The following is a 55,145-nucleotide window of genomic DNA, read 5'->3' as shown; positions in this document are numbered from 1 at the left end:
TCGGCCACGAGGACTGGTACGCCCTGCTCACCGCGGCCCGCGGCGCCCCGGTGCCCTGACCCCGGTCAGCGGAACAGGGGCGGTCCGAAGTAGGGGGCGAGGATCTCCTGCTGCCCGGGGGTGATCCGCAGGACCGTCCCGGTGGCGGGCACGAAGAACGCGAGCTGCGTCTCGGCGCGCACGCACGCCCGGCGGCTCACCACGTCCGTGATCTCGAAGCCCAGGGTGAGCGCGCCGCCGCGGGCCGAGACGACCCACACGCGCACCTCCACCGGGGTGTTGCGGTACTCCAGGGAGCGCAGGTACTTGATCCGGTTCTCCGTGATGAGCGCCTGGGTGCCGGCGGGCAGCGCGGAGAAGAACGGGATGAGCGGGGCCTCCACCTCGTGACCGGTGCCCACGGGCACGCCGAGCGCCGCGATCCGCGCCTCCTCCAGCAGCCGCACGACCTCGACGTTGTTCACGTGGCCGTACGGGTCCATGTCGCCCCAGCGCATGGGCACCCGGCAGAGCACCCCGGGCTCCTGCGTCACCGTCATGCGGTCGTCCTCCTCGGTCGTCCGGGCCCGGGCTCCGGCGGCCGGGCCGTTCCGGCCGCCGCCCCACGGGCGTCCCCATCCTAGGCCGCCGGGCCGGCCGCGCCCGGCGCGGGCACGGCGGGGTGCCAGAATGGGCGCTGACCCGGGGACCGGACGAACGGAGGAGCGGCGCCATGACCGGAAGCTCGCGCACCGCCCGCCGGACGCGGCGGACGTCGGGGCCGGCACCGCGACGGCCGCCGCGGCGGCCGCCGCGGTGGGCGGCGTGGGGCGCCGCCCCGGCGGCGGTGCTGGTGCTGGTCTGGCTGCTCGGGTGCTGGGCGGTGCTCCAGCACCCGCGCACGGACGAGCCCTCCCGGTCGGACGCCCTGCTCGTCCTCGGCCCCCCGGACCGGACCCGCATGGCGGAGGCGCAGCGGCTCATGGACGCCGGGGTCGCGCCGGTGCTCGTGGTCGCCGATCCCGGCGCCGGGGAGCTCGGCGACGCCTCCGGACGCGTCTACTACGAGCGGGCCCGGCAGGTCTGCGCGGCGGAGCACGCCTCCGAGGTGATCTGCTTCCGGCCGGACCCCTCCACCACGCAGGGCGAGGCCCTGCAGCTGCGGGAACTCGGCGAGCGGCGGGGCTGGGACCACGTCAGCGCGCTCACCTACCGCCAGCACGTCGCCCGGTCCCGGCTGCTCCTCGGGCGCTGCTACACCGGCGAGCTGGACGTGCTCGCCTTCGACTACCCGGAGGTGCCACGGGGCCTGCTGCGGGAGTTCGCCTACCAGTCCGGCGGCTTCGTGAAGGCCGCGCTCACCCCCGGCTGCGACCAGCAGCTGCCCTGGCGGCCGAAGTCCCTGGACTGAGCGCAGGACGGCGGGCTCAGCCGCCCCGGTCGGCGAGGTCGCGGGCCCACTCGACGGATCGGCGGTCGCTCTCGGAGGTGACCGCGTGGGCGTCGTCGCGGCCGGAGAGCACGTCCGCCGCCGAGGTCCTCGGCGCCCCCGGACGGCGCGGCCCGCCGGACCCGGCGATCCCGGCGATCCAGGCCTCGCTCTCCACACCGCGGTGCGCGTCCGCGGCCAGGCGGGCCCGGGCGGCGGCGACGGTGATGGGGTCCACGGGGCCGGCCATGGCCCCATTCTTCCCCCGCCGGCGCCCGGGAGGAAGACTGGGGCCGTGACCGACCTGCAGTGCCCCGCCACCGCCGTGCTCCTCGACGACGCCGCCCCGCCCCCGCCGTGGACGGCACGGCTGCGGGTGGCCGAGCGGTTCACGGCCCGCGGCGCCGCGCAGCTGACGGCGCTCGTGGAGGACGCGGCCGACCTGTTCCGCGGGGAGACGTTCCTGGTCGCCGCCCCTGCAGGCGACATCGCGGAGGCGCTGCGGCGGCGGGGCCTCGGCGGGCGGGCGCCGGTCGTCGTCGAGGTGGACTCCGCGGGGTGGCGGCCCCGGCCCGCCCCCTGACGCGGACCGGTCCGGCGGTCCCGTCCCGCTGGCCCGGTCCGCGTCAGGGCGCGGGCCGCGGGGCCCCCGGGCGGTCGCGGCCGGCCCCGGCGGGTCCGCCGCGAGGGTGCCGTGGCCGGTCCCGGACGGCGCCCGGCGCTGTGCTGTCCGGCCCGCGCTCTAGTGTTTCCGCTGGTGAGGTCGGCCCGGCCCCACGCACCGGAGATCCGAGGAGGACATCACTTCCATGATGGGACCGAGCCATGCGGCCTGCGGGGCAGCCGCGTGGGTGGCGCTGACCGCCGACTACCAGCTGCACCTGCAGGACCTCAGCATCCCGATCGGGTGGGGGGTGCTGGACGTCGGCGACGCCGGGGTGCTCACCGGCTCCCTGGTCGCCGCCGGCGCGGCGCTGCTGCCGGACCTCGACCACCCGGGCGGGACCGTGGCCCGGTCCCTGCGCCCCCTGTCCACCTGGCTCTCCCGCGGGATCTGCCGGCTCTCGGGCGGGCACCGCCGCGGCACCCACTCGGTGCTGGGGGTGCTGGCGTTCACCGGCCTGGCGGCGGCCGCGCAGAAGATCGGCATCCCCGTGGGGGACCTGGGCCGGGTCTGGCCGCTGGCGGCGGTCATGTCCGTGCTGCTCATCGCGTTCGCCGTGCAGGTGCTCGCCTTCGTGCCGGAGCGGGTGGCGAAGCTCAACTGGGTCGTGGGGATCGGGCTGGGCGTCGTCGTGGGCCTGTACCCGCCCGCCCACGAGTGGTGGTTCGCCGCCGCGGTGGGCACCGGCGTGGTCGCCCACCTGGCGGGGGACCTCGTGACCACGCGCGGGATCCACCTGCTGTACCCGCTGCGGATGCCCCTGCCCCTGCCGCGCTCCGTGTACAAGAACCGGTCGTTCCTCACCGTGCCGCTGATCGGCAACGCCGGCTCGGCGGCGGAGCTCGCGCTGCTCGCCCCGATCACCCTCTTCGCCCTGACGGGCCTGTGGGGCGCCTTCGCGCTGGCCACCGGGCTGGTGGTCGCCTGAGCGGTCAGTCCGCCAAGCCCTGCGCCGCCAGCTTCTCGGCCTGCTTCGCGCGCTCCTTCTTGAGCAGCTCGAGGGTGCGGATCAGCCGCGGCAGGGTGATGATGGCCAGCCCGCCGACCATGTTCAGCGGAATGACCCACAGGAACCACAGGAACCAGTCCGTGTAGGAGATCGCCGCGCCCAGGTGCATGGCGCCGAAGACGACGATGGAGTTCAGGGCACCGTGGAGCATGCCCAGGCCCACGACCAGCAGTCCGCTGATCAGGGAGATCAGCGCCGTGACGACGTCGTTGGAGGTGCCCTGGCTCATCCGGGTGCTCAGCGTGATCGTGCTGCCCGCGAGGATCGCCAGCGCCGCCGTCTCCAGCGTGAGGCCGCCCTCCAGGTACTTCACCGAGGTCTCGACCAGGAGCTGCTCGAACTGCGGGAAGGCCGCACCCACCACCCACATGAACAGCCATCCACCGGCGAGGTTGGCCACCAGGGTCACGGTCCACAGGCGGATCAGCTGCAGCCAGGTGCCGTGCCTGGCGACCACCGCGTTGATGGGGATCAGGAAGTCCTCGGTGAACAGCTCGGAGTGCGCCAGCCGCAGCGCGAACAGCCCGATCCCGAACGCCATGCCGGCCAGGAGGTCCGATCCCGTCGCCTCCTTGACCGCGAGCATCGCCATGATGCCCAGGCCCACGTCGATGCCGCCGAACAGGCCGGTGATCACGAGCGCCCGCCAGGTCCGGTTGAGCCGGTCCGCGCCCTCCGCCACGGTGTTCTCGAACTCCTCGACGAGCTCGTCCTCCACCGGTTCGTCGCTGCGGCCCAGCTCCTTGCGCTTGTCCTCGGTCTGCTGGTGATCGGGCTGCATGTGCACTCCCCTGCTCGGCGGCGGCGCCCCCTCGTGGAGGACGGGTCCAGCCTAGCGACCGGGGCTCGCGGCACGATTGGCCAACCGGGGGAAGTGTGGGTAGGATTGTCGTCGTTGCTCACGGCGGTCCGCCGCCGGGGTCGACGAGCGCGAGTGGCGGAATAGGCAGACGCGCACGGTTCAGGTCCGTGTGCCCGAAAGGGCGTGGGGGTTCAACTCCCCCCTCGCGCACCGCAGGTCCACGACAGAGCTCACCGGCTCTGTCCGTGGCAGGAGGTAACGGCGAAGGCCGGTTGCCCGGGATGTCCCGGACGACCGGCCTTCGGCGTACCCGGCCCACCGCCCCCGCACGGCGCTCCCCCGGGCGACGGACCGCCCTCGTCCGGGCACGGCGGACCGGTCGCCAGCTCCGGGAGCAGCCGCCCTGTCACACACCGCACCGGGCCGTCATGTTGCCGCGGGTCTCCGGACCTCCCCCGGGTGTCGGCGGCACCGCACGGGCGGCGCCTCGTGCGCGCCGGCCCGAGCAGGGCGATGACCGGGGCCGAAGGGCCTCTCTCCGCCGAAAAAACCGCTGTGACCAGCGCAAACGCCGGATACTTACCGGTCGGGAACAGATGCCGGTCACGAGGTCGTGCAGCAGCGCGTCCCGCGGCGGCTCGGACGCCACCGGGGACCGGGAAATCCCGGACGCGAGGCGCTTCACGATTGTTTGCCCTGGTGAAGTCCTTGATCCTCGCGCGAGGGCCCTCTTACGGTGATGGCACCCGGTTCCCGGGGATGATCTGTGTCACAGGTCAGCAACCACCCTTTCTCGCACGCATGACGGTGTATTTGTCATGCCCTTTTTCGGGGGACATTCATGGACGATCTGCGTAAGACCCTTGCCGGCGCGGCCATTGCGGCCGCTCTCCTCGGCGGCTCGCTCGCCACGCCCGCCGTCGCCGGTGACGACCCGCACGACGGGTCCACGGGCGATCACGAGAACCACCACGGCGATCACCACGGGTACGACGACAAGGACGAGAAGGACGAGAACGGCAAGGACGAGAACGGCAAGGACGACAAGGACGAGAACGAGAAGTCCGAGAACGAGAAGTCCGAGAACGAGAAGTCCGAGAACGAGAAGTCCGAGGACGAGAAGTCCGAGGACGAGAAGTACATCCACGAGTACGAGTGGAAGCACGACGGCAAGGACTGGTACCACGACGCCGACGACGACGGCGAGAAGGGCGACGACGAGAAGTACGACCACGAGCACAACTGGAAGCACGACGGCACGGACTGGTACCACGACGCCGATGACAACGGCGAGAAGAAGCACGACGAGGAGGAGGACGAGAAGTACGCCCACGAGTACGAGTGGAAGCACGACGGCACGGACTGGTACCACGACGCCGACGACGACGGCGAGAAGGGCGACGACGAGAAGTACGTCCACGAGCACAACTGGAAGCACGACGGCACGGACTGGTACCACGACGCCGATGACGACGGCGAGAAGAAGGACGACGACAAGAAGGACGACAAGGACGACGAGGAGAAGGACGGCGGGAAGAAGCACGACGGCAAGGACGACGAGCACGCGTCCCACCACAGGAACTGAGCCGGTCGGCACGGGGCGGCGCCGCAGCGGTCCCGAGCACGCAGGAGCACCCCGTCCGTTCGGTGGACGGGGTGCTCCTGCGTGCTCGGCCCCGCCCTCCGACGGCGCCCGGTGCGAGCGGGGAAGGCCGCGCGTCGCCGCCCGTCGGCGGGCCCGGAGCCCCGCGGCGACGGGCCGGGCCGCTGCGGGCCGGCCCGTTTCTTGATCGAATCTCCATGTCTCCTCGACCCGACCGCCACCCGGGCGCCCCATGCTGGGGACAGCACCGGGGGAAGCCCCGGGCGAGGTCGCAGGACCCGGGGACCGTTGCCGGGCGCCTGCTGCCGCTTCCTCCCGGGCCCGGTCGCCGCCCGGGTCCGGGCACCACCAGGAGGGGTCGGCATGGGCCACCGCGGGGACTCCACCGTCCGTCCGCAGGACGGCGACGGCGTCGGCCGCGCCGGGCGAGGGGCCGGCACGCCGCGCCTGGCCGGCGTGGACGCGGCCCGCGGCCTGGCGCTGATCGGGCTGATCGCCGTGCACGTCCTGCCGGAGGAGAACGACGACACCGGTGATCCGACGTGGAGCTACCTGCTGTTCGCCGGGGACTCGGCCGCGCTGTTCGCGCTGCTGGCCGGGGTGGGCCTGGCACTGTCCACGGGCCGGAGCAGGCCCCACCGGGGCAGGCAGCTGGTGGCCGATCGGATCGGGCTGGCGGTGCGGGCGGTGCTGATCGCCGGCGTGGGCCTGCTGATCGGCTACATCATGCCCGAGGACGCCCCGGCCAACGGGATCCTGCTGTACTACGGCATGTTCTTCCTGCTGGCCATCCCGTTCCTGTCCCTGGGCCCACGGTCCCTGTTCGCCGCCGCCGGCGTGTGCGGGGTGACCGCCCCGCTGCTGATCCTCGGCCTGCAGGACTCGCTGCCGGAGTACTCCTCAGACAATCCCACCTTTCAGCACCTGCTGAGCGAGCCGGCGGCGGTGCTGGCGCAGCTGCTGCTCTCGGGCGCCTATCCGGCGCTGGCGTACATGACGTACATCCTGGCCGGCATGGGCATCGGGCGGCTGGACCTGCGGGCGACGACGTGGCAGGTCCGCCTGGTCGCGATCGGCCCGGGTCTGGCGATGGCGGCCCAGTTCACCTCCTGGATCCTGCTGTACGCGGCCGGCGGGTTCCAGCGCCTCGTCGGGTCCTCGCCCGGCCTGGACGAGGAGACGCTCATGCAGGCGCTGATCTGGGAGCCCGACGTCGACAGGCTGAACTCGCCCTGGTGGCTGGCGGTGACCACCCCGCACATGAACACTCCGCTGTCCATCGCCTGGAGCCTCGGGGTCGGCATGACGGTCCTGGGCCTGTTCCTCCTGGCCGCGGACCGGATCGCGGCGTGGCTGCGGCCGCTGGCGGCGATGGGGGCGATGACGCTGACCCTGTACTCGGCCCACCTGGTGGCGCTGTCCGTCGAGCTCCACGAGGACGCGCCCTACCAGTGGTTCCTCGTGCACGTGGTGGTGGCCGCGCTGGTCGCCCTCGCGTGGCAGCGCCTGGTGGGTCAGGGCCCGCTGGAGAAGGTCGTGGGCACGGCGGTGAGGGCCGCCCGGCGGGCGGTGCTGCGCGGCGCCCCCGCCCACCGGAGCTGAGGCCCGTCCCGCCCGGTGGGCGGGGCCCGTCGCCCGCCCTCCGGCCCCGCGTGCGCGCGGCGCTCAGCCGCCGGAGCGGCGGGGCAGGAGCAGGCGGAAGCTGGCCCCCCGGCCGGGCCCGGGGCTGGCGGCCTCCAGGGTCCCGCCGTGGGCCTCCACGAGGGCCTTGCTGATGGCCAGTCCCAGCCCCGACCCGCTGCGGTCACGGTCGTGCTCGCGTCCCGGGGCGGCGCGGTAGAAGCGCTGGAAGACGTGCGGCAGGTGTTCCTGTGCGATGCCCTCCCCGTCGTCGGAGACGGTGATGCTCAGGGCCTGGTCGGTCTGCTCCGTGTGCACGTGGACGTGCCCGCCGGGCCCGGTGTGGCGCAGGGCGTTCTCGAGCAGGTTGGCGAGCACCTGCCCGAGCCGCTCCGGGTCCAGGAGCACCGGGCCGGTGCCCGGTCCGGCGCTGGAGGTCGTCACGGTCACGTCCTTGGCGGTGGCGGCCGGGTGGACGCCGGCCACGGCCTGGACCACCAGGTGCTGCGGGTCCACCGGGGACGGGTGCAGGCGGGTCGTGCCCTCCTCGGCCACGGTCAGGTCCCGGATGTCACGGGCCAGGCGCTCCAGGCGGGCGATCTGGGCGGCCAGGATCGCCTGGGTGCGCTCGTCGAGGTCCACGACCCCGTCCTCGACGCCCTCCAGGTGGCCCTTGAGACTGGCCAGCGGAGTGCGCATCTCGTGGGCGAGGTCGGCCAGCATCTGCCGGCGGGTGGTGTCGATGCCCTGGAGCCGGGCGGCCATGTCGTTGAAGGACACGGCCAGGACGTCGAACTCCTTGCCCAGTCCGGTCGTGGGGACCTGCACGCCGTAGTGGCCGTCGGCGACCTGCCGGGCCGCGGAGGTGAAGGCGCGCAGGGAGCGGCCGACGGTGCGGTGGAGGTAGAAGCTGAGCAGCCCGGCGATGTAGAGGGCGGGGATCCCCCCGGTGACCATCGCGGTGAGCCCGACCTCCCGGAAGGCGTCCTGCAGGTGGACCAGCCCGGTGGCCTCATCGGCGTGCCCGGCCAGGAGCAGCTCCCGGTAGAACATGGCGGGGCCGATCAGAGCGGCGGTGATGATCACCGTGATCAGCCCCGCGGCCAGCACCGCGGTCTGGGCCAGCATCAGCCGCGCGGTCAGGCCGCCCCAGTGCCGCGGCACCCCGGCCGCGTCCGGCTGCACCCCCGTGGCGGGTGCTGCCGCGCTCATCGTCCGCCGCCCATCCGGTAGCCGATCCCGCGCACCGTGTGGATGAAGCGGGGCGCGGTGGCCTCGTCGCGCAGCTTCTTGCGGATCCGTCCGATGTGCACGTCCACCAGGTGCTCGTCCCCGGTCCAGTGGGTGTCCCAGACCAGCTCGACCAGCTGACGGCGGCTGAGCACGGTCTGCGGGTGGGCGGCCAGGGCGGCCAGCAGGTCGAACTCGGTGCGGGTCAGCGCCACCGGCCGCCCGTCCAGGTGCACCTCGCGCGCCGTGTGGTCGACGACCAGGCTCCCGATGGTGTGCGGGCCCGGTGCGCCCCCCGCCGCCCCGGCGCCGCGCCCGGGGACGGGGTCGGAGGGGGCCTGGTGGATCCGCCGCATCATCACCTGCACGCGGGCCACCAGCTCGCGGGGACTGAACGGTTTGGTCATGTAGTCGTCGGCCCCCACCGACAGGCCCACGAGCTTGTCCACCTCGTCGTCGCGGGCGGTGAGCATGAGGATGTAGCAGTTCGAGAAGGTGCGCACCTGCCGGCACACCTCGACCCCGTCCATCCCGGGCAGGCCGAGGTCCAGCACCACGACCTGCGGGCCCTGCTCGCGCACGGCCTCCAGGGCCTCGGTGCCGATGTGACGGACCGTGACCTCGAACCCGGCCTTGACCAGGTAGCCCCGGATCAGGTGCGCCAGGTCCGCCTCGTCGTCGACGACCAGGACCCGCCCCGCCGGCGTCGTGGGCATGGACTTCTCCTTCGCCGCAACTGCACGGGTGCTCCGGGCGGCGAGATCGCCGGGCGGGCCCGGACCGGTCCGTCCTCGGTCGTCGCCGGCGCCCCGTGCCTCCCATCCTCCCGTGGAACGGCGGCGTCCACCAGACCCACCGCGGGACGGCACGCAGGAGGAGCGGGACACCCCGGGGGGGCGTCCCGCTCCGTTCCGTGGGCGCCCGGGGGCGCGGGCGGGGCCGGGCGGGCTCAGCCGACCGGGATCACCCCGGCGTAGTCGGTCTGGTAGCCGGTGACCGGGGCGTGCGGAATCTCGTCCCAGCGCTCCGGGTCCTCCTGCTGCACCTCGCCGGTGGCCAGGCCGAGCAGCAGCTCCTGGAGGGCGAGCACGTTCTGCCGCACGCTCTTGCCGCGGGCCTTCTGGCCGAGGCTGCCGTCCGAGGTGTTGCCCGAGGTCTCGAAGAACACCACCGGGTGGGAGTGCCCCTCGGGGTTGAGCCCCCCGTGGTCCAGGCCGAGCATCATGGCCGAGACGACACCGCCCCTGATGTCGATCTCCTGGCTGCCGCCCACCTGGTAGCGGTCGATGTTGATGGAGCCGTACTTCGAGAGCTCGTCGTAGACGTGCACGTTCATCTGCCGGGTGAGCCGGTCGTAGGCCCCGCCCTCGAGCCCCGGCAGGGTCGGCCCGCCGGGGGCCAGGGAGATGCCCAGGGACAGCGTGACGTCGTCGCCGGTGCCGTGCTGCGTCTTGAGGCCCTGGTGGTGGATGTCCACGCCCCAGGCCGGGTCGACGGTCGTCCAGTACTCGTAGAAGGCGCGGGACTCGTCGGCCGCGAAGCCCTCGGCCGTCCAGTCGCGGTTGAGGTCGATGCGCTGCGGCGTCGCGCCCTCCGGCGCGCCGGAGACCCGGTCCCACAGGACGGTGTGCCGGATGTTCGCCTCGGCGCCGTCCGGGTTGTACATGGGGATGACGTGGAAGGTGAACTTCTCGCGCAGCAGCTCGTACTCGGCCGAGCCGTTGGTGCCGAGGTCCTTGAGCAGGGTCAGCAGGGCGTCGGTGCCGTAGGGCTCGTTGCCGTGGATGCGGCCCTGGAGCCACACGTGCTCCTCGCCGGAGCCCACGGTCGCGACCCACAGGTCCCGGCCCTGCTCCGAGGTGCTCACCGCCGTCCCGGCCTCCGCGAGGGTGAAGGCGTCCACGCCGTAGCGGCTGGTGCGCTCGAGCTTCTGCAGCTCCCGCACCACGTCGTCGGGGGTCAGGATGCTCGAGGTGCTGGTCCGGCCCTCCGTGGAGGGGAAGTTCGCGTCCGCGGCGGCGGGCGCGGCCGCGCCGAGGGGCAGGGCGACGGCGAGCGCGAGCGCCGCCGCGGCCCGGCGCCGACGGCGCGGGCCGTCCGAGGGGCGGGGGGTCGCGGGGTCGTGGTGCTGAGGGATCACGTGCTGGTCCTCCGGGAGTGAGCGGGCTGCCGGTGCGTTCCGGGGGTGGTCGGCGCCGGCACGGGGTGCTGGTGATGCTAATCACGATCGCACACACCCGTCACCGTCCCGGGCACAACCGCAGAAGTACTGCTCCGTAGCGCCGTCCCCGCCGGCGGATCGTCCACGGCCTCCGCCCGCCCGGCTCTCGACCTCCGCGCGGCGAGCCCAGAATTTGCACACCGTGCAACGTTGCACTTAGTGTAAGGACGTGCTGCACTCCGACGACCGCCGGCGCCAGGTCAAGTCCGCCAACCGCCGTGCCATCCTGGACGCCGCCGCAGCCCTCGCCGAGGAGCGCGGCCTCGGCCGCTTTCCCGTCGAGGACCTCGCCGAGCGCGCCGGCGTCTCCCGGCGGACGATCTTCAACCACTTCGCCTCGGTCGACGACGCCGTCTACGCCCGGTGCAGCGAGCTGCTGGGCGTGATCGTCGACGACTTCGTCGCGCTCGCCGACGCCACCCCGCCGCCCGCCGCTCCCAGCGCGGGTGCGGTCTTCGAGCAGCTGGCGGACGTCATCGAGCGGACCGACCTCGTCCGGCCCCTCTCGCGCATCGCCCGGCTCGTGGGCACCGGCGAGAACCACCCGGCCACCATCATGTGGGGCCACGAGGTCCTGCAGAACGTCACGGAGCGGCTGACCGACGAGGTGGCCCGGCGCAACCCGCACGCCGACCCCTTCACCGTGGCGCTGCTGGCCAGCTCCCTGATCAACGCCATGGAGGTGGCCTTCGCCCACTGGGCGGCGGAGACCGGCGCGGTCGACACGCCCCGCAGCCGGCTCGTCTGGCAGCGCCTCCTGCGCACCGCGGTGGAGCACCTGCGGCACGGCTTCGCCGGCTGAGCCGCCGCAACGTCCCCCCGCACACGTCCCCCGCCCGTTCCGCCCCTCCCCGGCCCCGTCCCGGGACGACCGACAGAGAAGAGCCATGGCCCAATTCCTGTACCGACTCGGGCGCTTCGCCGCCCGCCGCGCCTGGACCGTGATCGCGGCCTGGGCGGCCGTGCTCGTCATCGCCGGCAGCGCCTTCGCCGTGGCCGGCGGCCAGCTGACCACCGCGATCACGATCCCCGGCACCGAGACCCAGCGGCTGTCCGACCGTCTCCAGGACGAGCTGCCCGACGCCGGGCACGGCACCGGGCGCATCGTGTTCCGCACGGAGTCCGGCGAGCCCTTCACCGCCGGGCAGCGGGAGGGGATCAGCGCGGCCCTGACGGCCGCCGGCGACTCGCCCGGGGTCGACGGCGTGCTCGACCCGTTCGCCGCCCAGGCGGAGCGCGAGGACCAGCAGCAGCAGCTCGCCGACGGCCGCGAGCAGCTGGCCGACGGGCGGGACCGGCTCGAGCAGGGACGCGCGCAGCTCGACGACGCCGAGGCCGCCCTCGACGAGAACCAGGAGAAGCTCGACGCCGCCCGCGAGCAGGCCGAGCGGGCCGACGCCCCGGCCCGGGTGCTCGACGGGTTCGACACGCGCCAGGAGACCCTCGACGACGGGCGCGCCGAGCTGGAGCGCAACCGGGCCGAGCTCGAGGCCGGCGCCGCGGAGCTCGAGGACCGCGCCCCGGAGCTGGAGCGCGGCGAGCGGCTGCTGGCCCTGGCCGAGGACACCCGCACCGTCTCCGAGGACGGGACCGCGGCGATGGCCGTGGTGACCTTCACGGCCCAGCAGCAGGCGGTGACGGCCGAGGACAAGGAGGCGCTGCAGGCGGCGGTGGACCGGTCGCCGGTCGACGGCGTCCAGGTCGAGTACTCGAGCGAGATCGCCCAGGACATCTCCCAGCTCTTCGGCCCCGCCGAGGTGGTCGGCGTCCTGATCGCGGCCGTGGTGCTGCTGGTGATGCTCGGCACCCTGGTCGCGGCCGGTCTGCCCATCCTCACGGCCCTCACCGGCGTGGGCATCGGCGCCCTGGCGACCCTGTCCTTCTCCGGGGTCGTGCAGATGACCTCGGTGACCCCCATGCTCGGGCTCATGCTGGGGCTGGCCGTGGGCATCGACTACTCGCTGTTCATCCTCAACCGGCACCGCCAGCAGCTGCTGCGGGGCGTGGGGCTGCACGAGTCGATCGGCCTGGCCACCGGCACCTCGGGCAACGCGGTGGTCTTCGCCGGGCTCACCGTGATCATCGCCCTGGCCGCCCTGAACGTCACCGGCATCGGCTTCCTGGGCATGATGGGCACCGCCGCGGCGGTGTGCGTGGCCGTGGCCGTGCTGATCGCCGTGACCCTCACTCCCGCGCTGCTGTCGCTGGCCGGGCACCGGCTGCTCTCCTCCGGGGCCCGGGAGCGGGCCGCCCGCACCCCGGCGCACCGGGGCGAGCGGCGCGAGGGCGTGGCCACCCGCCGCCCGGTGCTGACGCTGCTGGCGGGGGTGAGCACCCTCGTGCTGATCGCCCTCCCCGCGGCCTCGATGCGGCTGGGCCTGCCGGACGCCTCCTCGGAGCCGGCCGACTCCACCCAGTACCGGGCCTACCGGGTCATCGACGAGAAGTTCGGCGCCGGCGCCAACGGACCGGTGCTGGTGGTCGCGGACCTGCCCGAGGGCACCGACGCGGCCGAGGCCGCGGACCTGCAGGTGGCCGTGGGCGAGGCGCTCATGGAGCGGGAGAACGTCGTCTCGGTCGTCCCGGCCGGGCTCTCCGAGGACCGGCGCACCGCGGTCCTGCAGGTCACCCCCACCGACGGCCCGGCCGCCGAGTCCACCGAGAACCTCGTGGACGACCTCCGCGCCTTCTCCCCGGCGCTGGAGGAGGAGCACGGGGTCGGCATCGGCGTCACGGGGCTGACCGGCGGCAACATCGACGTCTCGCAGAAGCTCGCCGCCGCGCTGCCGGTGTACCTGGCGGTGGTGCTGGGGCTGTCCCTGCTGCTCATGGTGCTGGTGTTCCGCTCGATCCTCGTCCCGGTGATCGCCACCGCCGGGTTCATGCTCTCGCTCTTCGCGGCCTTCGGCGCCGTGGTGGCCATCTACCAGTGGGGCTGGCTGGGCGCCGTCTTCGGCGTCCACGACCCGGGCCCGGTGCTCAGCTTCCTGCCCACGCTGCTCGTGGGCGTGCTGTTCGGGCTGGCCATGGACTACCAGCTCTTCCTCGTCTCGGGGATGCGGGAGGCCTACGTCCACGGACGCTCCGCCCGCGCCGCCGTGCGGGAGGGCCTCGACGCCGGCCGGGCCGTGGTCACGGCCGCGGCGATCATCATGATCTCGGTGTTCACCGGCTTCGTCTTCTCCCACATGGCCATGGTCCGCCCCCTCGGCTTCGGCCTGGCCTTCGGGGTGCTCGTCGACGCCTTCGTGGTGCGGATGACGCTGATCCCCGCGGCGATGCACCTGCTCGGGGACCGGGCGTGGTGGCTCCCGCGCTGGCTGGACCGGGTGCTGCCCGACGTCGACGTCGAGGGCCAGTCCCTGGAGCGCGACCACGGCACCGCCGCGCCGGAGCCCGCCCCGGCGGCCACGGACGCCGAGGAGGCGCGGGAGCCCATCGCCGTGCGGTGACGTGCGGCACACCCGGCGCGGAGGGAACGGCCCGGTCGTCGTCCTCCGCGCCGGAGTCATAGACTGGGCCATTGTGAAAGCACTTCTGCTGGAGAACGTCCACCCCGAGGCCGAACGCATCCTCAACGAGAAGGGCATCGAGGTCGAGACCCGCAAGGGCGCCCTCGACACCGAAGAGCTCATCGACGCCCTCGACGGCGTCGAGCTGCTCGGCATCCGGTCGAAGACCCAGGTGACCCGGGAGGTGTTCGACGCCCACCCGGAGCTGCTGTCCGTGGGCGCGTTCTGCATCGGCACCAACCAGATCGACCTCACGGCCGCCACCGAGCACGCCGTGACGTGCTTCAACGCCCCGTACTCCAACACCCGCTCGGTGGTGGAGCTCGCGATCGCCGAGATCATCTCGATGGCCCGGCACCTGACCGACAAGAACCGGGCGATGCACGAGGGCGTGTGGGACAAGTCCGCCACGGGCGCCCACGAGGTCCGCGGCCGCACCCTGGGCATCGTGGGCTACGGCAACATCGGCTCCCAGCTCTCCGTGCTCGCCGAGACGCTCGGCATGCACGTGTACTACTACGACATCGTGGACCGCCTCCCGCTGGGCAACGCCCAGCGCTGCGACACCCTCGAGGAGCTGCTGGAGCGGGTCGAGACCGTGTCGCTGCACGTGGACGGGCGGGCCGGCAACGACAGCCTGTTCGGCCGCGAGCAGTTCGAGCGGATGCGGCCCCGCTCCCTGTTCCTCAACCTGTGCCGCGGCATGGTGGTGGACTACAACGCCCTGCGTGACGCCCTCGTCAGCGGGCACATCGCCGGCGCCTCCGTGGACGTCTTCCCGAACGAGCCCAAGTCCGCCGGGGACCCGTTCAGCTCGGTGCTGCAGGGCCTGCCCAACGTGATCCTCACCCCGCACATCGGCGGCTCCACGCAGGAGGCGCAGGTGGACATCGGGCGGTTCGTGGCGGGCAAGCTCTCGTCCTTCGTGACCTCCGGCTCCACGACCCTGTCGGTGAACATGCCCCAGGTCCAGCTCAACAGCGCCGTCAACGGCACCCGCATGCTCCACCTGCACCGCAACGTGCCGGGCGTGCTCGCGACCGTCAACAGCGTCCTGGGCAGCCACGGGATCAACATCGACCGCCAGCAGCTGTCCACCCGCGGGGACACCGGCTACCTCGTCACCGACGCCGCCAACGGCGTGACCCGCGAGGTGATCGAGCAGATCCTGGCCCTGCCGGAGACGATCCGCCTCAGCACCATCAACTGAAGGACTCCTCCGCGCACCGCGCCGGTCGCGTGACGGGGGCGGGTGGCACAATGACCGCATGAGCGGCGTCCGGGAGCAGCCCGCCGGCCACGGCGGGAGCACCTGCGGGGCGGCCGTGCCCGCCCCCGCTGCCGCGGGGACGGCACCGGGCCCCGCGGACGGCGCCCGCCCGGGCGAGGACCCCGGGCCGGTCCCGATACGCCCGGTCGCCCAGCACCCCCGTCACCGGGCCGGCGCCGCCGCACTCTCCGCCCGGCGGCGCGACGACCCCCGCACCGGCGGCACGACGACGGGGGCGACCGTCCGGGCCGTGGCGACGGCCGGGCGCCCCCGCAGGCACGACGGCGCCCCCCGGCGGCGGTCCGGCCGCGTCCCCGGCGCCGACGAGCCGCCGGGCGACGCCGTGAAGGCCGGGACGGCGCGCCGCGGTGTGGACGCCCGGGCGCACGAGCCGACCGCCGGACCGTTCCGGCCGCTCCCCCCGGAGGTGCGCGATGGCTGATCCCGGCACCGCCCGGTGCGGGTCCTGCGCCCGGGACACCGGGATGTCGCCCCCCGGTCACCGCACGTTTCCCCCCGGTCCGGCCGTGAGCGGCCCGCCCGGCCCATTCTGGATCGACGACGCCCCCGACCGCCCCGACCCTGGAGCAGTGATGTCAGCAGAGCCCGTCCTCCTCGACCGCCGCACGACCCCGGGGGCGCTGGACCCCGCCGTGCCGCTCATCGGCCCGGCCACGGGCCGTGCGCTGCACGTGATGAGCTACAACATCCGCTTCCACCACGAGCGCACCCGGCCCGGGGACCCCGACCACTGGCCCGACCGCGCGCCCCGGCTGGCGCGGCTGCTGCGGCTGGAGCAGCCGACCCTGCTCGGCGTGCAGGAGGCCCTGTACCACCAGCTGCCGGTGGTGGCGGGGGCCCTGCCCGCCGGCTACGGGATGCTCGGCTACGGCCGCGCCGGCGGGAGCAAGGGCGAGTTCTCGGCGATCTTCTACGACGCCCGCCGCCTGGAGGCCCTCGAGTGGGACCAGTTCTGGCTCTCCGACACCCCCGAGCTGATCGGCTCCACCAGCTGGGGCAACGACGTCCCCCGCATCGTGACCTGGGGCCGGTTCCTGGACCGCGGCACCGGCTGCGAGCTCGTGCTCGTCAACACCCACTTCGACCACGACTCGCAGACCGCCCGCGAGCGCAGCGCGGACGCCGTGGTGCAGCTCGTGCACAGCTTCCCCGCCCGCACCCCCGTCCTGGTCACCGGGGACTTCAACGCCGACGCGGACGGCTCCGGGCCCTACGCCACGCTCGTGGGCTCCGGGGTGCTGGACGACACCTGGACCACGGCCGAGCAGCGGCTCACCCCGGCGTGGGGCACGTTCCCGGACTACGGGGAGGCCGTGTGCGACGACGAGCGCATCGACTGGGTGCTGGCCTCCCCCGGCATCCGGGTGCAGCGCAGCGCGATCAACCCCGCCCGGTTCGCCGGGGGACACCCCAGCGACCACGCCCCGGTGCAGGTGCTCGTCTCCGTCCGGCCGGACTGAGCGCTACGGGCCCGCGGTGAGCTCCCGCCACGGGCGGGCGCCGTCGGCCGCCGCGCCCATGGACTCCACGGTGCTCGCCGTGCGGGCCAGGGACGCGGCGTCCTCCTCCGGGGAGCGGCACCCCCGCGCGGCGGGCAGGGCGCACCACCGGACCGGGTCGACGGTGAGGATGTGCGGGATCCACACCGGGTCCCCGGCCACCCACCGCCCGTCCTCGCGGGTGAAGCTCATGCGCACCGTCAGGCCCTCGTTGTTGACCGGCACGCGGGTGGCGTGCTCGGAGAGGCTGTTGCCCAGGCCGTGGGCGATCCAGGTGTCCCCGTGCTGCTCGAGGGGCAGCACCGAGTGCGTGTGGTGGCCGTAGACGAAGTCGAACGCGCCGCTGTCGGCCAGCGCGTGCGTGACCTCGAGCTGCTGGGGGTCGGGGGCGGAGGAGTACTCCTGCCCGGCGTGCACGGCCGCCAGCACGATCTCGGCGCCCGCCGCCCGGGCCCGGCGGGCCTTGTCCACCATGGCCGGCACGTCCAGCAGGTCCACCCGCCACGGGGCGTCCGGGACGTTGCCGTTGAGGCCGTAGGTGCCCGCCACCAGCCCGACGCGCACCCCGCCGGCGTCCAGGACCAGGGGTTCGGCGGCCTCCGCCGCCGTCCGGTACGAGCCGGTCGAGGCGATCCCCGCCTCGTCCAGGACGCCGAGGGTGCGCTCCAGTCCCTGTTCGCCGGCGTCCAGGGCGTGGTTCGTGGCGGTGGTGCACGCGTCGTAGCCGATCCCCGCGAGGGCGGGCACGATCTGCGGCGGCACCTCGAAGGAGGGGTAGCCGGAGTACGGCCCCCCGGCCGGGGCGAGCGGGGTCTCCATGTCGCAGATCGCCAGGTCGGCGTCCTGGGTGAACGGGCGCAGGCCCTCCACGAGCGGGCCGAAGTCGAGCTCCCCGCCGCCGTCGGCCTCCGCCTGCTCCCACAGCCCCGGGTGCAGCAGGACGTCCCCGGTGACCACGATCCGGACCTCGTCCGGCGCCGCGGCCCCGGACGGGTCCGCCGCGGGGGTCCCCCCGGCGCCGTCCCCCGCCGGGTCGCCCGCGGTGCTGCCCGGGGCGGTGTCCGCGGTGCTGCCCGGGGCGGCGCCCGGGTCGCCGGGAGCGGAGCAGCCGGCGAGGCCCGGTCCGGCGCCGAGCAGCGCGGCGAGCAGCGCCGCGGCGAGAGCACGGCGCCCCGGCCGGTGGAGGAGTCCAGGGGTCATGGACCGAGGGTAGGCCACCGGCGGCCGGGGCACCTCCCGCCGGCGGGCCCCGCCGGTCAGGACAGCACCGTGGACCAGAGCTTCTCGTCCTCGGGGCGGTGCGGCACCTCGGTGCTGGGCACCAGCTCGGCGGGCGCCGCGTGGGCCCGGTCCTTGAGGGCCAGCATCTCCACCAGGTCCTCCAGGGGGGTGGCCGAGTTGTCCGCCCGGAGGTCGACGTCGAGCAGCACCGGGTACTGGAACCCCGCGAGGGTGTCCGCCACCACGACCGCGGCGCTCTGCTGGCCGCGGCTGTCCCCGCCCGCGTCCTGGCCCGCGCGCAGGCAGGCCACGAGCGCGCGGGCCAGGTCCATGCTGCTCAGCCCGGGCACGGCCAGGGCCCCGTCGACCGAGGCGCGCATGGCCTCGACGACCTCCGGGCCGGCCAGGAAGTTGCCCACGACCACGAAGTCGGCCCCGGCCACCCCGCCGGCCCAGGGCGTGCACAGGCTCCCGGTCAGGTGCGCGCCGGGGCCCTCCACGGGCAGCGCCGCGACCTGGCGCAGCGCCAGGTCCGGGTCGGCGTCGGCGAGACCCGCGATCGCCTCCTCGGCCGTGCCGCCGTGGTGTAGGGTCCGCAGCATCTCGTAGCGCAGCCGCCGGTTGGTCCACGCCTGGGAGGCGACCACGCCGGCGGTGGGCACGAGGGCGGGCACGGCATTGCCCACGGCGAGCGAGCAGCTCGCCGTGGCGGCGCCGAGGAGACGGGAGTCCGCGCTCCTGGCGATCACGGTGTAGGTCACGAGCACCTCCTGGCCGTCGGGACGGCCGTCTTCGTCGATCCGGGTCGTGGTGCCGCCGTCCCGGGAGGACCGGGCGCGCCCGGCGCGCCCGGGACGGCGGGAGTGGTCGGGGGCCGTCCCGTCTGCATAGGCTGGGCGGACACCGACGACCTGGTGTGCACCGGCAGGGCGGCCGGATCCGGCCTGCGGGAGCCCACGGGGCGGACGGCTCATTCCTACCACCGGGAGGCGGCCCATGGCACGCGGAGCACGGATCGTCGGGCTGGCCGCCGCCGCGGGGCTGGCCCTGAGCGCCTGTTCGGTGGGCGAGGGCGTGGACCTCGCGGGGGCCGGCGAGGTGGACACCCACGACTACCTCAGGGTCGCCATCGCCGGGGAGCCCGACCAGCTGGACCCCCACAACACCAGCGCCTACTTCTCCTTCCAGATCCTGGAGAACGTCTACGACACCCTGGTGGAGCCGGACGAGAACCTCGAGATGCAGCCGGCCCTCGCCGAGTCCTGGGAGGTCGGCGAGGACCAGCTGTCCTGGACGTTCCGTCTGCGCGAGGACGTCGTCTTCCACGACGGCTCCCCGTTCACCGCCGAGGACGTCGTCTACTCCTACGACCGGATCATCGACGAGCAGCTGGCCAACGCCTACCGGCTGTCCGCCGTCGAGGACGTCGTGGCGGTCGACGAGCACACCGTGCGCATCGACGTGTCCGAGCCGACGCCCGCCCTGCTCGCCGCGATCGGCGGGTACAAGGGCATGGCCATCGTCGAGCAGCAGAACGTGGAGAGCGGCGACGTCCAGCTCGACCCGGTGGGCACCGGCCCGTTCGAGGTGGTGGGCAACACGGCCGGCACGGCCGTGACCCTGCGGGCCAACGACGACTACTGGGGCGAGGGGCCCCACGTGCCGGGAGTCGTCTACCGGTTCATCTCGGAGGGCAGCACCGCGCTCGCCGATCTCACCGCCGGCGAGGTGCACTGGACCGACTCCATCCCGCCGCAGCGGGTGAACTCCCTGCGGCAGAACCCCGACGTCGAGGTCGCCGGGGTCCCCTCGACGGACTACTGGTACGTCACCATGAACCAGGCCCGCCCGCCCTTCGACTCCCCCGAGGCGCGCCTGGCCGTGGCCCGGGCCATCGACCGGGAGGCCATCGCCCAGGTCACCTGGTACGGCAACGCGACGGTCAATCAGACCGCCGTCCCGGAGACCTCGGTCTGGCACCACGAGTACGCGCCCTTCGAGCAGGACCCGGACCGGGCGCGGGAGCTCGCCGAGAGCTCCGGGCTCACCGGGGAGACCATCGACCTCATGGTCACCAACGAGTACCCGGAGACGGTCACGGCCGCCCAGGTGATCTCCGCGAACCTCTCCGACATCGGGGTGTCCACGAACATCCGGACCCTGGACTTCGCCACCTGGCTCGACGAGCAGGCGCAGGGCAACTTCGACATGCTGCTGCTGCTGGGCTGGCTCGGCAACGTGGACGTGAACGACTACTACTACAACCAGCACCACTCGGAGGGCTCCAACAACGCCCAGGGCTACAGCAGCCCCGAGGTCGACCGGCTGCTGGACGCGGGGCGCACCGAGACCGAGCCGGACGCCCGCAAGGAGCTCTACGACCGGGCGGCGGAGCGAATCGTGGACGACGCCAGCTACGTCTATCTCTACAACCCCGACGTGGTCCAGGCCTGGGCCCCCGAGCTGCAGGGCTACGAGGCCCGCGCGGACCGGGCGATCCGGTTCAAGGACGTCCGGCTCGAGGAGGACACGGAATGAACAGCCCGCTCCTGAGATTCCTCGCCAAGCGCCTGCTGCACACCGCGGTGGTGCTCTTCGGGGTGCTGGTCGTGGTCTTCGCCCTCCTGCAGCTCGTCCCCGGCGACCCGGTGCGGGTGGCCCTGGGCACCCGGTTCACGCAGGAGTCCTACGACGCGCTGCGCGAGGCCTCCGGGCTGGATCGGCCCCTGCCGGTGCAGTTCTTCGCCTACATCGGCAACGCCCTGACGGGAAACCTGGGCGTGAGCTTCCGCAGCGGCGAGCCGGTGACCCTCATCCTGCTGGACCGGCTCCCGGCCACGGTGTCCCTGGCACTGACCGGGATCGCGATCGCCCTGCTCATCGCCTTCCCGCTCGGCACCTGGGCGGCCCTGCGCCGGGGCTCCGCGGCGGACGGCGGGATCCGCGCCGTGAGCCAGTTCGGCGTCTCGATCCCCGACTTCTGGCTGGGACTGCTGCTGATCATCGTCTTCTCGACGATGCTCGGACTCCTGCCGCCCTCCGGTTACGTGCCCTTCGCCGAGGATCCGTGGGGCTGGCTCCAGCGGGTGATCCTGCCGGGCCTGGCCGTGGGGGTGGTCTCCGGGTCGATCATGACCCGCTACGTGCGCTCGGCGGTGCTCGACGTCGTCGGCTCCAACTACGTCCGCACCGCCCGCTCCAAGGGGCTGCCGCGCCGGGCCGTCGTCGGCCGGCACGTGCTGCGCAACGCCCTCGTGCCGATCCTGACCGTGGCGGGCGTGCAGGCCGCGACGATGCTGGGCGGGCTCATCGTGATCGAGGTGGTCTTCGCGTGGCCGGGGCTGGGACGGCTGGTGTTCGACGCCGTCGCGGCCCGCGACTACCCGGTGGTCCAGGGCACGGTGCTGCTGATCGCCCTGCTGTTCCTGCTCGTCAACCTGCTGGTGGACATCCTGTACGCCGTCGTCGACCCGAGGATCCGTGTCTCATGAGCACCCACCGGACGCCCCCGCCCGAGCGCCGCGCCGCGAGCGCCGGGCCCGCCCGCACCGGACCCGTGCCCGGTCCTGCGGAGGTCCCCGAGGAGGCCGGCCGCACCGGCACCGTGCGGATGCTGGTCTCCAACAGGGTCACGGCGGCAGGGCTGGTGATCTTGCTGCTGGTGGTGGTGCTCGCGCTGTTCGGGCGCTGGATCGCGCCCTACGGCGCCAACGACATCGACGTGGTCAACGCCCTGCGCCCGCCCTCGGGCGCGCACCTGTTCGGCACCGACGAACTGGGCCGGGACGTGTTCTCCCGGGTGGTGCTCTCGGCCCGGGTCTCGCTGACCGTGGGGCTCGTGGCCGTGGGCATCGCCCTGGTGGTGGGGGTCGCCGTGGGGCTGGTGGCCGGGTTCTTCGGGGGCTGGCTGGACACGGTGATCATGCGCGGCGCGGACGTGCTCTTCGCGTTCCCCATCCTGCTGCTGGCCATGGCGATCGTGGCCGTGCTCGGGCCCGGGCTGACCACGGCGATGATCGCGATCGGGGTGGTCTACACCCCCATCTTCGCCCGGATCACCCGCGCCTCCACGCTCGCCGTCCGCGAGGAGCTCTACGTCAAGGCCTCGGTGTCCGTGGGGGCGTCCCACGGGCTGATCCTGCGCCGGCACGTGCTGCCGAACATCATGGGTCCGATCACCGTCCAGACCTCCCTCTCGCTGGCCTTCGCGATCCTCTCCGAGGCCGCGCTGTCCTTCCTGGGCCTGGGCGTCCAGCCCCCGGACCCCTCCTGGGGCCGGATGCTCTACGACGCGCAGGCCTTCATCTACGACGCCTGGTGGATGAGCGTCTTCCCGGGCCTGGCGATCTTCCTCACCGTGCTGGCGTTCAACCTCGTGGGCGACGGCATGCGCGACGTCCTGGACCCGCGCCAGCGCACCGCCGACGAGATCCGCAGGAGCGCCTGATGTCCACGACCGAGCACCGACGGACCGCCCCGCCGACGCCCCCCGGAGGGGACGTGCTGCTGGACGTGCGCGACCTCTCCGTGCGCATCGGCCCGGCCGAGATCGTCAACGGCGTGTCCTTCTCCGTCCCCCGAGGGGGCACCCTGGGCATCGTGGGCGAGTCCGGCTCCGGGAAGTCCATGACGGTGCTCGCGGCCACCGGGCTGATCGACTCCCCGCCCGCGCGGGTGAGCGGGCAGTCCCTGCTGGACGGCCAGGACATCGTGGCCATGGACCCCCGGCGGCTGCGCGGCGTGCACGGCAAGCGGGTCGGCTTCGTCTTCCAGGACCCGTCCACGTCGCTCAACCCCGTGCTGACCATCGAGCAGCAGCTCACGGAGGCTCCGCGCTTCCACCTCGGCCTGACCCGCAGGGAGGCCCGCCGCCGCGCCCTCGAGCTGCTCGAGGCGGTCGGCATCCCCGACCCGCAGTCGCGCCTCACCTCCTACCCGCACCAGCTCTCCGGCGGGATGAAGCAGCGTGTGATGATCGCGCTGGCCCTGGCCTGCGACCCCGAGCTGCTCGTGGCGGACGAGCCGACCACCGCCCTCGACGTCACCACCCAGGCCCAGATCCTCGAGCAGGTCAAGCAGCTGCAGGCGTCCCGCGGGATGAGCGTGATCTGGATCAGCCACGACCTCGGGGTGGTCGCCGGGATCGCGGACCGGGTGGCCGTGCTCTACGGCGGGCAGGTCGTGGAGTCCGCGCCGCTCGAGGAGCTCTTCACCGACCCCCGGCACCCCTACACCCGGGGGCTGATGGCCTCCCGGCCGCAGACCGCCGGCCGCAAGGGCGAGCTCGCCGTGATCCCCGGCAGCCCCCCGGACCCCAAGCACCTGCCCCCGGGCTGCCTGTTCTGGGACCGCTGCCCGGTCCGCGGCGACCCCCGCTGCGAGACCGAGCGCCCGCCGGAGACCACGGTGGGCCCGGGCCACACGGTGCGCAGCTTCTACGGCGCGGAGCGCACCGACCGGACAGGAGGAGCCCGATGACCGACGACGAGCGCCCGCTGCTGAGCGTGCGGAACCTGCAGGTCCGCTTCCCCGTCACCACCGACCGCGGCAAGGGCGTGGTGCACGCGGTGGCCGGGATCGACTTCGACATCCACCGGGGCCGCACCGTGTCCCTGGTGGGCGAGTCCGGGTCCGGGAAGTCCACGGTGGCCAACGCCCTGATGCACCTCGTGGAGCCCAGCGCGGGTACCGTGCTGCTCGACGGCCGGGACATCACCTCGGTGCGGGGCAAGGAGCTCAAGGCCCTGCGCCGGCGGATCGCCATGGTGTTCCAGGACCCGTTCGCGTCTCTGGACCCGCGCCAGCACGTCTCCCGCGCCGTCGAGGAGCCGCTCGAGGTGCACGGCCTCGGCGGGGACCGGGCCGGCCGCCGCCGCCGGGTGGCGGAGCTGTTCGAGCTCGTGGGGCTGTCCGGCCGGTTCCTGGACCGGTACCCCCACGAGCTCTCCGGCGGGCAGCGCCAGCGCGTGTCCATCGCCCGGGCCCTGGCGGGCGAGCCGGACCTGATCATCCTCGACGAGGCCACCGCCTCGCTGGACGTCTCGGTGCAGGCCCAGATCATGAACCTGCTCAACCGGCTGCAGGACGAGCTCGGGCTCGCCTATCTGTTCATCGCCCACGACCTCGCCGTGGTGGAGCACATGAGCGACCACGTGCTGGTGATGTACCTGGGGCGGCTGATGGAGGACGGGGACGTGCAGGACGTCTTCGACGCCCCCGCCCACCCGTACACGAAGGCCCTGCTCGCCTCGGCCCCCGCCGCGGACCCCGTGGCGGAGCGGCGACGGCGGACCGCGCCGCTCGAAGGAGACATTCCCTCTCCCCTCTCCCCGCCCTCCGGGTGCGTCTTCCGCACCCGCTGCCCGTGGGCGGCCGACGAGTGCGCCCGCACCGTGCCCGTCCCGGTGCCGCCCCCGCCGCCCCGGAGCGCCGCACCGCGGCTCCGGCACGGCGATCCCGAACACAGTGTCCGGGAGCACGTCGCCGCCTGCATCCGGCTGCCGGAGGTGGAGGCGTCGCCGCGCACGGGCGCCCCGTCCCCGGAGGCCCCGCCCGGCGGTGAGCCGTCGACCGGGGAGCCGTCCACGGCGACCTCGGCGGGTGCGACGCGCACCGCCCCGTGGGACACCGGCGCCCCCCGGCCCTGAGACCCCGGCTCAGCCGGCGGTCTGGCCGCCGTGCTCCAGCTCCGCCAGCACCGGGAAGTGGTCCGAGGCCCAGACCCCGCCCGGGCGCTCGGCCAGGACCCGGGAGCCCAGGACACGGACCGGGCCGCCGTGCAGGATCCAGTCCAGCCGCGGTGTCCTCGCCCCCGGCGGGCGGTAGCGGTGGAAGGTGCCGGGGGCGTCCGGCGGGAGGGTGTCGCGCAGCCCGCCGGCCACGGCGGCGTCCCACGTCCGGGACCGCCCGGCGGGCGCGTTCCAGTCCCCCAGCAGCAGCAGCGGCCCGTCGCACCCGAGGAGCAGGCTGTGCAGGACGGCCAGCTGCCGCAGCCGGGCGCGCTCCGGCCAGGGGTCCAGGTGGGTGGCGACCGCCCGCCAGGCCACCCCGGTGCGCCGGTCCGTGAGGTCCGCGAGGACCGCCGTGCGCGGAAAGACGTCCCCGGCGCCCCGGGAGCCGGGGACCTCCGGGGTGAGGGACAGCCACCGCTGACACCACCGGTCCACCGCGAAACGGGTGGTGTCCACGGCCAGCAGGCAGCGCTCGCCGCGCCCGCCGGCGTCCCGGCCCGTGCCGAGCAGGTCGTGTCCCGGGCCCAGGGCCTCGCGCAGCGGGTGCAGCTGCTCCGGGTGGACCTCCTGGAGGGCGGCCACGTGCGGCCGGTGGGCGCGCAGCACCGCCTGCACCGCCGGCGCCCGGGTGAACCACGCGTCCGGGGCGCCGCGGCGGTACCGCGGCAGGGGGCGGCGGACATTGAAGGTCATCACCGTGAACGCGCCCCGGCCCCGCGGACCACAGGGGTCGGCGGGGCCGGGGCGGCCGGTGGCTGCCACGGTGGCGGCAGGTTCCGCGGCGCGGACGACGGCGCGGACTACTGCGCGGCCGACTCGGCCGCGTCCTGCTCCGTGCGGGCGCCGTCGTGCTGCAGGATACCGCCGCTGTTCTCCAGGTGGGCGCGCATGAACCACTGGAAGAGCTCGAGCTCCTTGACCTGGCCGATGAGCATGTCCTCGGTGACGGGGTCGAGCTCCCCCACCTTCTGGATGGCGTCCCGGTGGTCCTCGACGATGCCGTTGTAGACGAGGTCGAGGGCCGCGAGGTGCTCCACGGCGGTGGCCCGGTGGACCGAGTAGTCGTCCCACGTGCGTGCCTGCACGAGGTCCCCCGGCAGGCCGCTGGGGCCCACGCCCATGGTCGCCATCCGCTCGGCCAGCTCGTCGACGAAGCCGCGCACGAGCTCGATCTGCGGGTCCAGCATCTCGTGGACGGAGATGAAGTTGGGCCCGACCACGTTCCAGTGGGCGTGCTTGAGGGTCAGCTGGAGGTCGTTGAGCGCGTGCAGGCGCTGCTGCAGGGTCTGCGCGACCTCGTGACCGTTCTCCGTGGACAGGCCGGGCACGGTGTAGGGGGCGGTGCTCTGGTTCGTGGTGGCCATGGGATCGTCTCCTGGTTCCGGCCGCCGCCGGGCGGCGGCCTCGATCGACAACGGTGGGCGTCCCGCCGGAGCGGGCCTTCCCGACCCACTATTCCACGGCCCCGGGGAACTGTCAGCACCCTGTCCATTCGCTGAGCGCGATATCGCGCTCCGGCCGCTCCTGCCCCCGGGCCCTTGCCAGGACCCCGGGGCCGCTGGTGGGATGGGGCCATGACGACCCCCGGCAGCCAGCTCCCCGACGACCCGCACCTGGCCGACGACGTCGGCGTGCCCGACACCCCGGCCCGCGACCTCGAGACCGCCCAGGACCCGCTGGGCCAGACCAACGCCGGCCAGCGCGTCCCGAGCGCGGGCAGCGCCGACGACCCGGCCGACCCGGACTTCGGCCCCGGCGCGGACGGTCCCGGGCCCACGGCCGGCGACTGAGCCGCGCCGGCGGGACGCTCCGCGCGCGGCCGCCGCTACCCTGGGGCCATGAGCACCCGAGGCACCAGCACGCGCGGCATCACCGAGGCCACGGGCACCCCGTGGGAGACCTGGGCGGCCCGGCTCGACGCCCACGGCGCCCGCAGGATGAGCCACGGGCGGATCGCCCAGCTCCTGGCGGAGCAGCTCGACGGCGTCGTGGAGAACCCCGGGTGGTGGGCCCAGCAGATCACGGTGGCCTACGAGCAGCACACCGGCGTCCGGCGTCCCGGCCAGGCCGGGGACGGGAGCTGGGCCGTCAGCGCCGGGCGGACCGTGCCCGGCACGCCGGACGAGGTGCTGGCCCGCTGGGACGCCCTCCTGGGCGGGGCCGCGGAGATCGCCGGCGTGGCCCCCGAGGGCCGGCCCAGCACCAGCGCCACCGAGACCTGGCGGTACTGGCGGGTGCGCCTGGTGGACGGCTCCCGGGTCACGGTGCACATCAGGGCCAAGGACCCCGGGCGGTGCACGGCCGGCGTGAACCACTCCGGACTGGCCTCCCCCGAGGACGTCGAGCACCGGCGGGCGTTCTGGAAGCAGCGGCTGCATGAGCTCTGACACCCCTCCGCGCCGACTTGTGGCGCACATCACTTCTCGCCTACGGTGACCCCGGTACCTGAGACGAGGAGTATCGGATGACCCGGCCCTATCCGCACCTGCTGTCCCCCCTGCAGCTGGGCGGCACGACGCTGCCGAACCGGGTGCTCATGGGCTCGATGCACACCGGCCTCGAGGAGCAGCCCGGTGGGTTCGAGCGGCTCGCGGCGTTCTACGCGGAGCGGGTGCGCGGCGGCGTCGGACTCATCGTCACGGGCGGCGTCGGCCCCAATCCCGAGGGCGCCACCCGCGCCGGCGGCGCCCTCCTGCGCACTGCCGAGGAGGTGGCCCGGCACCGCACGGTGACCGGGGCCGTGCACGCCGAGGGCGGGCGGATCGCGCTGCAGATCCTGCACTCCGGCCGCTACGCCCAGGCCCCGGCCGCGGTGGCCCCGAGCCCCCGGCGCGCCCCCATCAGCCCGGTGGTCCCGCACGAGCTCACCGGCGAGGAGATCGAGCGGACCATCGAGGACTTCGCCCGCACCGCGGAGCGGGCGCGGGAGGCCGGCTACGACGGCGTGGAGATCATGGGTTCCGAGGGCTACCTGATCAACGAGTTCGTCGCCGCCGAGACCAACCACCGCACCGACGAGTGGGGCGGGTGCTGGGCGCACCGGATGCGCCTGCCCGTCGAGATCGTCCGCCGCGTCCGCGAGCGCACGGGCCCGGAGTTCCTCCTCGTCTACCGGCTGTCGATGCTGGACCTGGTCCCGGGCGGGTCGACGCTCGAGGAGGTCGTGGAGCTGGCGCGGGCGGTCGAGGCCGCCGGGGCCTCGCTGCTCAACACGGGCATCGGCTGGCACGAGGCGCGGATCCCTACCATCGCCACGGTCGTCCCCCGCGGCGGCTTCTCCTGGGTGACCCGCCGGCTCAAGGGCGAGGTGGGGATCCCGCTGGTCGCGGTGAACCGCATCAACACCCCGGAGACGGCGGAGCGGATCCTGGCCGACGGCGACGCCGACATGGTCTCCCTCGCCCGGCCGCTGCTCGCGGACCCGGAGTTCGTGGCCAAGGCCGCGCAAGGCCGCGCCGAGACCATCAACACCTGCATCGCGTGCAACCAGGCCTGCCTGGACCACACCTTCGCCGGGCGCACCGCCTCCTGCCTGGTCAATCCGCGGGCGGGCCACGAGACGCTGCTGCGCCTGGGGCCCACCCGCCGGGCCGAGCGGATCGGCGTGGTCGGGGCGGGCCCGGCCGGGCTCGCCTTCGCGGTCGGCGCCGCGGAGGCCGGCCACGCCGTGACGCTGTTCGAGGCCGAGGAGCACATCGGCGGGCAGTTCTGCCTGGCCCTGCGCATCCCCGGCAAGGAGGAGTACGCCGAGACCCTGCGCTACTACGGCGTGCGGCTGGCGCAGCTGGGGGTGGACGTGCGACTGGGCACGCCCGCCGCGCCGGAGCACCTGGGCGGCTTCGACCGCGTGGTGCTCGCCACCGGCGTGGTGCCGCGCGTGCCCGCGGTCGAGGGCGTGGACCACCCCTCGGTCGTGGGCTACCGGGACGTCCTCCAGCACGGCGCACCGGTCGGGCGGCGGGTCGCCGTCCTGGGCGCCGGGGGGATCGGCTTCGACGTCGCCGAGTACCTGCTGCACTCCCCCGGCGCCGCGAGCGACTTCTACCGGGCGTGGGGCGTGGACACCACGCTCACCGCCCGCGGCGGCCTGGTGCCCCCCGCACCGCCGCGCCCGGCCCGCGAGGTGACGCTGCTGCAGCGCTCCCCCGGCAAGCCCGGGGCCGGCCTGGGCCGCACCACCGGGTGGATCCACCGGGCCTCTCTCCAGGCCGGGGGCGTGCGCGCCCTGAGCGGCGTGCGCTACCGGCGGATCGACGACGACGGGCTGCACCTCACCGTCCCCGGGCCCGACGGCGCCGCGCCCGTCGAGCAGGTGCTCGCGGTGGACACCGTGGTGCTGTGCACCGGCCAGGAGCCGCTGCGGCAGCTGCACGACGCGCTGCTGGCCGCCGGCCACGACGCCGACGCCGTACCGGTGCACCTCATCGGCGGGGCCGACGCGGCGGCCGAGCTGGACGCCAAGCGCGCGATCCGCCAGGCCACGGAGCTCGTGGCCGCCATCGGCTGACCGGACCCCGTCCCGCGGGTCCCGGTGCCGCGGCGGCGCCGGGGCCGCGCCGGGCCCGTGCGCGGCCGTGCGGGACCCGGACCCCGGGTGCCACGATGGGACCGGCCCCGCGGAAAGGATCCCCATGCAGCTCGATCTCCTGCTCGTCAACGCCACGGTCCGCACGATGGACCCCGCCCGGCCGCGGGCGTCGAGCCTGGGGGTGCACGGGGGGCGGATCGTGGTCCTCGACGACCCCGACGTCCCGGCGGCCGAGACCGTGGACCTGGGCGGGGCCACGGTGCTGCCCGGCTTCGTGGACGCGCACTGCCACACCGCGTGGTTCGGGCTGGGCCTCGCCGAGGTGGACCTGTCCGGGTGCTCCTCCCTGGACCGGCTCTACGCGGCCCTGGAGCAGGGCATGGCCGCCAAGCCGCGGGACGAGGAGTGGCTCATGGCCACCGGCTTCTACCCGGCCGGCGTGGGCGGGGCCCCGCCCGACATCGACGTCCTGGACCGGATCACCGGCAGCACGCCGCTGTTCGTCCGGCACACGTCCGGCCACGCCGCGGTGGTGAACTCGGAGGCGCTGCGCCGGGCCGGGGTGCTCGCCCCCGGCACCCCGGACCCGGTGGGCGGGCGGGTGGTGCGCGACGACGCCGGGCGGGCCACCGGCCTGGTCGAGGAGACGGCCCAGGCGATGGTCCAGGACCTGTTCCGCCCGTACCCGCTGGGCAAGGTCGTGGCGGCCCTGGGGCGGGCCACCGCCCGCTACGCCGCGGAGGGCATCACCACGTTCGCGGAGGCCGGGATCGGCGGCGGCTGGATCGGGCACCACCCGGCCGAGCTGCAGGCCTATCAGCGGGCCCGTGAGGAGGGGCTCCTGCACGCCCGCGCGCAGGTGATGCCGGTGCTGGACGTGCTGCACGGGATCGGCGGTCTCGGCGAGGGCACCGCCCGCGGCCTGGACCTCGGGCTGCGCACCGGGTTCGGCGACGACGAGCTCGTGCTGGGACCGGTGAAGGTCTTCGTCGACGGCTCGCTGCTCGGGGAGACCGCCGCGGTGACCGAGGCCTTCTGCGGCAGCGGGCACTCCACGGGGTACTTCCAGGAGGACCCCGAGCAGATGGCGGCGGCGATCCGCGGGGCCTACCGGGCGGGCTGGTCGGTGGCCGCCCACGCGATCGGGGACCGGGCCGTCGACTTCGCGATCGACGTGCTCACCGGGTGCCAGGACGCGCACGGTCGCCGCCGCTTCCCCAACCGGATCGAGCACGCGAGCATCACCCGCCCCGACCAGCTGCCGCGGCTCGCCGCCGCCGGGATCTGCGTCACCCCGCAGATCGGCTTCCTGCGCCCCATGGGCGCGCAGTTCCGCCGGCTGCTGGGCCCGCGGCGCACGGACTGGACCTACCGGGGCCGCAGCTTCCTCGACGCGGGCGTGCGGATCGCGGGCAGCTCGGACCGCCCGGTGGCCGACGGCGACGTGCTGCGCTCCGTCCAGGCCTGGACCGACCGTCTCGACGGGGACGGCCGCCGCTTCGGCCCCGCCGCCGAGCGGCTGGACGTCATGGAGGCGCTGGCCGCCTACACCTCCGAGGCCGCGGCCGCCCTGGGGATGTCCGACCGGATCGGCTCCCTGGCCGTGGGCAAGCAGGCGGACCTGGTGGTGCTCGAGCAGGACCCGGTGGAGGTGCACCGGCGCGGGGGGTCGGTGGAGCACATCGGCGTGCGCGCCACGTGGCGCGGCGGCCGGCTCACCCACCGGGCCGGTTGAGCCCGCCGCCCCGGGCACGCCGCGGGGGACGAGTCCCTGGCGGCCTCCGGATCCGGCCGCCCGTGCGCCGGCGGGCCGGTCAGCTCTCGACCAGGATCCCGTCCTCGTCCGCCCACACGGTGCGGCCGGGGCGGAAGGTCACGCCCTCGATGACGACCGGCACGTCCTGCTCCCCGACGGCGTCCTTGGCGGACTTGCGCGGGTTCGAGCCCAGGGCCTTGACCCCCAGGGGCAGCCCGGCGAGGGCGACCCGGTCCCGGACCGGCCCGTTGACGATGACACCGGCCCAGCCGTTGCGCACGGCGGACTCCGCGATCATGTCCCCCATGAGGGCGGTGCCCATCGAGCCGTGCCCGTCCACCACCAGGACCGCCCCCTCCCCCGGGGAGTTGAGCACCGCCTTGACGAGGCCGTTGTCCTGGAAGCAGCGCACCGTGCGCACCGGGCCGGTGAAGGCGCGCACCCCGCCCAGGTCGAGGAACTGGCGCGGGCAGGACATCAGCTGCTCGCCGCGCTCGTCGTAGAGGTCGGCGGTGGTGAACGGGCGCGGATCGGTCATCTGCTGCTCCTCGGCATGCGGTGGTGGTCTCGGGGCCAGCCTAGTCAGCGGCGCCCTGCGGTTCGGCCCCGGCCCGCTGCGCGGAGCGCGCGTCCTCCTCCGCGGGGGCGGGACCGGTGGCCGTGCCCAGCGGGAGCTCCTCGATCAGCAGGGACAGCACCAGGCACGCCGCGGCCACCGGCAGCCCCCACAGGTAGAGCGGGGGCAGGGCCTGGGCGAAGGCCTGCGCCACCGCCTCCTGCGCCGGGGCGGGCAGGGACGCGAGCACCTGCGGGCTCAGCGCGTTGACGTCCGGCCCGGCCGGGAACGGGACGTCCCCGAGGACGCCGTCGAGCCGGGCCACGAACACCGAGCCGAACACCGCGATCCCGAAGGAGGCGCCGGTCTGCCGGAAGTAGTTCGAGGCGGAGGTCGCGGCCCCCACGTCCGCCGGCGGCACGGCGTTCTGCACGATCAGCACGAGGTTCTGCATGAGGCAGCCGATCCCGAGGCCGATCACGACCATGCCGGTGGCCGTCAGGACATAGGGGGTGCTCTCGTCGATCGTGGAGAGCAGCACGAGGCCCGCGGCCATCACCGCCGAGCCCAGCACCGGCCACAGCCGGTAGCGGCCGGTGCGCGCGATCCGGCGCCCCGTGCCGATGGTGCCGACGAGCATCCCGGCCGTCACGGGGATCATCATCAGCCCGGCCGCCGTGGCCGAGGCGCCCTCCACCATCTGCAGATAGGTGGGCAGATAGGTGATCGTGGCGAACATGATCACGCCCATCCCGACGGCCGCCGCCGTGGGCACCACGAAGTTGCGCACCCGGAACAGGTGCAGCGGGATGATGGGCTCCGCGGCGCGGCGCTCCACCAGCACGAACAGCCCCGTCAGCACGGCCACCGCGCCGGCCAGCCCGAGGACCGGCGGGCTGGTCCAGGGGTGGACGGTGCCGGCCCAGGTGGTCAGCAGCACGAACGCGGTGCTGCCCGCGGCCAGCACCGCGGCCCCGAGCACGTCCAGCCGCACCCGCCCCCGCGGGACGTGCGGCAGGTGCAGGAAGCGCGGGATGAACACGAGGGTCACCAGGCCCAGCGGCAGGTTGATGTAGAACACCGAGCGCCAGCCCACGAGGTCGGTGAGGAATCCGCCCAGCAGCGGCCCGCTCACCGAGGCGAGGCCGAAGGCCGCCCCGATCACGCCCATGTACCGCCCGCGCTCGCGCGCCGGGACGAGGTCCGCGATGATCGCCTGCGCCCCGATCAGCAGGCCTCCGCCGCCGAGGCCCTGCAGGGCGCGGAACACGATGAGCTGGGTCATGTCCCGGGCGGCGCCGGCCAGGACCGAGCCGAGGAGGAAGACCACCACGGCGACGAGGAAGATCCGCTTGCGCCCGAAGAGGTCGCCCAGCTTCCCGTAGACCGGCAGGCCCACCGTGGCCGCCAGCACGTACGCCGTGACCACCCACGAGATGCGGTCCAGCCCGTCGAGGTCCCCGACGATCGCGGGCAGGGCCGTGGCCACGATCGTCTGGTCGAGGGCGGCCAGCAGCACGGCCATCAGCAGCCCGAGGAACGTGAGCCGCAACTGGCGCTCCTCGGAGCGTGCGGGAGCTCCGGTCACCGGGTCAGCGATCGACCTTGACGACGGAGCCGTTGGCCACGTTGACGTACACGTCCGCAGAGGTCCCGTTGGGGTCGTCGACGTCGACCTCCCACACCGTGGTGCCGTCCTCCGTCTCGAGCTGGGCGCCGTCGAGCGTGCCGTCCACCTCGTCCAGCGCGGTCCGGACGGCGTCCTCCAGCGGGACCTGCACCTCGGCGACCCGCTCGCGGTCCTCCTGGTCCAGCTGGTCGTCGCCCTCCTGCGGGGTGACCTCGGAGCCGTCCGGGGAGACGTCGACCTCCTTCTCCCGGTCGCCGACGGCGAGCTTGACCTCCCAGCCCTCCTCCCCGTCCTTGCGGTCGATCTCGAAGACCTGGCCCCCCGCCACGGCCTCCTCGGCGGCGACGACCGCGCCCACCACGGTCGCGGCCTCGCCCCCGCCGCCGGGCGAGGAGGTCGGGGACGCGCTCTCGTCGCCGGTCGCCGAACCCGACGGGGACGCGCTCTCCTCCCCGGTCGCCGAACCGGACGGGGACGCGCTCTCGTCCCCGGTCGCCGGGTCCGAGGGCGTGGCCGACGCGCTCCCGGCGCCGGCGGTCGCGTCCTCGGTGCCGGTGGGCTCGGCGGGGGCGCTGGTCCCGGCTCCGCCGGGAGTCTCCTCCCCGCCGCCACCACCGGCTCCACCGTCGCCGCAGCCGGCCAGCAGCAGCGCCGAGACCGCGAGCGCGGCGAGGGACAGGGCCTTTTGATCAGTGTGCTTCATACCAGGATTGTTCCCCCGGTGCGGCGTCCTGGCAAGAGGTCCGCCGCCGCGCCTGCCGCCGTCGACGCGGCTCACAGGCACCACGTCTACTATCCTGGAGAGCGCCTGACCCGAGACCGCGGGCATGCGCACCGCGATCGACGCCAGGAAGGAGGCGGCATGGGATTCCTCGAGAACCTCGAGAAGAACATCGAGAAGGCCGTCCGCGCCGCCTTCACCACCGGCTCCCGCAAGCGGGTGGAGGCGGTCGAGATCGCCAGTGCCCTGCGCCGCGAGCTGGACCAGGAGGCGTTCACCATCTCCGCCGGCCGGACCATGGCCCCCAACGTGTTCGTCGTGGAGTTCTCCGACGAGGACTTCCCCCGCGCCCAGGACTGGGGCACGCCGCTGGCCGAGGAGCTGTGCGACGTCGTGATCAAGCACGCGCGCAGCCAGGCCTACACGCTGCAGGGGGCGGTCAAGGTCTCCTTCACCCACAACCCCGAGGTCGAGGCCGGCGAGTTCCGCGTGCACTCCTCGGCCCAGCGCACCGCCGAGTCCCCGAACACGCCGGGCACCCCGAGCGGGCACCGGATCGCCCGCGGCCACCGCGACCCGGAGGACGAGCCCACGCAGGCCGCCCCCGTGCAGGCCGCACCGGCGCCGCGCTGGATCCCGGTGCTCGACGTCGAGGGCGAACGGTTCTCCATCAACGCGGACTCGATCGTGCTGGGCCGGTCCGCCGAGGCGGACATCACCGTGGAGGACACCGGGGTGTCCCGCAAGCACCTGGAGATCCGCCGGCAGGGCGAGCACTTCCTGGCCGTGGACCTCGGCTCGACCAACGGTTCCTACGTGGACGGGGAGCGGGTGATCGGCCGCTCCGAGCTGGTCAACGGGTCCGTGATCACCATGGGACGGACCCGGATCACGTTCCGCCTCCTGACCCCGAAGGGGAACCGCTGAATGTCCGAGCTGACCGTCACCCTCCTCCGCTTCGGGTTCCTGGCCCTGCTCTGGATCTTCATCTTCAGCATCGTGGCCAGCCAGGGACGTGACCTGGCGGTCGGCGGGAAGCTCCCCGCCGTCCCGGGCCGGTCCCGCGCCGACCGGCGCGCCGCGGCCGCGGCGCCGGCCCCCGAGCCGGCCGCGCCGCCCGCGGCCGGCCCCACCACCGGCCAGCAGCGCTCCCTCCCGCAGACCCTCGTGGTACTGGAGGGCCCGCTGCAGGGCCGCAGCTACGCCCTGGGCAGCGCACCCGTCCTGCTGGGCCGCTCCCCCGAGGCCACCGTCCCCCTCGGCGACGACTACGCCTCAGGGCGCCACGCCCGGCTCTTCCCGCAGGGCTCCCGCTGGTTCCTCGAGGACCTCGGTTCCACCAACGGCACCTTCGTGGGCCAGCAGCGCCTCTCCCGGGCCGTGCCCCTCGACGCCGGGACCCCGTTCCGGGTGGGCAAGACCGTCCTGGAACTGAGGTCCTGACGCATGGCGATCGCCTTCCGCTACGCCGCGCGCTCGGACGTGGGCAGGGTCCGTTCGAAGAACGACGACTCCGCCTACGCGGGCCGGCACCTCGCGGTGGTCGCCGACGGGATGGGCGGGCACGTGGGCGGGGACGTCGCCTCCGCGTCCGCGGTCATGGACCTCACCTCCCTCGACCGGCCCGACCACCACGGCGACGGCGCCACCGTGCTCGCGGACGAGATCCAGAACGCCAACCAGAACCTGGCCCGGCTGGTCCTGGGCAACCCCCGCCTGGGCGGGATGGGGACCACCGTGACGGCGCTGCTGGCCGACCAGGACGAGATCGTCGTCGCCCACATCGGCGACTCGCGGGCCTACCGGCTGCGGGGGGACGAGTTCCGCCAGGTCACCCGGGACCACACGTTCGTGCAGCGGCTCATCGACGAGGGACGGCTGCGCCCGGAGGAGGCGGAGTCCCACCCGCACAAGAACGTCCTGATGCGCGTGCTCGGGGACGTCGACGCCTCCCCCGAGATCGAGGTGGAGACCGTCCGCCCCGAGATCGGCGAGCGGTGGCTGCTGTGCTCGGACGGGCTCAACGCCGTGGTGCGGCCCGAGACCATCGAGTCCGTGCTGCGCTCCGGGGACGACCTCAACCAGATCGTGGACACCCTCGTGGAGCTGACCCTGGACCGCGGGGCGCCGGACAACGTCACCGTGGTCGTGGTGCAGGTCTTCGCGACCGACGACGACGCCCCGGTCGCGCCGCGGACCGGCGAGACGCGCGGAGCGGTCCCGGACCCCGGCTTCGCCCTCACCTCCGACGAGATCACCGGGGACGCGAAGGCCGCCCCGGAGGCCGCGGAGTCCTCCGCCGCCGTCCTGCGCCGCGACCTCGCCGCCCGTCCGCACCTGCTGGTGGGCGCCGCCGCCAACGCGACCCAGACCGGGCGCATCCCCACCGTGAGCGACAGCATCCTGCAGCGCCGCGCGACCCTGCTGCAGACCTCCGCGCCGGACGCCCTGGCCGACCCCCACGAGGTCGAGTCGGCGCTGCACCGGGCGGAGGCCGCCGCCCCGTCCTCGCGCCGGCGCCGGAACAGGGGCGCGTTCACCGTCCTGGCCCTGGCCACGGTCGGGCTGCTGCTGGTGGCCGGCGGGTGGCTGACCACCAACTGGATCAACTCCCAGTACTACGTGGGCGAGCAGCAGGGCAACGTGGCCATCTACAACGGCGTCTCCCAGTCGCTCGGCCCGGTGAGCCTCAGCGACCTCGAGCGCACCACCGACCTGCGGGTCGAGGACCTGCCCGGCTACACCCAGGAGCGGGTCCGCAACGCCATCCCGGCCGGGAGTCTGGAGGAGGCGGAGCGGATCGTGCAGGAGCTGCGCGAGTCCGCCCCGGACGCCGGCCGCACGCCGGAGCCGCGCCCCACCGGCACCGTCCGCCGCGCCACCTCCTCCCCCGGCACGTCCGCGGACGCGTCGCGCACGGCGTCGCCCACGGCGTCCCCCACGGCGTCCCCCGCCGCGAGCCCTGGAGGTGACCGATGAGCTCCACCGCCGGAACCCGCTCCCCCGAGGAGCTCGCCGAGGCCCGGCCGAAGCCGCGGCGGCTCACCGAGCTGCTGCTGCTGGTCGTGGCCGTGGCCGTCGGCGTGGGCGCCAACATCCTCGTGGACCCGGACCAGCTCGGCTCCGGGGACCGGCACATCCTGGTCTCCGGCCTGGTCCTGGGCGTCGGCGCGCTGGTCCTGCACGTGGTGGTCCGTCTGCGGGCCAAGTACGCGGACCCCTACGTGCTGCCCATCGTGGTGGCCCTCAACGGCCTCGGCGTCGCGATGATCCACCGCATCGACCTCACCACGGAGCAGTCCGCGGCGCAGTCCCAGGTGCTGTGGACCGCGCTGGCGATGACCGCCGCCGGCCTGGTGCTGTGGTTCCTCAAGGACCACCGGGTGCTGCGCCGGATCACCTACATCTCCCTGGTGCTCAGCGGCCTGCTGCTGCTCCTGCCCCTGCTGCCGGGCCTCGGCGTGGAGCTCAACGGCGCGCGGATCTGGATCTCCGTGGGCGGGCGCACCTTCCAGCCGGGCGAGGTCGCGAAGATCACCCTGGCCGTGTTCTTCGCCGGGTACCTCTCGACCAACCGCGACCTCATCCTCCTGGCCGGCAAGAAGCTCGGCCCGCTGCGGCTGCCGCGGTTCCGGGACATGGCCCCCATGTTCGCCGCCTGGCTCGTGGCCATCGGCGTGCTGGTGTTCCAGCGGGACCTTGGCTCCGCGATCCTGTTCTTCGGCCTGTTCCTGGCCATGATCTACCTCGCCACGAGCCGGCTGAGCTGGATCGTGATCGGCCTGCTGCTCGTGGCCGTCGGCGGCTTCTTCGCGAGCCGGGTCTTCGGCCATGTGGCGGCGCGCCTGGACTCCTGGCTCAACGCCTTCGACCCGGAGGTCTTCAACCGGGCCCCCGGCGGGTCCGCCCAGATCGTCCAGGGCCTGTTCGGGCTCTCCTCCGGCGGCCTGTTCGGGCAGGGCCTGGGCCAGGGCCGTCCGGACCTCGTCTCCTACGCCAACTCGGACATGATCATCACCGCGTTCGGCGAGGAGCTCGGCCTGATCGGGCTCGGCGCGATCCTGATGCTCTTCTTCCTCTTCGTCAGCCGCGGCTTCCGGGCCGCCCTGGGCACCCGGGACGCCTTCGGCAAGCTGCTCGCCGCGGGGCTGTCCGCGGTCATCGTCCTGCAGCTGTTCGTGGTCGTCGGCGGGGTCACCCGCCTCATCCCCCTGACCGGCCTCACCACCCCGTTCATGTCCGCCGGGGGCTCCTCGCTGCTGTCCAACTGGATCATCGCGGCGATCATCCTGGCCATCTCGCACACGGCCCGCCGGCCCGTGGTCACCGGCCCGGCCACCGAGGCCGATCTCGCCGAGATCGCCGCCTACGAGGCCGCCCTGCGGGAGGCCTCGCGGCGGGACGAGCAGGAGCGCGCCGAGCGGCGGGAGCGCCGGCTCGGAACGGGCCGGGATGCGGACGGGCCCGGGCGGCCCGCCGGCGACCGCACCGCGGAGGGGCCGGCCGCGCGCCCGGACACGGCCCGCCAGCACGTGGTGCCCGACGACACCGGGGCGACCGAGCCGATCGCGGCCGCCGGCCCGGGCGGGCGCCGCGGCCCGGAGGACGACCCGGCCGACGACGGCACCCCCACCGAGGCCATGTCCCGCCTCACCGACCAGGACCGCCGCACCCCGGGCGGTCCCCGGCGCACCGAGAACGGAGGAGCATCGTGAACCGGGCGATCCGACACACCTGGGTGGCCGGCGTGGCGATCTTCACCGTACTGCTCCTGGCGCTGACCTACGTGCAGTTCTTCGCGGCGCGCACCCTCGAGGCCCACCCGTGGAACAACCGCAGCCTCTACGACCAGTTCGGCGCGGACCGCGGGGCGATCCTCGTGGACGGCGACGCGAAGGCCTCCTCCACGCCCTCGGAGGACGACTTCGAGTACCAGCGCGTCTACACGGACCCGCTGCTGTACGGGCACCTGACGGGCTACTTCTCGCTGGTCTACGGAGCCACCGGCCTCGAGGCGGCCCTGGGCGAGGAGCTCTCCGGCGCGTCAGACGACCAGTTCTACGACCGCGTGGTCTCGATGTTCTCCGGGGACCAGCCCACGGGCGCGTCGGTCGAGCTGACCATCGACCCGGAGCTGCAGCGGACCGCGGCCCAGCTGCTGGAGGGCCGCCAGGGCTCGATCGTCGCCCTCGACCCGAAGACCGGCGCGATCCTCGCCATGGTCTCCAGCCCCGGCTACGACCCCAACGAGCTCGCCTCCCACGACTCCGGCTCCGTGATCGCCGCCGCCGACCGGCTCAACGCGGACCCGGCGGCGCCGCTCGTCAACCGTGCGATCTCCGGCGACCTGTACGCCCCCGCCTCGACGTTCAAGATCATCGACACCGTGGCGGCCCTGGAGTCGGGCGAGTACACCACGGAGTCCTCGATCCCGAACCCGCAGGAGCTGCCCCTGCCCGGCACCGACGTGACCCTGCCCAACTACGTGGGCGGGGGGTGCACCGCCCGCCCCGAGGCGGACCTGGAGTTCGCGCTCGAGCAGTCCTGCAACACCCCGTTCGCCTCGATCGCCCTGGACCTCGGGGACGAGGCGATCCGGCAGACCGCCCAGAACTTCGGCTACGGGGAGTCGCTGTCGGTGCCGCTGAAGGTGACGCCGTCGCTCTTCCCGGAGGAGCTCAACGAGTCCCAGCTCGCGCTGTCCGCCATCGGCCAGTACGACGTGCGCACCACGCCCCTGCAGGTCGCCATGACGAGCGCTGCCATCGCGAACGACGGCGTGCAGATGAAGCCCCAGCTCGTGGAGACGGTCCGCTCCTCCGACCTGTCCGTGATCGACGAGTTCGCCCCGGAGCAGCTGCGCCGCTCCACGAGCGCGGACGTCGCCCGGACCGTCTCGGACCTCATGGTCGAGGTGGTCGACGACGGCATCGCCCGCGGGGCGGCCGTGCCGGGCGTCCGGGTCGCCGGGAAGACGGGCACCGCCGAGATCGGCTCGGACGAAGGCCTGAACGACGCCTGGTTCACGGGCTTCGCCCCGGCCGACGACCCCCAGGTGGCCCTCGCCGTCGTCTTCGAGGACGTGGACGTGGCGACGGGCGCCTCTCTGACCAGTCCGAGCGCCAAGCAACTCTTCGAGGCGGTGTTGAACAAGTGAGACCTTCGTCGAGCACCGTCCTGGGCGGGCGCTACGCACTGACCGATCGGATCGCGATCGGCGGCATGGGTGAGGTCTGGAAGGCCAAGGACCGGGTCCTGGGCCGCATCGTCGCCGTGAAGATCCTCAAGGAGGAGTACAACGGCGACCCCAACTTCCTGCAGCGCTTCCGCGCCGAGGCGCGGCACACCGCCCTGCTGAACCACCCGGGGGTCGCGAACGTCTTCGACTACGGCGAGGAGGAGGGCTCGGCCTTCCTGGTCATGGAGCTCGTCCCGGGCGAGCCGCTGTCCAACATCATCGAGCGGCGCAAGACCCTGGACCCGGACACGGTGCTGAACTACATCGGGCAGACGGCGCGGGCGCTCGCGGCCGCGCACGCGCAGGGCCTGGTGCACCGCGACGTGAAGCCCGGCAACCTGATCATCACCCCGGACAACCGGGTGAAGGTCACCGACTTCGGGATCGCCCGCCTCGCGGACCAGGTCCCGCTCACGGCCACCGGCCAGGTGATGGGCACCGCCCAGTACCTCGCCCCGGAGCAGGCCACGGGCCAGACCGCCACGGGCTCCTCGGACATCTACTCCCTGGGCATCATCGGCTACGAGTGCCTGGCCGGGCGCCGGCCCTTCACCGGGGAGTCGCAGATCGCGATCGCCCTCGCCCAGGTCAACGACCCGCCGCCCGCGCTGCCCGAGGACGTGCCGGACCCGGTGCAGGCCCTCGTGATGTCCATGCTCGCCAAGGACCCCAAGGACCGCCCGGCCACGGCGGGGGCCCTCGCCACCGCCGTGGACGCGCTGCGCCGCGGGGACGAGGCCGCCGCGGTCGCAGCCGTGCCCGGGATGCGGGCCTTCCTCGACCTGCCCGACGACGAGCCCACCCAGGCCTTCGAGCCCGTCGCCGACGCGCCGACCCGGCTGCTGGAGCGCGACGGCACCGCCCGGGCGGCCGGCGCCGGGGCGACCGCCGCCGGGGTGGCCGCCGCCGCGGGTCCGGCGCGTCCCATCACGGCCGAGCTGGACGTCGTCGGGCCTCCCCGCGGGCCGGGCGACGGCGCGGACCCCGCTCCGCCGGAGGAGCGCCGCCGGGAGCGGCGCTCGGTGTGGGCGTGGTTGCTGCCGGTGCTGCTGACGCTGGGCCTGCTCGCCGGGCTGCTGTGGTTCTTCCTCCTCCGGGAGCCCGCGGCCGTGACCCCGGAGCCGACCCCCACGGGCACGGTCTCCACCACGGTCGTGCCGGAGCCGACGACCGCCCCGCCGGCCGACGCGGCGGAGACCGTGGAGGTCCTGGCGGCCCGGTACGAGGGCCGCCCGGTCGACGACGTGGTCCAGGAGCTGTCCGACCTCGGCTTCCGGGTCGAGCGGCAGGGCCAGACCTCGGACCGGGAGGAGAACGCGGTCCTGTCCGTGAACCCCGTCGGCCAGGTGCAGCGGGGGGCCACCGTCACGGTGTCCTTCTCCACCGGCCCCGACACCGTGGAGCTTCCCTCCGGGATGGTCGGGCAGCAGGCGGACCCGCTGATCGACCAGATCCGGCTGCTCGGGGTGAACATCATCCGGTACGACGAGCCCACCGAGGACGCCGCGCCGGGCACGGTGCTGCGCACCCAGCCGCTGGGCGGCTCGACCGTGCGCCCCGGCGACACCATCGAGATGTGGGTGGCCGCGGCGCCGGAGAGCGCCCCGGCCGCCGAGCCGTCCCCGACGCCCTCCCCGACCTCCTCCGCCGCTCCCACCGCGACTCCCACCGCGCCGCCGACCGGGCCCGGCCGGGAGGGCTGAGCCGTGCCGGCCCGCAACGCGGTTCCCCCGCTGATCAACGACCGCTACGAGGTGGGCGAGACGATCGGGCGCGGCGGGATGGCCACGGTCCACGTGGGCCGGGACCTGCGGCTCGGCCGGCGGGTGGCGATCAAGGTGCTGCGCCCCGAGCTGGCCCGGGACACGACCTTCCACGAGCGCTTCAAGCGGGAGGCGCAGTCCGTGGCGGCGCTCAACCACCACTCGATCGTCTCCGTGTACGACACCGGCGAGATCCTCGCCCGGACCGACGAGGGCGTGGACCGGCCGTTCATCGTGATGGAGTACGTGCCCGGCCGGACGCTGCGGCAGCTGATCCACGAGGACGCCGTCACGCCGCGGGACGCCGTGGACATCACCCTGGGCATCCTCGACGCCCTCGAGTACAGCCACCGGGCCGGGATCGTCCACCGGGACATCAAGCCGGCCAACGTCATCGTCACCCCGGAGCGCCAGGTGAAGGTGATGGACTTCGGGATCGCCCGGGCGGTGGAGGACACCTCGCCGGCGCTCACGCAGGCCCAGGCCGTCCTGGGGACGGCCCAGTACCTGTCCCCGGAGCAGGCGCGGGGCGAGTCGGTGGACGCCCGCTCCGACCTCTACTCGGCCGCGTGCGTGCTCTTCGAGATGCTCACCGGGCGTGCGCCGTTCGTGGGCGAGTCCTCCGTGGACATCGCCGCCCAGCACGTGCGGGACCACCCGCCCGCCCCGTCCGAGCTCGACCCCCGGATCGGGCACCGCGTGGACGAGTTCATGGCCAGGGCCCTGGACAAGGACCGCGAGGCCCGTTTCCAGGACGCCGGGCAGATGCGCCGGGCCCTGCGCGAGCTGCGCCCGGCCGTGCCGGAGGACCTCGAGGCCACGCAGTCCCTGCAGGCGGTGCCGGGGCGCGACGAGGACACGAAGACGCTGCCGCCCGTGCCGGTCCCGGCCCCCGCGACCGCGCCCCCGGCCGTCGCCGCCGGCCTCCCCGCCGGCGTCACCGCGCCGGGGCCCGCCGCGTCCGGCCACGGCTCGGCCCCGGTGCGGCGACGGCGGCCCCTGCGCACGGCGCTGATCGCCCTGCTCGTCGTCGCGCTGCTCGCCGTCCTCGGGGTCGTGGCCCTGCAGTGGGTGCAGGGCCAGCGCGGGGGGCCCGCTCTCGTGGCGGTGCCCTACGTCGCCGGGATGGACGCCTCGGTGGCGGAGACGGCGCTGCGCAGCGCCGAGCTCGTGCCGGAGCGCGAGGAGGTCTTCGACGACGAGGTGCCCGAGGGCGACGTGGTGGGCACCGATCCCGCCGCCGACACCCGGGTCGAGGAGGGCACCACGGTCGTCCTCGAGGTCTCCCGCGGGCCCGCCGAGGTGGAGGTGCCGGACGACCTCACCGGCCGCTCCGAGGAGGAGGTCCGGGAGGCCCTGGAGTCGGCGGGGCTCGAGGCCGGGTCCACCCGCACGGCGAACAGCTCCTGGGTGCCCCAGGGCGCGGTGGTCGCCACCGACCCCACCGGCGGGACCACCGTCCCCAGCGGCTCGGAGGTGGACCTCGTCGTGTCCACGGGGCGGGTGACCGTGCCGCGGCTCGTGGGCCTGAGCCGTCAGGAGGCCGTGGCCGCCCTCGGCGCCGACGGGGTCCGGCTCTCCGCGGAGATCGTGCCCGCTCCCCGGGCGGGCGTGCCGGCCGGACAGGTGGTGGACCAGAGCGTGGACGCCGGCCAGTCCGCACCGCAGGGCGCCACCGTGACGCTCACCGTGGCGGTCGCCCCGGCCCCCGAGCCGGCGCCGACCGTCACGCCCACGCCCACGCCGTCCCCCGAGGAGTCGGCGGAGCCCACCGAGCAGCCCACCGAGGAGAGCACGGACGAGAGCACCGTGGAGCCGACCGCGGAGCCGACCGAGGACCCCGCGGCGGGCGGCGCCGAGGAGGAGGAGCAGCCCGAGGAGGACGGGTCCGAGGCCGAGGAGCGGGCGGACGAGCGCGCCCGGGAGCAGGCGGAACGCGCGGAGGAGCGTGCCCGCGAGGCGGCGGAACGGGCGGCGGAACGCGCCCGCGACGACGGGTGACCCGGGTCCCGCTCAGACGGTGATCAGCGGGGACAGCGACCCGGCCGCGCGCGCCGCGCCCCTGAGCCCCACGAGCTCGAGCCAGTTGCCCAGCATGAGGTAGCCGCCCTCGGTGAGGACCGACTCGGGGTGGAACTGCACCCCGTGCAGGGGCGCGCTCCGGTGCCTCAGGCCCATGATGACCCCGTTGGGGGTGCGCGCCGTGACCTCCAGGTCCTCGGGGACCGACTGGTCGACCACGGCGAGGGAGTGGTAGCGCGTCGCGGTGAACGGACTGGGCACCCCGCCGAAGACGCTGGAGCCGTTGTGCTCCACGCGGGACGTCTTCCCGTGCATGAGCTCCTCCGCGTGGGTGACGGTCCCGCCGTAGGCCTCCGCGAGCGCCTGGTGACCGAGGCAGACGCCCAGCAGGGGCTGCCCGGCCCGCTCGGCGTGGCGGATCAGGGGGGTGCACACCCCCGCGTCGGCGGGGGCGCCGGGGCCCGGGGAGAGCAGGACGCCGTGGTGCTCCTCGGCGAGGGCGCATGCCGCGGCCTCGTCCAGGTCGTCGTTGCGGATCACGGTGGTGCGGGCGCCGAGCTGCTCGAGGTAGCCGACCAGGGTGTAGACGAAGCTGTCGTAGTTGTCCACGACGAGGATCTTGACGGTCACGGGGTCTCCTGGGAGTGGGGTGCCGGATCGGCACGTGCGCCCGTCCAGCTTACGCGCCCGCGGGAGGGCGCGCACCGGACGGCTAGACTGGTCGACCGGACCCCCCGCCGTGAACACGGCCCGCTTGGTGACCAGGAGGATCAGTGCCCGAGTCGAAGAACCGCCGCAAGAAGCCCGCCCGCCGTCCGGGAGGGGCCGGCCGGACGGCGCCGGCCGCCGGCCCGCAGGTCGACGAGGAGCTCGCGCGGCTGGCGGCGGAGGGGCTGCCGGGCGGTTCCACCGCCTACGACCCGGACGCGACCGCCGCCGCGGTGGCGCAGGAGCTGACCGAGCGCTCCCGGCACGGCTCCCCGGAGAGCCACGCCCCCACCCCCACCTGGTACAAGGCCGTCATGCTGGGTCTGCTCGTCGTCGGGCTGCTGTGGCTGATCGTCTACTACCTCTTCCAGGGCGCCTACCCCGTGCCGGGGATCGGCACGTGGAACATCGCCGTGGGCCTGGGCCTGATGATGGCGGGTCTGATCATGACCACGAGGTGGCGATGACGGCGGCCCGGTTCGCCTGACCGGCGGTGCGCGGCCCGCCGCGCCTGCTGAGAGAATGGGAGCGGATCCCGACGACCACGGAGGAAACGTGTCCCATTTCAGCACCGACCCGGAGGAGCCGCGCGACCGGCCGCCGCGACCGCTCGAGGACGAGATCGCCGCGTCCCGGCCCCGGCGCGGCGGGCGGATCAACCCCGCCACGTTCGAGGTGCGGCTGCGCCGGTGGGCCCTGCTGCTGCTGATCACCGTCCCCGCCGTCTGGTTCGTGGTGCAGCGGCTCACCTGACAGGCACCGGCGACGGCCGACGGCCCGCACCCTCGGGGGTGCGGGCCGTCGGCCGTGCGGGGCGGGGAGTTCCGCGGTCGCCGGGATCAGGCGTCGGCCGTGATGGACTCCTGGCCCTCGACGGTGTCCTCGGGGTCGTCCTGCGGGGCGGTGAAGGCCACGTCGAGGGTGATCGCGACCTTGTCGGAGACGAGCACCCCGCCGGCCTCCATGGCGGCGTTCCAGGTGATGCCGAAGTCCTTGCGGGAGATGGTGGTCCCGGCGGAGAAGCCGGCCCGGGTCACGCCGAAGGCATCGACGACCACGCCGTTGAACTCGGTGGCGAACTCCACGGTGCGGGTGCTGTCCTTGATGGTCAGCTCACCGGTGATCGTGCCCTCCTCGCCGTCGAAGGCCACGGCGGTCGAGCGGAAGGTCATCGTGGGGTACTGCTCGACGTCGAAGAAGTCGGCGCTGCGGACGTGGCCGTCCCGGTCGGCGTTCTTCGTGTCGATGGAGGCCATCTGCACGGTGGCGGACAGCGTCGAGTCCTCGACCGGGTCGGCGACCCGGAGCTGGGCGTCGACCTCGCCGAAGGTGCCGCGGACCTTCGAGATGCCGGCGTGGCGGACCGTGAAGGAGACCTCCGAGTGGGCGGGGTCGAAGGTCCAGGAGCCGGGGACGAGTGCGGTGAGCTGGGACATGGTGTTCTCCTCGGGGTGCGGATCGAGCAGGTGGTTGCTTCGTCAACTACTCTACGAACGCCTTGGTGATGTGTCAACAACGTCGGCGGAACTTTTTCCCGCCCGGACGTCTGGCTGCTCGGCGCGCAGGAGCGACCGCGGGACCCGTGCTCAGTCCTGGGGATCGAGCGCGGAGCGGTCGCTGAGCCCGTGGAAGCGGCGGCGGTGGTACACGAGCGGGGCGCCCGTGCCCTCCTCGCCGAGGACGTCGACCACCGCGGCGTTGAAGACCAGGGCGGGGCCGGCCTTGATCCGGGCCAGCGGGACCGCGCGCAGCACGCGGCCCACGCCGAGCAGGCGCGGTTCACCGGTCGCCAGGTACTCCCACGGCATGTCCGGGCCGAAGCGCGGGGCCCCCGAGACGGCGAAGGACCGGGCAAGACCCAGGTTCTCGGCGTCCAGCAGGTGCACCAGGAAGGAGTCGGCCTCGGCCAGCAGTGCGGCCGAGCCCTGCCGGGCCTGCAGCGAGAAGCCCAGGATGGGCGGAACGGCGGACACGGAGGACACCGAGGACGCGGTCAGGCCCACCGGTCCGTCGGGGCCCCGGGCCGTGATGATGGCGACCCCGGCGGGGTGGTCGGCGAACACCGCCTTGAACGCGTCCCCCACGTGCTCCAGCTCCGTCAGGTGGCCGGCGGGCACCTCGAGGTCGGCGACCTGCGCGGCCGCGTGCTCGGCCGGTGCGCCCGGGGGCGGGACCGAACTGAGCCGGGGCTCCTCCGCGGCCGCGGCCGGACTCGCCCCGGAGCCGCCGGACGCCCCGTCGGATCCGCGTTCGTGGTGCTGGGCCGCCATGAGGGTCCTTCCGTGGAGTGCGGGGGAACGGTGCCGCCGGACACGGCGCCACCGTCCACGCTACGACCTCAACCGGGGTGGGCGTCCAACCATTCCGCCGGTGACGATCCGAGGACTTCCGGCGTCACAGACTTGCGCGCGAGCCGATCCTGTGCTTCGGATCGCCGCTCACCGGATCAGACCCCGGTAGCCGCGGGCGAAGTGCACCAGCGGGTCGTCCGCCCGGGCCTCGGCCACGCCCCGGCCCATCGCCGTGACCTCCCCCACCACGAGCCGGTGCGTCGCCGCGGTGTGCACCGCCACGGTGGCGAGCTCGAACCACGCGAGGGACCCGTCCAGCACCGCCGCCCCCGAGCCGGGAGCGCGGCGGAAGGGCACCCGGTCCAGCAGTCCCTCGACGGGGTTGCCCGGGCTCGCGAGCCAGTTCGCCACGCCCTCCTGGTCCCGGCGCAGCACGGAGAGGGTCCACGCCCCGGCCGACTCCACCGCCTCGCAGATCCGCCCCTCCTCGAACAGGCTCACCAGCATGGTGGGCGGGTCGTAGGAGACGTCGAGGAAGCCGGTGACGGTCGCGGCGACGTCACGCCGCCGGTGCCGGGCGGCCACGACCGCGACCCCGGAGGCGATGTCCGCGGCGAGCAGCCGGTAGGCGCCGGCGTCCTCCTCGTCCACGGCCGCCGGGTCGACGAGGTGGGCCGGTGCGGCGTCGGGGAGTTCCATCCCGTCAGTGTGGCACGGCGCTCACCGTCGGGGAGCGGCACGGCCCGTCATCCGCAGCGTGAGGTTCAGCCGCCCGCCCCGCATGCCGAGCTCCGGGGCGGCCGTGCCCGGGAGGATCCGCGGCACCCCGTGGAACGCGTAGCGGGAGGGCCCGCCGAAGACGAAGAGGTCGCCGCTGCGCAGCTCCACGTCCCGGTACGGGGCCGCGCGGGTCTGCGTGTTGCCGAACCGGAAGACGCAGGCGTCCCCGAGCGAGAGGGACACGATCGGGGCGGCGGAGAACTCGTCCTTGTCCTGGTGCATGCCCATCCGGGCCGCGGCGTCGTAGAAGTTCAGCAGGGCCGTGTCCGGCAGGTAGTCCCGGGCCTCCGCGCTGCCCTCGCCGCAGGTCTCCGCCACGGCGCGGCGACCCAGCTCCGCCAGCCACGCCGGCAGGTCCGGGGCCCGTTTGTGCTCCCCGGTGCGCAGGTACCGGTAGGGCGCCCAGTCCCAGCCCAGCGTGGTGGAGCGCACCGACATCCGGCCGCCCCCGGGCAGGACGGCGTGGCGCAGGGGCGCCGGGCCGGTGGCCCACTCCCGGCACCGCAGCACCAGCTCCCGCTGCCGGGCGGGGTCCAGCCAGGCCGGCACGTGCACGGCTCCCGGGGCGATCTCGGCGCGCTCCCGCGGCAGCTCGAAGAGCTCCGGCACCCCGAAGGGGGTCGAGGGATCGGTCATGGTGCCGAGCGTAGTCCGGGCCGCAGACAGCCCCGGCGGCGGCGGCTGCCCGCCCGTCCCGCACCACCTGTGCTCCCCGCCACGGCGCCGTCCGGCGCACAGGAGTAGCGTGGAGGGCCTCCCCGACTCCCGTGAAAGGTCCGCCGTGCCCCTCCCGCTGTCCGTCGTCGACTTCGCCACCGTCCGCCAGGGCGCGTCCGTCGGCGAGAGCTTCGCCGACTCCGTCCGCCTCGCCCAGCACGCCGAACGGCTGGGCTACCGGCGCGTCTGGTACTCCGAGCACCACAACATGCCCACCATCGCGTCCTCGGCCCCGGCCGTGCTGATCGCCCACGTCGCCGCGCACACCTCCACGATCCGCCTCGGTTCGGGCGGGGTGATGCTGCCCAACCACTCCCCCCTGGTCGTCGCCGAGCAGTTCGGCACCCTCGCCGAGCTGCACCCCGGGCGGATCGACCTGGGGCTGGGCCGGGCGCCCGGCACCGACCTGCGCACGGTGCGGGCCATGCGCCGGGACCCCTCCGCCGCCGAGCAGTTCCCGCAGGACGTGCGCGAGCTGCAGGGCTACCTGAGCGGGCGCTCCCTCGTGCCGGGGGTCAGTGCCGTCCCCGGCGCCGGGACGAACGTGCCGCTGACGATCCTCGGCTCCTCGCTGTTCGGTGCGCAGCTCGCCGCGGCGTACGGGCTGCCCTACGCCTTCGCCTCCCACTTCGCCCCGGACGCCCTCGCGGACGCGGTGGCCGCCTACCGGGCACGGTTCCAGCCCTCGGAGCAGCTCGCCGAGCCCTACGTCATCGCGGCCGTCAACGTCATCGCCTCGGACGGCGCCGACGACGCCGCCGCGCAGCTGGAGACCGCCCGGCGCGAGCGGGTGCGGGCCATGGTGGGCCGTGACCGCGCACTGAGCGAGGCGGAGCTGGACATGGTGATGGACAGCCCCGCCGGGCAGCAGATCCTGCACATGCTCCACTGGTCCGTCGCCGGCACCGGCCCCGAGGTCAGGAGCTACCTCGAGGGCTTCGCGGAGGCGGCGGACGCCGACGAGCTGATGATCGCCCCCGCCTCGCCCGGCCGGGAGCAGGTGCTGCGCTCGCTGGAGATCCTCGCGGAGGCCTGGGACGGCGGCGACCGTCACATTGCGGACGGGCGGCCGGGCACGCGCGACCGGCGGTAGGTTGAGGACGCGGCCCGGTCCACGGGATCGGGCCCGGCCCCGTGCCACCGCTTCCCGAAAGGTCCCCGCATGCGCGCTCTTCCTGCCCGGCGCACCGTCCGCGTCGTGGCCGCGGCCCTCGTCCTCGCCGCCGCCTCCCCCGCCGCGGCGGCCCCGTGCACGGTCGACGTCGTCAACCTGGGCGACTCCTACTCCGCGGCCTTCGGCACGGGGGGCCTGCAGGAGGTCGAGGGGCTGCCCGGCTGCTACCAGGGCACCGGGAGGGACCACGTCGACGCGCTGGCGAGCCGGCCGCGCGTGGACGTGGTCCTGGACGCGGCGTGCGCCGGGTTCACCACCGTGCAGGTGCGCGAGCTCGTCGCCGTGCCGCGCGTGACGGACGCCCTCGCCGAGGCGGAGCTGGTCACGCTGACCATGGGCGGCAACGACATCCTGTGGGGCGACTTCATCCGGGCCTGCAGCGCTCCTGCCGAGGCGGTCGGCGGGCCCGGGGCGTGCGACGCCGCCCTCGCCCGGGCCCCGGGGCTGATCGCCTCCGCCGCCGCCTCCGCGGCCGCCACCGCGGCCGCGATCGACGAGGCCACGGACGGGCGCGTGGTCGTGCTGGGCTATCCGCACCTGCTCGACGAACGGCAGGACAGCGCGCTCGTCTCCGCGGAGCGCGCCGCCCAGCTCAACGACCGGACGGACGAGCTCAACGCCGCCCTCGCCGCGCAGGTCGAGGCCGAGGGCGCCGTCTTCGTGGACGTCACGGACCGCTTCCGCGGCCACGGGGTCGGGTCGGCGGACCCCTGGATCCTCGTCGACCCCGGCAGCGCCCACCACCTGCACCCGACCGAGCAGGGGTACCTGTCGGGCTACTACCCCGGCCTGATGAGCCAGGTGGCCCGGGCCCGCTGAACGGGTCGGCCGAACGGGCCCGCTGAACAGCGCGGCCGGCCACGACCAAGGCCCCGGATCGGCGATCCGGGGCCCTGGTCGTGGTGCGCCGCACCGGCCGCGCGGCGGCCGGTCACGTGTCAGGCGTTCTTCGTCTCGTCCCTGACGGACTGCGCCGAGTCCTGGGCGGAGGACTTCAGCTGCTGGGCCTCGTCCTGGCCCTGCGACTTGACCTCCTGAGCGCCGGCCTGGGCGGTCTCCTTGACGGACTGCACCGCCTCCTGAGCCGGCTCCTTCAGCCCCTGGGCCACCTCCTGGGCGGTCTCCTTCACCGACTCGACGGCGTGCTGGGCGTGGGGCTGGACGCGCTCCGCCGCGTCGGCCACGAGCTCCTGCTCCTTCTGCGTGGAGGGCAGGAGGGAACCGACCAGCCAACCGGCGCCGAGGGCGATCAGGCCGGCGGCCAGCGGGTTGCCGCGGGTCTTCGCCTTGGCGGCGGCCGGGGCGTGCTGCACGCCCTCCTTCAGGTCACCGGCACGGTCCTGCACCCCCTCCCGGAGGTCACCGGCGCGGTCCTGCACGCTGCCCTTGAGGTGGCGGCCGTGCTCGGAGGCGTCCTCGGCCGACCCCATGACACGCTCCCGCACGCCCTGGACCTTGTCCTGCACCTTGCCGCGCACCTTGTCCTTCTGCCGCTCGACGACGCGCTCAGGGGTCACCTTCTCGGCGACGGCGTCGACGTCGCTGTTGAGTCGAGCGCGGGTCGCCTCGATATCGGCACGGATCTGCTCGGGGTTCTGCTGGCTCATCGGTTCTCCTTCTTGGAAGGCTTCACGGTCTCCGGGATCTCGGTGACGGTCTCGCGGGTCAGGGGCAGAGGATCCTCGGTGGCCTCGGCCAGCTCCTGCTTGCCCTGGTTGAGGTTCTTCTTGCCGACGGCGGCGAGGATGCCGGCGATGACGGCCCAGACGACCGCCACGATGACGGCGGACCAGGCCAGGCCGACCAGGTTGCCCAGCCCCCACATGAGGGCGATGGACAGGAACAGGAGGACGAAGTGACCGGCCACACCGGCCCCGGCGAGCATGCCGGCGCCCTTGCCCGTGTCCTTGGCGGACTGCTTGGCCTGCTGCACCGTCTGGGTCGCCTCGGCCTTGGCCAGGGCGATCTCCTGCTGGATGAGGGTGGAGAGGTTGGTGCTCAGCGACTTGAACATCTCACCGAGCGACTCGTGCTCCGCCCTGCTCTCGGCGTCCGAGGGGGGAATGGGGTGACTCATCGACGGTCGCCCTCCTGATCGGGGTAGACGGTGCCCGGCACGCGGTCGGTGTAGGTGCGGGCGGCCTCGCCCTGCTCGTCGGAGCGGTAGGCGTAGGGGTCGCCCGGGGTGTAGCCCGAGGTCTCGGTCGCGGTGAGGTTGCGGTCGTAGCCCTGGTCGTAGACGGCGCCGGTCGCGACACCGGTCGTGGTGCCCCGGGGGGCGCCGCCACCCTGCTGCCCGCCGACGCCGAAGAACTCCTTGGCGCCCTGGCGGTCGGTGGCCACCTCGTCGCTGTCCTTGACGCCGCGGGTGGTGCGGCCGGCGAGCAGGCCGATGCCGGCGGCCACGGCCAGGAAGGTGCCGGGACGGCGGGCCGCGAAACGGCGGACGTCGTCGAGCAGGTCCTTGGCGTCCTTGTTCTCCAGGGAGGAGGCGAAGGACTCGACCCGGCCCGACACGCTGCCCAGCAGGCCGGTCACGTAGTCGGACTCGGGCTTCTCGCCGCGGGAGAGGGCGGTGATCTCGTCGCTGAAGGAGCGCACGGTCGAGGCGATGCGGTCCTGCTGAGGGCGGACCTGATCCTTGAGATCGGTCCTGAGCTGCCCGAGCAGGTCCTGGGCCCGGTGGGTCGCCTCGTCCTTGACGGCGGCGGCCTGATCCTTGACCGTCTCCTTGACGCGGTGGCCCGAGTCGGCCGCCTCGTTCTTGAGCTGGCCCGCCTCGGCCTTGGTCGTCTCCGCGGCGACGTCCTTCTTGGAGGTCGTTCCGGTGTCCGCCGCGTGGCTCGCCGTACGGTCATAGGGGTTCGTAGTCATGATTCCGCCTTTCTACAGCACTTGATAAGTTCGCTGAGCATGCGAGCTGGTCCCAGAGTATGTCGCGGGTCCACACTCGCCAAGCATTTCTTGTCCGGTGTGGCGTCGGCCACCTTTCGCCGGGCGCGGGGTCACGGCGACGGCGTGCCCCCGTTGACATTGAGCGTCTCGCCGATCACGTAGCTGGACTCGGCGGAGGCCAGGAACACGTAGGCGGGGGCCAGTTCGGTCGGCTGGCCGGCGCGGCCGAGCGGGGTCGACTGCCCGAACTCCGGCAGGGCCTCCTTCGGCTGCCCGTCGGAGACCTGCAGCGGCGTCCAGAACGGGCCGGGTGCCACCGCGTTGACCCGGATGCCCTTGGGTGCCAGCTGCTGGCCGAGACCCTTCGTGAAGTTGTTGATCGCCGCCTTCGTCGACGCGTAGTCGAGCAGGTCGGGCGAGGGCTGGTACGCCTGGATCGACGTCGTGTTGATGATCGAAGACCCGGCGGGCAGGTGCCGCAGCGCCGCCTTGGTGATCCGGAACATCGCCAGGATGTTCACCGTGAAGGTGTCGGTCAGCTGGTCGTCACTGAGGTCCTCGAAGTCCTCGACGGCGACCTGCTTGCCGGCGTTGTTGACGAGGACGTCCAGGCCGCCGAGGCCGTTCACGGCGTTCTCGACGAGGGCCTCGCAGAAGGCCTTGTCCGTCAGGTCGCCGGGCAGCAGCACGGCCGTGCGGCCGGCCTTCTCGATGATGCCCTTCACGACCTGGGCGTCGGGCTCCTCGTCGGGCAGGTAGTTCAGGGCGACGTCGGCGCCCTCCTTCGCGAAGGCGATGGCCACGGCCGCGCCGATGCCCGAGTCCGCGCCCGTGATCAGGGCCTTGCGGCCCACCAGCCGGCCGGTGCCGCGGTAGGAGAACTCGCCGCGGTCGGTCTTCGGCTCCAGCTCCACGTCCAGGCCCGGCTCGGGCTGGTCCTGCTCCGGCGGGGAGAGAACCGGGTACCGGGTCACCGGGTTCTGGAGGGTGAGCTGGTCCGTCGACTCGTCGTGGGCGTCCTGGGAACTGCCGTTGCTGGTCTCGGTCATGTCCGCTCCTTTCGTCGTGCACTCGTGTTAGATCAGCATACTGATCAGTCGCCCGCAGGGACAGTGGTTCACTCTCCGAGAACACGGCGGACCGTCGTGCGCGGCGGGATGGCGGACGGTTCCGGGCGGGTCGGTCAGCCGGTGAACCGCCGGAGGAAGGCGCGCAGGGCGTCGTCGAACGCCGCCGGCTGCTCGAGGTTCGGCGTGTGGCCGGCCCCATCCACGAACACGAGCTCGGCGCCCGGGGCGAGGTCCGCCATCCGGCGGCCCGCCCCGCCGTCGAAGACGTCGTCCGCGCCCACCACGACGAGCACCGGGATCCGGGCGCCGCGCAGCACGTCGCCGAGGTCGCGGCGCTCGGCACGACCGCGCATCGCCGCGGCCGCCCCCTTGGCCGGTGCGTTGCGGAGCATGGCGAGCACCTCCGCCGCCACGCCGGGGGACGACTCCACCGTGGCCTCGGCAAGCATCCGGCCGAGCACGCTGCGCCCGTAGGTCTCCATGCCGCCGGTCAGGATGGCGTCGGCCGTGGCGTGCCGGCGCCGCCGGCCGGCACGGTCCTCCGCCTCGGGAACGGTGGCGACCAGGACGAGCCCGCGCACCCGCTCCGGGTGCCGCCCCACCAGCTCCATGGCGATCTGCCCGGACATCGAGAAGCCGACCACCACCGCGGGGGATGTCCCGAGGTGGTCGAGCAGACCGGCGACGTCGTCGGCGAACTCCTCCGTGTAGACGATCCCCTCGGTGATGCCGGACTGCCCGAAACCCCGCAGATCCGGGGCCACCACCCGCCAGCCGAGCCCGGCGAACACCTCGACCTGTCGGGCCCACATGCTCCGGTCGTAGGCGTGCCCGTGCAGCAGGAGCAGCGTGGGCCCCCTGCCCCGGTCGGTGTAGGCCAGGGTGACGTCGCCGATCCGGGCGGTGGACGGACGGGTCTCGGACACGGCGGGTGCCTCCTTCCACGGGCCGGCCGCTACGGCGCGGTCTGCTCTGCCTCATCGGCAGGGGGCCGCGACGACGCAGGTGCGACCCTCCCCCGGCCGTCCCACAGGCCCTTCGGGGCCGGCATCGCTCTCGGTCAGGCGTGCCCCCGTCCGGTCCCCCCGGTGCTCAGCGGTCCGGCGCGTCGGCGAGGGAGTCGGGGCTGGAGCCTGGGCCGGGGTGCAGCAACACCGCGCGGCCGTCGGCGCTCTGCGCCGCATCACCGCCGCTCGAGACCGTCGGATCCGCGTTCTCCGACGATAGGACGAAAGAGGGCGTGAGGAAAGGCCCCGCACCGGTGGGGTGGGGGCCTGGACGGGGGACGGGAAAAGGCCCCGCACGGGTGGGTGCGGGGCCTGGTGGGTGTCGGCTGGTGCGGGTGGGGGGTGGTGGTGGGTTGATGTGGGGAGCCCCCGCACGTGGTGTGCGGGGGCTCGACCCTTGTGGTGTGGTCCGGCGGTGTCCTACTCTCCCACACCCTGGCGGGTGCAGTACCATCGGCGCTGTGGGTCTTAGCTTCCG

The 55,145-nt window shown here is 74.1% G+C and carries 54 protein-coding genes and 1 tRNA gene (1 of these 55 running past the window's edge); 32 read left to right on the top strand and 23 right to left on the bottom strand.

Annotated features, from left to right (window positions below; all coding sequences use genetic code 11):
• On the top strand, positions 1–59 hold the 3' portion of the coding sequence (locus tag ACWCOM_RS14690) for an aldo/keto reductase (protein ID WP_454549493.1). The gene continues 898 nt to the left of window position 1, outside the view; the window shows 59 of its 957 coding nt (coding positions 899–957); its start codon lies off the left edge, out of view; the stop codon is at positions 57–59.
• 6 nt (positions 60–65) lie between these two features.
• Here ACWCOM_RS14690 and ACWCOM_RS14685 read toward each other — a convergent pair whose 3' ends face one another.
• On the bottom strand, positions 66–539 hold the full coding sequence (locus ACWCOM_RS14685; RefSeq protein ID WP_454549492.1) for an acyl-CoA thioesterase: 474 nt from the start codon (positions 537–539) through the stop codon (positions 66–68).
• A gap of 173 nt (positions 540–712) precedes the next feature.
• Here ACWCOM_RS14685 and ACWCOM_RS14680 point away from each other — a divergent pair, with 173 nt between their 5' ends.
• Positions 713–1,390, top strand: a complete 678-nt coding sequence (locus ACWCOM_RS14680; protein WP_454549491.1) for a YdcF family protein — start codon at positions 713–715, stop codon at positions 1,388–1,390.
• 16 nt (positions 1,391–1,406) lie between these two features.
• Here the strand turns inward: ACWCOM_RS14680 and ACWCOM_RS14675 are convergent, their stop codons facing one another.
• Complete coding sequence (locus tag ACWCOM_RS14675; protein ID WP_454549489.1) at positions 1,407–1,658, bottom strand: hypothetical protein; 252 nt, start codon at positions 1,656–1,658, stop codon at positions 1,407–1,409.
• A 45-nt stretch (positions 1,659–1,703) separates the two neighbouring features.
• Here ACWCOM_RS14675 and ACWCOM_RS14670 point away from each other — a divergent pair, with 45 nt between their 5' ends.
• Together ACWCOM_RS14670 and ACWCOM_RS14665 are read left to right on the top strand one after the other, a co-directional pair.
• On the top strand, positions 1,704–1,991 hold the full coding sequence (locus ACWCOM_RS14670; protein ID WP_454549488.1) for a hypothetical protein: 288 nt from the start codon (positions 1,704–1,706) through the stop codon (positions 1,989–1,991).
• A gap of 226 nt (positions 1,992–2,217) precedes the next feature.
• On the top strand, positions 2,218–3,000 hold the full coding sequence (locus ACWCOM_RS14665) for a metal-dependent hydrolase (RefSeq protein ID WP_454549487.1): 783 nt from the start codon (positions 2,218–2,220) through the stop codon (positions 2,998–3,000).
• Between the two features lie 4 nt (positions 3,001–3,004).
• Here ACWCOM_RS14665 and ACWCOM_RS14660 read toward each other — a convergent pair whose 3' ends face one another.
• Positions 3,005–3,862, bottom strand: a complete 858-nt coding sequence (locus tag ACWCOM_RS14660) for a formate/nitrite transporter family protein (RefSeq protein ID WP_454549486.1) — start codon at positions 3,860–3,862, stop codon at positions 3,005–3,007.
• Between the two features lie 147 nt (positions 3,863–4,009).
• Between ACWCOM_RS14660 and ACWCOM_RS14655 the strand changes: the two genes are divergently transcribed.
• The 3 genes from ACWCOM_RS14655 (at position 4,010) to ACWCOM_RS14645 (ending at position 7,088) form a co-directional block, all read left to right on the top strand.
• A tRNA-Leu gene (locus ACWCOM_RS14655) sits at positions 4,010–4,093 on the top strand.
• 631 nt (positions 4,094–4,724) lie between these two features.
• The gene (locus ACWCOM_RS14650) at positions 4,725–5,468 is read left to right on the top strand and encodes a hypothetical protein (RefSeq protein ID WP_454549485.1); all 744 of its coding nucleotides are present in this window, start codon (positions 4,725–4,727) and stop codon (positions 5,466–5,468) included.
• A gap of 381 nt (positions 5,469–5,849) precedes the next feature.
• Positions 5,850–7,088, top strand: a complete 1,239-nt coding sequence (locus tag ACWCOM_RS14645) for a heparan-alpha-glucosaminide N-acetyltransferase domain-containing protein (RefSeq protein WP_454549484.1) — start codon at positions 5,850–5,852, stop codon at positions 7,086–7,088.
• A gap of 63 nt (positions 7,089–7,151) precedes the next feature.
• On the opposite strand, the gene ACWCOM_RS14640 is transcribed toward ACWCOM_RS14645, so the two are convergent.
• The 3 genes from ACWCOM_RS14640 to ACWCOM_RS14630 form a co-directional block, all read right to left on the bottom strand.
• Positions 7,152–8,318, bottom strand: coding sequence for a sensor histidine kinase (locus ACWCOM_RS14640; RefSeq protein ID WP_454549483.1), 1,167 nt, complete (start codon positions 8,316–8,318; stop codon positions 7,152–7,154).
• Positions 8,315–9,052, bottom strand: coding sequence for a winged helix-turn-helix domain-containing protein (locus tag ACWCOM_RS14635; RefSeq protein WP_454549482.1), 738 nt, complete (start codon positions 9,050–9,052; stop codon positions 8,315–8,317). Before ACWCOM_RS14635 ends, ACWCOM_RS14640 begins: the two co-directional genes overlap by 4 nt.
• A 233-nt stretch (positions 9,053–9,285) precedes the next feature.
• On the bottom strand, positions 9,286–10,476 hold the full coding sequence (locus ACWCOM_RS14630; protein ID WP_454549481.1) for a M14 family zinc carboxypeptidase: 1,191 nt from the start codon (positions 10,474–10,476) through the stop codon (positions 9,286–9,288).
• A gap of 250 nt (positions 10,477–10,726) precedes the next feature.
• Between ACWCOM_RS14630 and ACWCOM_RS14625 the strand changes: the two genes are divergently transcribed.
• The 5 genes from ACWCOM_RS14625 to ACWCOM_RS14605 all read left to right on the top strand — a co-directional run bounded on the left by ACWCOM_RS14625 (position 10,727) and on the right by ACWCOM_RS14605 (position 16,820).
• Entirely contained in the window at positions 10,727–11,359 is a 633-nt protein-coding gene (locus tag ACWCOM_RS14625) for a helix-turn-helix domain-containing protein (RefSeq protein ID WP_454549480.1), read from the top strand.
• Between the two features lie 85 nt (positions 11,360–11,444).
• The gene (locus ACWCOM_RS14620; RefSeq protein ID WP_454549479.1) at positions 11,445–14,009 is read left to right on the top strand and encodes an MMPL family transporter; all 2,565 of its coding nucleotides are present in this window, start codon (positions 11,445–11,447) and stop codon (positions 14,007–14,009) included.
• Positions 14,010–14,082: 73 nt separating this feature from the next.
• Complete coding sequence (serA, locus tag ACWCOM_RS14615; RefSeq protein WP_454549478.1) at positions 14,083–15,279, top strand: phosphoglycerate dehydrogenase; 1,197 nt, start codon at positions 14,083–14,085, stop codon at positions 15,277–15,279.
• Between the two features lie 58 nt (positions 15,280–15,337).
• On the top strand, positions 15,338–15,781 hold the full coding sequence (locus tag ACWCOM_RS14610) for a hypothetical protein (protein ID WP_454549477.1): 444 nt from the start codon (positions 15,338–15,340) through the stop codon (positions 15,779–15,781).
• Positions 15,782–15,932: 151 nt separating this feature from the next.
• A complete protein-coding gene (locus ACWCOM_RS14605; protein WP_454549476.1) occupies positions 15,933–16,820 on the top strand; it encodes an endonuclease/exonuclease/phosphatase family protein in 888 nt (295 codons plus the stop codon).
• Positions 16,821–16,823: 3 nt separating this feature from the next.
• Here the strand turns inward: ACWCOM_RS14605 and ACWCOM_RS14600 are convergent, their stop codons facing one another.
• Entirely contained in the window at positions 16,824–18,059 is a 1,236-nt protein-coding gene (locus ACWCOM_RS14600; RefSeq protein WP_454549475.1) for a CapA family protein, read from the bottom strand.
• A 56-nt stretch (positions 18,060–18,115) separates the two neighbouring features.
• Positions 18,116–18,841: a DUF1028 domain-containing protein gene (locus tag ACWCOM_RS14595; protein WP_454549474.1), complete on the bottom strand. Its 726-nt coding sequence runs from the start codon at positions 18,839–18,841 to the stop codon at positions 18,116–18,118.
• 235 nt (positions 18,842–19,076) lie between these two features.
• Between ACWCOM_RS14595 and ACWCOM_RS14590 the strand changes: the two genes are divergently transcribed.
• The 5 genes from ACWCOM_RS14590 to ACWCOM_RS14570 are packed head-to-tail and all read left to right on the top strand — an operon-like array spanning position 19,077 to position 24,727.
• Positions 19,077–20,618 (top strand): ABC transporter substrate-binding protein, encoded by a 1,542-nt coding sequence (locus ACWCOM_RS14590; protein ID WP_454549473.1) that lies wholly within the window; start codon positions 19,077–19,079, stop codon positions 20,616–20,618.
• A complete protein-coding gene (locus ACWCOM_RS14585; protein ID WP_454549472.1) occupies positions 20,615–21,571 on the top strand; it encodes an ABC transporter permease in 957 nt (318 codons plus the stop codon). The genes ACWCOM_RS14590 and ACWCOM_RS14585 overlap by 4 nt, the downstream gene beginning before the upstream one ends.
• The gene (locus ACWCOM_RS14580; protein WP_454549471.1) at positions 21,568–22,527 is read left to right on the top strand and encodes an ABC transporter permease; all 960 of its coding nucleotides are present in this window, start codon (positions 21,568–21,570) and stop codon (positions 22,525–22,527) included. Before ACWCOM_RS14585 ends, ACWCOM_RS14580 begins: the two co-directional genes overlap by 4 nt.
• Entirely contained in the window at positions 22,527–23,558 is a 1,032-nt protein-coding gene (locus ACWCOM_RS14575; protein ID WP_454549470.1) for an ABC transporter ATP-binding protein, read from the top strand. The genes ACWCOM_RS14580 and ACWCOM_RS14575 overlap by 1 nt, the downstream gene beginning before the upstream one ends.
• On the top strand, positions 23,555–24,727 hold the full coding sequence (locus ACWCOM_RS14570) for an ABC transporter ATP-binding protein (RefSeq protein ID WP_454549469.1): 1,173 nt from the start codon (positions 23,555–23,557) through the stop codon (positions 24,725–24,727). Before ACWCOM_RS14575 ends, ACWCOM_RS14570 begins: the two co-directional genes overlap by 4 nt.
• Positions 24,728–24,736: 9 nt before the next feature.
• Here ACWCOM_RS14570 and ACWCOM_RS14565 read toward each other — a convergent pair whose 3' ends face one another.
• On the bottom strand, positions 24,737–25,504 hold the full coding sequence (locus ACWCOM_RS14565) for an endonuclease/exonuclease/phosphatase family protein (protein ID WP_454549468.1): 768 nt from the start codon (positions 25,502–25,504) through the stop codon (positions 24,737–24,739).
• A gap of 107 nt (positions 25,505–25,611) precedes the next feature.
• Positions 25,612–26,175 carry a Dps family protein gene (locus ACWCOM_RS14560; protein WP_454549467.1) on the bottom strand — a complete coding sequence of 188 codons (564 nt, stop codon included), beginning with the start codon at positions 26,173–26,175 and terminating at the stop codon, positions 25,612–25,614.
• Between the two features lie 210 nt (positions 26,176–26,385).
• On the opposite strand from ACWCOM_RS14560, the gene ACWCOM_RS14555 reads away from it, so the two are divergent.
• The 4 genes from ACWCOM_RS14555 (at position 26,386) to ACWCOM_RS14540 (ending at position 31,074) form a co-directional block, all read left to right on the top strand.
• On the top strand, positions 26,386–26,601 hold the full coding sequence (locus ACWCOM_RS14555; RefSeq protein WP_454549466.1) for a hypothetical protein: 216 nt from the start codon (positions 26,386–26,388) through the stop codon (positions 26,599–26,601).
• A 48-nt stretch (positions 26,602–26,649) separates the two neighbouring features.
• Entirely contained in the window at positions 26,650–27,198 is a 549-nt protein-coding gene (locus ACWCOM_RS14550) for a hypothetical protein (protein WP_454549465.1), read from the top strand.
• Between the two features lie 77 nt (positions 27,199–27,275).
• Complete coding sequence (locus ACWCOM_RS14545) at positions 27,276–29,318, top strand: oxidoreductase (RefSeq protein ID WP_454549464.1); 2,043 nt, start codon at positions 27,276–27,278, stop codon at positions 29,316–29,318.
• Between the two features lie 124 nt (positions 29,319–29,442).
• Positions 29,443–31,074: an amidohydrolase gene (locus ACWCOM_RS14540; protein WP_454549463.1), complete on the top strand. Its 1,632-nt coding sequence runs from the start codon at positions 29,443–29,445 to the stop codon at positions 31,072–31,074.
• A gap of 79 nt (positions 31,075–31,153) precedes the next feature.
• On the opposite strand, the gene rraA is transcribed toward ACWCOM_RS14540, so the two are convergent.
• Genes rraA through ACWCOM_RS14525 form a run of 3 tightly spaced genes read right to left on the bottom strand, consistent with a single transcriptional unit; the run spans position 31,154 to position 33,984 of the window.
• Positions 31,154–31,633, bottom strand: coding sequence for a ribonuclease E activity regulator RraA (gene rraA, locus ACWCOM_RS14535; RefSeq protein WP_454549462.1), 480 nt, complete (start codon positions 31,631–31,633; stop codon positions 31,154–31,156).
• Between the two features lie 40 nt (positions 31,634–31,673).
• Positions 31,674–33,203, bottom strand: coding sequence for an MDR family MFS transporter (locus ACWCOM_RS14530; protein WP_454549461.1), 1,530 nt, complete (start codon positions 33,201–33,203; stop codon positions 31,674–31,676).
• A 40-nt stretch (positions 33,204–33,243) separates the two neighbouring features.
• Entirely contained in the window at positions 33,244–33,984 is a 741-nt protein-coding gene (locus ACWCOM_RS14525) for a PepSY domain-containing protein (RefSeq protein ID WP_454549460.1), read from the bottom strand.
• Positions 33,985–34,143: 159 nt separating this feature from the next.
• On the opposite strand from ACWCOM_RS14525, the gene ACWCOM_RS14520 reads away from it, so the two are divergent.
• The 7 genes from ACWCOM_RS14520 to pknB are packed head-to-tail and all read left to right on the top strand — an operon-like array spanning position 34,144 to position 44,004.
• A complete protein-coding gene (locus ACWCOM_RS14520; protein ID WP_454549459.1) occupies positions 34,144–34,929 on the top strand; it encodes an FhaA domain-containing protein in 786 nt (261 codons plus the stop codon).
• Complete coding sequence (locus tag ACWCOM_RS14515) at positions 34,930–35,445, top strand: FHA domain-containing protein FhaB/FipA (protein ID WP_454549458.1); 516 nt, start codon at positions 34,930–34,932, stop codon at positions 35,443–35,445.
• Positions 35,446–35,448: 3 nt separating this feature from the next.
• Positions 35,449–36,981, top strand: a complete 1,533-nt coding sequence (locus tag ACWCOM_RS14510; protein WP_454549457.1) for a PP2C family protein-serine/threonine phosphatase — start codon at positions 35,449–35,451, stop codon at positions 36,979–36,981.
• The gene (locus ACWCOM_RS14505) at positions 36,978–38,717 is read left to right on the top strand and encodes an FtsW/RodA/SpoVE family cell cycle protein (protein WP_454549456.1); all 1,740 of its coding nucleotides are present in this window, start codon (positions 36,978–36,980) and stop codon (positions 38,715–38,717) included. Before ACWCOM_RS14510 ends, ACWCOM_RS14505 begins: the two co-directional genes overlap by 4 nt.
• The gene (locus tag ACWCOM_RS14500) at positions 38,714–40,159 is read left to right on the top strand and encodes a peptidoglycan D,D-transpeptidase FtsI family protein (RefSeq protein ID WP_454549455.1); all 1,446 of its coding nucleotides are present in this window, start codon (positions 38,714–38,716) and stop codon (positions 40,157–40,159) included. The genes ACWCOM_RS14505 and ACWCOM_RS14500 overlap by 4 nt, the downstream gene beginning before the upstream one ends.
• Positions 40,156–41,943 (top strand): protein kinase domain-containing protein, encoded by a 1,788-nt coding sequence (locus ACWCOM_RS14495; RefSeq protein ID WP_454549454.1) that lies wholly within the window; start codon positions 40,156–40,158, stop codon positions 41,941–41,943. The genes ACWCOM_RS14500 and ACWCOM_RS14495 overlap by 4 nt, the downstream gene beginning before the upstream one ends.
• A 3-nt stretch (positions 41,944–41,946) precedes the next feature.
• On the top strand, positions 41,947–44,004 hold the full coding sequence (gene pknB, locus ACWCOM_RS14490; RefSeq protein WP_454549453.1) for a Stk1 family PASTA domain-containing Ser/Thr kinase: 2,058 nt from the start codon (positions 41,947–41,949) through the stop codon (positions 44,002–44,004).
• 12 nt (positions 44,005–44,016) lie between these two features.
• On the opposite strand, the gene ACWCOM_RS14485 is transcribed toward pknB, so the two are convergent.
• Positions 44,017–44,655, bottom strand: a complete 639-nt coding sequence (locus tag ACWCOM_RS14485) for an anthranilate synthase component II (protein ID WP_454549452.1) — start codon at positions 44,653–44,655, stop codon at positions 44,017–44,019.
• Positions 44,656–44,798: 143 nt separating this feature from the next.
• Here ACWCOM_RS14485 and ACWCOM_RS14480 point away from each other — a divergent pair, with 143 nt between their 5' ends.
• Together ACWCOM_RS14480 and ACWCOM_RS14475 are read left to right on the top strand one after the other, a co-directional pair.
• On the top strand, positions 44,799–45,200 hold the full coding sequence (locus ACWCOM_RS14480; protein WP_454549451.1) for a cell division protein CrgA: 402 nt from the start codon (positions 44,799–44,801) through the stop codon (positions 45,198–45,200).
• An 88-nt stretch (positions 45,201–45,288) separates the two neighbouring features.
• Entirely contained in the window at positions 45,289–45,486 is a 198-nt protein-coding gene (locus ACWCOM_RS14475) for a hypothetical protein (RefSeq protein ID WP_454549450.1), read from the top strand.
• An 86-nt stretch (positions 45,487–45,572) separates the two neighbouring features.
• Here ACWCOM_RS14475 and ACWCOM_RS14470 read toward each other — a convergent pair whose 3' ends face one another.
• The 4 genes from ACWCOM_RS14470 to ACWCOM_RS14455 all read right to left on the bottom strand — a co-directional run bounded on the left by ACWCOM_RS14470 (position 45,573) and on the right by ACWCOM_RS14455 (position 48,440).
• The gene (locus ACWCOM_RS14470; RefSeq protein ID WP_454549449.1) at positions 45,573–46,169 is read right to left on the bottom strand and encodes a YceI family protein; all 597 of its coding nucleotides are present in this window, start codon (positions 46,167–46,169) and stop codon (positions 45,573–45,575) included.
• A 150-nt stretch (positions 46,170–46,319) separates the two neighbouring features.
• Positions 46,320–47,003 (bottom strand): flavin reductase family protein, encoded by a 684-nt coding sequence (locus ACWCOM_RS14465; protein ID WP_454549448.1) that lies wholly within the window; start codon positions 47,001–47,003, stop codon positions 46,320–46,322.
• 168 nt (positions 47,004–47,171) lie between these two features.
• Positions 47,172–47,723 carry a flavin reductase family protein gene (locus tag ACWCOM_RS14460; protein WP_454549447.1) on the bottom strand — a complete coding sequence of 184 codons (552 nt, stop codon included), beginning with the start codon at positions 47,721–47,723 and terminating at the stop codon, positions 47,172–47,174.
• A gap of 21 nt (positions 47,724–47,744) precedes the next feature.
• Entirely contained in the window at positions 47,745–48,440 is a 696-nt protein-coding gene (locus ACWCOM_RS14455) for an alpha-ketoglutarate-dependent dioxygenase AlkB family protein (RefSeq protein WP_454549446.1), read from the bottom strand.
• A 145-nt stretch (positions 48,441–48,585) separates the two neighbouring features.
• On the opposite strand from ACWCOM_RS14455, the gene ACWCOM_RS14450 reads away from it, so the two are divergent.
• Both ACWCOM_RS14450 and ACWCOM_RS14445 read left to right on the top strand, forming a co-directional pair.
• The gene (locus ACWCOM_RS14450) at positions 48,586–49,614 is read left to right on the top strand and encodes an LLM class flavin-dependent oxidoreductase (protein WP_454549445.1); all 1,029 of its coding nucleotides are present in this window, start codon (positions 48,586–48,588) and stop codon (positions 49,612–49,614) included.
• Between the two features lie 69 nt (positions 49,615–49,683).
• Positions 49,684–50,514, top strand: a complete 831-nt coding sequence (locus tag ACWCOM_RS14445) for a GDSL-type esterase/lipase family protein (protein ID WP_454549444.1) — start codon at positions 49,684–49,686, stop codon at positions 50,512–50,514.
• Positions 50,515–50,633: 119 nt separating this feature from the next.
• Here ACWCOM_RS14445 and ACWCOM_RS14440 read toward each other — a convergent pair whose 3' ends face one another.
• The 5 genes from ACWCOM_RS14440 to ACWCOM_RS14420 form a co-directional block, all read right to left on the bottom strand.
• Positions 50,634–51,302 carry a DUF3618 domain-containing protein gene (locus ACWCOM_RS14440; RefSeq protein ID WP_454549443.1) on the bottom strand — a complete coding sequence of 223 codons (669 nt, stop codon included), beginning with the start codon at positions 51,300–51,302 and terminating at the stop codon, positions 50,634–50,636.
• On the bottom strand, positions 51,299–51,772 hold the full coding sequence (locus ACWCOM_RS14435) for a phage holin family protein (RefSeq protein WP_454549442.1): 474 nt from the start codon (positions 51,770–51,772) through the stop codon (positions 51,299–51,301). Before ACWCOM_RS14435 ends, ACWCOM_RS14440 begins: the two co-directional genes overlap by 4 nt.
• Positions 51,769–52,569 (bottom strand): hypothetical protein, encoded by an 801-nt coding sequence (locus ACWCOM_RS14430; protein WP_454549441.1) that lies wholly within the window; start codon positions 52,567–52,569, stop codon positions 51,769–51,771. Before ACWCOM_RS14430 ends, ACWCOM_RS14435 begins: the two co-directional genes overlap by 4 nt.
• Positions 52,570–52,700: 131 nt before the next feature.
• A complete protein-coding gene (locus tag ACWCOM_RS14425) occupies positions 52,701–53,639 on the bottom strand; it encodes an SDR family oxidoreductase (protein ID WP_454549440.1) in 939 nt (312 codons plus the stop codon).
• A gap of 134 nt (positions 53,640–53,773) precedes the next feature.
• Complete coding sequence (locus ACWCOM_RS14420; protein WP_454549439.1) at positions 53,774–54,586, bottom strand: alpha/beta fold hydrolase; 813 nt, start codon at positions 54,584–54,586, stop codon at positions 53,774–53,776.
• Positions 54,587–55,145: the final 559 nt, after the last annotated feature.

This window comes from Kocuria sp. KH4 (assembly GCF_053711175.1).
This window is presented reverse-complemented; position numbering and strand designations above follow the sequence as displayed.

Excerpts from the sequence above, each read along its gene's own strand:
- ACWCOM_RS14660 (WP_454549486.1), bottom strand. The coding sequence starts at position 3,862 with ATGCAGCCCGATCACCAGCAGACCGAGGACAAGCGCAAGGAGCTGGGC.
- ACWCOM_RS14425 (WP_454549440.1), bottom strand. The coding sequence starts at position 53,639 with ATGACCGAGACCAGCAACGGCAGTTCCCAGGACGCCCACGACGAGTCG.
- ACWCOM_RS14570 (WP_454549469.1), top strand. The coding sequence starts at position 23,555 with ATGACCGACGACGAGCGCCCGCTGCTGAGCGTGCGGAACCTGCAGGTC.
- ACWCOM_RS14565 (WP_454549468.1), bottom strand. The coding sequence starts at position 25,504 with ATGACCTTCAATGTCCGCCGCCCCCTGCCGCGGTACCGCCGCGGCGCC.
- ACWCOM_RS14505 (WP_454549456.1), top strand. The coding sequence starts at position 36,978 with ATGAGCTCCACCGCCGGAACCCGCTCCCCCGAGGAGCTCGCCGAGGCC.
- ACWCOM_RS14515 (WP_454549458.1), top strand. The coding sequence starts at position 34,930 with ATGTCCGAGCTGACCGTCACCCTCCTCCGCTTCGGGTTCCTGGCCCTG.
- ACWCOM_RS14645 (WP_454549484.1), top strand. The coding sequence starts at position 5,850 with ATGGGCCACCGCGGGGACTCCACCGTCCGTCCGCAGGACGGCGACGGC.
- ACWCOM_RS14665 (WP_454549487.1), top strand. The coding sequence starts at position 2,218 with ATGATGGGACCGAGCCATGCGGCCTGCGGGGCAGCCGCGTGGGTGGCG.
- ACWCOM_RS14575 (WP_454549470.1), top strand. The coding sequence starts at position 22,527 with ATGTCCACGACCGAGCACCGACGGACCGCCCCGCCGACGCCCCCCGGA.
- ACWCOM_RS14620 (WP_454549479.1), top strand. The coding sequence starts at position 11,445 with ATGGCCCAATTCCTGTACCGACTCGGGCGCTTCGCCGCCCGCCGCGCC.
- ACWCOM_RS14470 (WP_454549449.1), bottom strand. The coding sequence starts at position 46,169 with ATGTCCCAGCTCACCGCACTCGTCCCCGGCTCCTGGACCTTCGACCCC.
- ACWCOM_RS14590 (WP_454549473.1), top strand. The coding sequence starts at position 19,077 with ATGGCACGCGGAGCACGGATCGTCGGGCTGGCCGCCGCCGCGGGGCTG.
- ACWCOM_RS14510 (WP_454549457.1), top strand. The coding sequence starts at position 35,449 with ATGGCGATCGCCTTCCGCTACGCCGCGCGCTCGGACGTGGGCAGGGTC.
- ACWCOM_RS14455 (WP_454549446.1), bottom strand. The coding sequence starts at position 48,440 with ATGACCGATCCCTCGACCCCCTTCGGGGTGCCGGAGCTCTTCGAGCTG.
- ACWCOM_RS14600 (WP_454549475.1), bottom strand. The coding sequence starts at position 18,059 with ATGACCCCTGGACTCCTCCACCGGCCGGGGCGCCGTGCTCTCGCCGCG.
- ACWCOM_RS14555 (WP_454549466.1), top strand. The coding sequence starts at position 26,386 with ATGACGACCCCCGGCAGCCAGCTCCCCGACGACCCGCACCTGGCCGAC.
- rraA (WP_454549462.1), bottom strand. The coding sequence starts at position 31,633 with ATGACCGATCCGCGCCCGTTCACCACCGCCGACCTCTACGACGAGCGC.
- ACWCOM_RS14430 (WP_454549441.1), bottom strand. The coding sequence starts at position 52,569 with ATGACTACGAACCCCTATGACCGTACGGCGAGCCACGCGGCGGACACC.
- ACWCOM_RS14560 (WP_454549467.1), bottom strand. The coding sequence starts at position 26,175 with ATGGCCACCACGAACCAGAGCACCGCCCCCTACACCGTGCCCGGCCTG.
- ACWCOM_RS14675 (WP_454549489.1), bottom strand. The coding sequence starts at position 1,658 with ATGGCCGGCCCCGTGGACCCCATCACCGTCGCCGCCGCCCGGGCCCGC.
- ACWCOM_RS14545 (WP_454549464.1), top strand. The coding sequence starts at position 27,276 with ATGACCCGGCCCTATCCGCACCTGCTGTCCCCCCTGCAGCTGGGCGGC.
- ACWCOM_RS14435 (WP_454549442.1), bottom strand. The coding sequence starts at position 51,772 with ATGAGTCACCCCATTCCCCCCTCGGACGCCGAGAGCAGGGCGGAGCAC.
- ACWCOM_RS14550 (WP_454549465.1), top strand. The coding sequence starts at position 26,650 with ATGAGCACCCGAGGCACCAGCACGCGCGGCATCACCGAGGCCACGGGC.
- ACWCOM_RS14580 (WP_454549471.1), top strand. The coding sequence starts at position 21,568 with ATGAGCACCCACCGGACGCCCCCGCCCGAGCGCCGCGCCGCGAGCGCC.
- ACWCOM_RS14465 (WP_454549448.1), bottom strand. The coding sequence starts at position 47,003 with ATGGCGGCCCAGCACCACGAACGCGGATCCGACGGGGCGTCCGGCGGC.
- ACWCOM_RS14605 (WP_454549476.1), top strand. The coding sequence starts at position 15,933 with ATGTCAGCAGAGCCCGTCCTCCTCGACCGCCGCACGACCCCGGGGGCG.
- ACWCOM_RS14685 (WP_454549492.1), bottom strand. The coding sequence starts at position 539 with ATGACGGTGACGCAGGAGCCCGGGGTGCTCTGCCGGGTGCCCATGCGC.
- ACWCOM_RS14525 (WP_454549460.1), bottom strand. The coding sequence starts at position 33,984 with ATGAAGCACACTGATCAAAAGGCCCTGTCCCTCGCCGCGCTCGCGGTC.
- ACWCOM_RS14640 (WP_454549483.1), bottom strand. The coding sequence starts at position 8,318 with ATGAGCGCGGCAGCACCCGCCACGGGGGTGCAGCCGGACGCGGCCGGG.
- ACWCOM_RS14540 (WP_454549463.1), top strand. The coding sequence starts at position 29,443 with ATGCAGCTCGATCTCCTGCTCGTCAACGCCACGGTCCGCACGATGGAC.
- ACWCOM_RS14610 (WP_454549477.1), top strand. The coding sequence starts at position 15,338 with ATGAGCGGCGTCCGGGAGCAGCCCGCCGGCCACGGCGGGAGCACCTGC.
- ACWCOM_RS14680 (WP_454549491.1), top strand. The coding sequence starts at position 713 with ATGACCGGAAGCTCGCGCACCGCCCGCCGGACGCGGCGGACGTCGGGG.
- ACWCOM_RS14585 (WP_454549472.1), top strand. The coding sequence starts at position 20,615 with ATGAACAGCCCGCTCCTGAGATTCCTCGCCAAGCGCCTGCTGCACACC.
- ACWCOM_RS14520 (WP_454549459.1), top strand. The coding sequence starts at position 34,144 with ATGGGATTCCTCGAGAACCTCGAGAAGAACATCGAGAAGGCCGTCCGC.
- ACWCOM_RS14440 (WP_454549443.1), bottom strand. The coding sequence starts at position 51,302 with ATGAGCCAGCAGAACCCCGAGCAGATCCGTGCCGATATCGAGGCGACC.
- ACWCOM_RS14445 (WP_454549444.1), top strand. The coding sequence starts at position 49,684 with ATGCGCGCTCTTCCTGCCCGGCGCACCGTCCGCGTCGTGGCCGCGGCC.
- ACWCOM_RS14650 (WP_454549485.1), top strand. The coding sequence starts at position 4,725 with ATGGACGATCTGCGTAAGACCCTTGCCGGCGCGGCCATTGCGGCCGCT.
- ACWCOM_RS14460 (WP_454549447.1), bottom strand. The coding sequence starts at position 47,723 with ATGGAACTCCCCGACGCCGCACCGGCCCACCTCGTCGACCCGGCGGCC.
- ACWCOM_RS14635 (WP_454549482.1), bottom strand. The coding sequence starts at position 9,052 with ATGCCCACGACGCCGGCGGGGCGGGTCCTGGTCGTCGACGACGAGGCG.